The sequence below is a fragment of the Winogradskyella sp. PG-2 genome, assembly GCF_000828715.1.
In the GTDB taxonomy this organism is placed as follows: Bacteria; Bacteroidota; Bacteroidia; order Flavobacteriales; family Flavobacteriaceae; genus Winogradskyella.
On the sequence record NZ_AP014583.1, the window covers coordinates 2,294,801 to 2,352,471 of the forward strand.

A 57,671-nucleotide genomic window follows, 5' to 3' on the forward strand; every position below is an offset into this window, starting at 1 on the left:
TAAGACAATTTTTGTGAGTTACTTAATACATTTAAACTATTCTTCTTTTTGTGTTATTAATGTCTATTTTGGTTTCGAAATTTAATAAGATATAACACTGCAAATCAACTTAATAATATATTTTTCTTATTGTGTTAGTTAGCTAACATTTTTTATGAATAGTGCTTTTTAATTTTATCACGAACAAAAAGCAAACCATAAAAGATGAAACAAAAATTACAATTAAAGACTATGATGAAAGGCATATTTGCCTTATCATTCTTTTTTGTAGGACATCTAGAAATTACAGCAGCAAATGTTGAGTTTACCAGTAATAATCCTACAACAGACGTGTTAACGATTTCGAAATCGGAACCGGTAGTAAAAGATGCTACCAACTCTACAATTTCTAACTGACAGACTTGTGCTGCTGAAGGAGGAGCGATACAAATTGCAGGTACGACAGATACATCAACAACAATATGTGTAGGAGAAGGTACAGCAGATTTAATTGATGTAGAGTTTGTAGATATGAGTGTACTGTCAGGAGACAGTTCCACATGGGTAATTACAGACCAAGCGACAGGTAATATTTTAGGTACACCAGCAGCAGGACCATTTAATTTAGAAGGAGCACCAACAGGTGTTTGTGATATTTGGTATTTACGATATACAGGAGATATCAGATTAGGATCAGCAACGAATGTATCTGATTTATCAGGTTCCTTTGATTTATCGAATGCAATTTCGGTAACCCGAAATGCAGTAAACGGAGGAGCAATACAACTTGCAGGTACGACAGATACATCAACAACAATATGTGTAGGAGAAGGTACAGCAGATTTAATTGATGTAGAGTTTGTAGATATGAGTGTACTGTCAGGTGACAGTTCCACATGGGTAATTACAGACCAAGCGACAGGTAATATCTTAGGTACACCAGCAGCAGGACCATTTAATTTAGAAGGAGCACCAACAGGTGTTTGTGATATTTGGTATTTACGATATACAGGAGATATCGGATTAGGATCAGCAACGAATGTATCTGATTTATCAGGTTGCTTTGATTTATCGAATGCAATTTCGGTAACCCGTCTAACAGGTATGGATTGTGATGCATTAAGTGTAGATGACTTCGAATCCAGTTTCGATTTTAATTTGTATCCAAATCCAGCTAAGGAATTAGTAAATATAGAATTTAACGGAAATGGGAATATAAACCTAGAAGTTCAATTAATAGATATACTTGGGAAGCAAGTTTATAAAAATAATATTTCGACTTAAGATAGTATGACTATTAATGTAAGTCATTTAGAAAGTGGGACTTATTTTATGAATATTACAGACCTAGCGTCTGGAAATAGAATTATTAAAAGAATAATTAAGGACTAGTTAAATAGCAAAGATCTATTGATCTTTCAAAAGAAAAGAGCATCCATATGGATGCTCTTTTTTTATCATAATTATACTGATATTAATGTTTAAAATGACGTGTTCCTGTAAACACCATAGCAACATCATTGTCATTACAATAATTAATGTTTAATTCATCTTTAATAGAACCACCTGGTTGAATGACAGCTGTAATTCCAGCATTATCTGCAATCTCTACACAATCTGGAAAAGGGAAAAATGCATCACTAGCCATAACCGCTCCTTCTAATTCAAAATTAAAAGATTTTGCTTTATGTATTGCTTGGTTTAATGCATCAACACGACTAGTTTGTCCTGTGCCACTTGCACATAATTGTTTGTTTTTAGCCAAAACAATAGTGTTAGATTTTGTATGCTTACAAATTTTTGAAGCAAAAATTAAATCATCTAACTCTTCTGAACTAGCAGTTTTATTAGTTACAGGTTTTAAACCTTCAAGATTGTCAGTAATAGAATTTCTATCTTGAACCAAAACACCGTTTAAACAACTTCTTACGTTAGTTTGTGGCATTTCAATATCTTTTAAAATCAATAGGATTCTATTTTTCTTTCCTTTTAAGGTTTCTAAAGCTTCAGCAGAAAAAGAAGGTGCGATCACAACTTCACAGAATAATTTATGAATCTCTTCGGCAGTAGCAACATCAATTTCAGTATTACTAATCAAAACACCTCCAAAAGCTGAAACAGGATCTCCTGCTAATGCGTCAATATATGCTTGCTTTATAGTATCTCGTTGTGCAAGTCCACATGCGTTGTTATGTTTTAAAACGGCAAATGTTGGAGTGTCGTTTTTAAATTCTAACATTAAGTTTACAGCAGCGTCAACATCTAAAAGGTTATTGTAGCTTAGCTCTTTACCATGTAATTTTGTAAATATATCATCAAAGTTTCCGAAGAAAAACCCTTTTTGATGAGGGTTTTCACCATAACGCAAAACTTTACCATTAGTTTCAGAAATCTTTAATGAAGCAATTTCATTATTTTTGTTGAAATAGTTAAAAATTGCTGAATCATAATGCGAAGACACATTAAATGCTCTTGCAGCAAAATCTTTTCTGTCAGCTTCAGTAGTTTCACCATTTTTAGTTTCGAGTAACTCTAAAAAGTCTGAATAATCCTCAACAGAAGAAACACAAGTAACATCTGAATAATTTTTAGCTGCGGCTCTAATTAGCGAAATACCTCCAATATCAATTTTTTCGATGATATCTTGATTACTTGCACCAGAAGCAACAGTCTTTTCAAAAGGATAGAGATCTACAATAATCAAATCGATCTGAGGAATTTGAAATTCTGCAAGTTCAGCAATATCACCATCATGATTTTGACGATTCAAAATACCACCAAAAACTTTTGGGTGTAAAGTTTTTACACGCCCTCCTAGAATTGAAGGGTAAGATGTCACATCTTCAATTGGTACCACTTCGATTCCTAAGTCTGTTATAAATTTTTCTGTTCCTCCTGTGGAATATATAGTGACATTAAGGTCGTTTAATTTTTTTACAATTGGTGCTAATCCATCTTTACTAAAAACAGAAATTAGTGCTGATGACATGGTTTTGTTGCTCATAATGTTGTGTTGTGTTTTTGATGCTGCAAAAATAAACATAATCGATAGTAAAATATCGAAGATAAAACCAGTTTCTTTAAGTTTTTTGTAACAATGAATTGTTGAAAACGTCTTATCTTTAAATTGCGAAAAAACAAAGAACACATGTTAGTCTATTTAAGGGTATTTAAAGAGAGCTTTTCATTTGCATTAAATGCTCTTAGAAATAACAAATTGAGGACCTTTTTATCGCTATTAGGGGTTACCGTTGGTATCTTCTCAATTATTGCAGTTTTAGCTGCAGTTGATTCTCTAGACAAGAATATTAAAGATAATTTATCTGGCTTAGATAAAAATACAATATACCTAACCAAGTTTTCGTTCGGGCCTTCAGATGTACCGCGATGGAAACGTGATAATTTTCCTCAAACTGATTATGATGATTATGAGTTTGTGAGGAGAAATATTCCAAATATAGAAGAATCTGCTTACGTGATTTTTGGAGGTGCTGAAACTATAAGATATGAAGCAGAGACAATTAGTAATGTCAATATAACACCCATATCACATGGTATATATGTCATTGATGATTTAAAAGTTGAAAAAGGCCGATTTTATTCAGAATTAGAATCAGATACAGGTTCACCTGTTATTGTTATTGGTTCAGAACTGGCCGAGAACTTATTTGCGAAACAAAATCCAATTGGTAAAATAGTAAGAGTTTATGGTAGAAAACTTAGTGTTATTGGAGTGTTGAAAAAATATGGTTCAGGTATAGGAGATTCGCCCGATGGAAAAGGGTTTGTGCCAGCAAACTTTGTGAGACAGTTTAGAAATGGTGGCGTAAATGGATTACCTGGAGCTATAGTTATAAAACCTGAAAAAGGAGTCGATATGGGTGCTTTTGAAAGTGTTTTAAAGCAAAAGTTTAGGGCATACAGAGGTTTAAAAGCAGATGAGGATGATGATTTCTTTGTAAATAAATTAGCAGGACTAGTTTCTTTTGTAGATGCGATTATATCTGTTTTAAATACGATTGGTTGGGTGATAAGTGGATTTTCTCTTCTTGTTGGAGGTTTTGGTATTGCTAACATTATGTTTGTTAGTGTTAAAGAGCGGACAAACCTTATTGGTATTCAAAAATCATTAGGTGCTAAAAATAGATTCATCTTGTTTCAATTTTTATTTGAAGCAGTTCTTCTTGCTGTTGTAGGTGGTTTAGTAGGTTTATTTTTAGTTTGGATTATTGCAATGATTATGAATGGTGTAGTAGAAGATTTCGAATTTGTATTGTCTTTTGGTAATATGTTTTTAGGGTTCTGTTTATCTACATTTATAGGATTAATTTCGGGTGTAATTCCTGCGATTTCAGCTTCAAGGTTAGATCCAGTTGAGGCCATAAGAACAGGAATGTAAAATTCATAATTTTAAGCTAAGTTTTCAATTTAACTTTTTTGGAATCTTTAAAGCCTTATCTTTAAACTCAAGATTCAAAAGGATTCTATGCTATTATACGTTCGCTTACTCAGAGAAAGTTTTTCATTTGCTTTAAATGCACTTCGAAATAATAAACTCAGAACATTTTTATCATTACTTGGTGTAACCGTTGGTATATTTTCAATTATCGCAGTTTTAGCGGCTGTAGATTCTTTAGATAAAACGATTACATCTCAGCTAAGTTCTTTAGATAGTAATACGATGTATTTAGCTAATATGTCTTTTGGACCAACTGATGTTCCACGCTGGAAACGAGAAACTTTTGATGAAATCACTTATAACGAATTCAGGATTTTAAAATCTTCATTAGAAAATGCTGACCATGTTGCGTTCCAAATTTTTGTGCGTCGAGAGAATATAAGATATGAGTCAGAATTGGTTAGTAGTGTAAATACAGTTGTAGTTTCTAGTGAATTTACAGATATTCAGGTTTTAGAATTTGAAAAAGGACGTTTCTATAATGAGTCGGAATCAAATTCTGGAAGAGCGGTTGTTGTTATTGGTTCTGAAATAGCAAAATCTTTATTTGGTGATTTTGACCCTATTGGTAAAAAGGTGCGACTTTATGGTCAAAAATTCACGGTCATAGGTGTTGTTAAAAAAGAGGGTTCAGGTTTATTTGGAGATAGTAATGATGTTTCCATATTTCTACCAGCGAATTTTTTTAGAAATAAATATGGACAGAACAATCCTAACTTTAAAAATATTGTCATTATTAAACCACAGAAAGGGGCAGATATTGAAGGGTTGAAGTCTGAAGTTATTCAAATGATGAGAGGGAGACGAGGCTTAAAGCCCGATGAAATTAATACGTTTTTTATTAGTGTTATCTCTGGACTACAAGATGCCATTGATAGCATCATTAGTAGTATGAATGTAATCGGTTGGATTATAAGTGGCTTTTCGCTTTTGGTTGGTGGTTTTGGTATTGCTAACATTATGTTTGTAAGTGTAAAAGAGCGAACTAATCTTATAGGAATTCAAAAATCTTTAGGTGCTAAGAATAAGTTTATCTTATTTCAATTTTTGTTCGAAGCAGTTATTTTAGCTATAGTTGGTGGTGTTGTAGGCTTATTTTTAGTTTGGATTGGAACAACTATTGGTAGCGGAATGACTGAAGATTTTGAATTTGTATTGTCAATACAAAATATGGCCTTAGGTCTTTTTATTTCTTCAATTATTGGCCTTGTTTCAGGAGTAATTCCCGCGCTTACTGCATCTCGCTTAGATCCAGTGGAAGCTATTAGAACAGGTATTTAGTTTTATTTATTGAATAAGTTGTGCAACTTCTTTACATACAAACTCTAAGAAACGTTCATCTGCTTCTGTAAATGGATCTGGCGTATTAGAATCAATATCTATTTGACCAATATTTTCGCCATTTACAAAAATAGGAATGACAATTTCTGCCTTCACAGTAATACTGCACGCAATGTAATTGTCTTGAGCAGCAACATCTGGAACCACAAAATTCTCATTACTTATTGCAACTTGACCACAAATACCTTTACCAAAAGGAATAATAGTATGATCTGTCGGTTCGCCAACATAAGGGCCTAGTTTTAATTCGTTTTTATCTCCATTTTTAAAGTAGAATCCTACCCAATTGTAATAGGCTACATTTGCTTCAAGTAATTCGCAGATTTTTAACAAACGTTCATCCAAACTAAGAATGTCTTGTGTAACGATTGTTTTTATTTTGGGTTTTAATATATCTAAAGTCATAGTTTTAAAAACTTTTGGCAAAAGTATTTTAAAATCTTCTATTTTAAAATACTGTTTTTATAAATTTAACATCGAACATAATGCGCATTGTTTTTTGAAAACACTTTTGGTTAAATACAAACTAGTAATTCGTTTTATAATAACGTTCTTGTCTGTATATGCTGTATTAACAATAGGGTACTATTTGTATTTGAGTTTGTCTGATGGTTCTAAATTCTATCCAGATTATTTTACCAATTTAGTAGCAAGACAAACCAATACCTTACTGAATGGAGTGGGTTATGATGCGAATGTTATTCCGCATGCAATAGAATCTTCAATGAAAATTATTATTAATGGAAAGTTTGTAGCGCGTGTTATTGAAGGCTGTAATGCTATCAGTGTCATTATTTTGTTTTTGTCTTTTATTATAGCTTTTGCAGGTAAATTTAAATCCACATTATTTTATTGCTTTGCTGGTAGTATTATTATTTATGCTTTTAATTTAATTAGAATATTAATATTGTCTGTAGGCTTATATCATTACCCATGGAGAAGAGAAATTTTGCATACTGTTATTTTTCCAATGCTTATCTATGGAACTGTTTTTTTACTTTGGATGGTTTGGGTTAATCGATTCTCTAAAAACAAAAACATAAGTGAATAAGGCTTTAAAATACATATTACTATTAGTATTATTTTTGGGACTTGTATCTATAAGAGCTTTTGAAGATGTTTTGTTTTATGATCCATATCTTACTTTTTTCGAAAATGATTATTTGTATATGGATAGCCCAAGGCGTGAAATTGCTAAATTGGTTTTTTATACTAGCTTAAGATTTTTCTTAAATACACTTTTGTCTTTAGGAGTATTATTTGTGATATTTAGTGATAAGAGTATAATTAGATTTTCAATTGTAGTATTCAGTATTGCTTATATATTATTAATGATTCTATTCTTATATTTTGTTATAAATCCTAAGCAAGAGGATTACTACTTATTTTTTAATATTAGACGCTTTTTAATTCAACCCATCGGATTAATTTTGTTATTACCAGCCTTTTATTATTATGAGCTTAATCGTTAAGAGTTTTATAATTTAATACACGCTTTTTAATTATTTTGTAAATTTGTCCTGTGAAGTTGCATACAACACATAGAATAGTATCATTTGGATTAGCATTTTTGGTGCTGCTCTCTACACTATCTTTTACTGTAGAGAAGCATTATTGTGGTGATAATTTGGTAGATACAGCAGTTTTTTCGGAAGCAAAAAAATGTGGTGGCATGGATGCAGAAAATACATCCTATGTAAAGAAGCCTTGTTGTAAGGACACTATAGATATTGTTGAAGGCCAAGATGAATTAAATTCTATAGATTTCGAAGATTTAGATCAAATCGAAAAGCTGACCTTAACAGCATATATTTTTATCTATTCTAATTTTTTAGAAAGCTTGCCGAAGCTTATTATTCCTCATAAGGATTATTCACCTCCCAATCTCACCAAGGACATTCAGGTCTTAGATGAGACTTATTTAATTTGATTTATATATAACTTTTCTCGAAGTGAAAGTACATTTTAGTGTACTAATAGTTATACCTACAAATCAAATAAATGAAAATATATATATTAATAATTCTGACTTTCCTGTCAATAGACGTGTTTGCCCAAGAACAGCTTAAAGGGATTGTTTTAGAAACTAGCAGTTCTAAAGAATTGCCTTTGCAAGGAGCCAATGTATATTGGTTGAATTCCACAATTGGTGTTATCACTAATGAAGATGGAACATTTTCCTTACCCTATAAATTCTCTTATAATAAACTAGTTATTAGCTACGTTGGTTTTAAAACGGATACGATTACAGTTACAGAAAGTAAATTTATAAAACATGTGTTAAAAGCTTCTGATGAGTTAGATGCAGTAACAGTAACATCAAGAAAACAAGCGACTTCAAAATCGTATTTAAAAGCGACGAACACGCTTTTTGTGAGCAGTGATGAATTATTAAAAGCAGCTTGTTGTAACCTCTCTGAAAGTTTTGAAACCAATCCTTCAATTGATGTTAATTTTGCCGATGCAGTTTCTGGTACAAAACAGATTAAAATGTTAGGTCTAAATTCTCCTTACATTCTAATTACAACTGAAAATATTCCAGCAATTCGTGGAGCATCTCAAGCTTATGGTTTAACTTTTATTCCTGGTACTTGGGTAGAAAGTATTCAAATTACAAAAGGAAGTGGAAGCGTGGTTAACGGTTTTGAAAGTATAGCAGGTCAGATTAACGCTGAGCTTGTAAAACCTTCAACTGATAACAAGTTATTTGTTAATGCTTATGCAGGTGTTAATGGTAGGCTAGAATTAAATACTCACATTAACCAAAAAGTTTCAGATAAGTGGAGTACAGGCTTATATCTACATGGTAATTTACGAAATCAAAAATTTGATAGAAATAATGACACATTTTTAGATATACCGTTGAAAGAACAAATCAATGTAATGAATCGTTGGCAATATATCAATGGAGAAAAAGGCATTGTTAGCTTTATCAATTTAAGGTACTTAAATGATAATACGCAATCAGGACAAATGGATTTTAATCCAGATTTAGATAAGGGTTCAACTAATCTTTGGGGAAGTGAAATCAATACAGAACGTTTTGAAGTGACTACGAAATTAGGTTATGTAAACCCTGAAATACCTTATCAAAGTTTAGGGTTTCAAACGGCTTTTAGTCACCATAAACAAATATCTTATTTTGGGTTAAACCTATATGATATTAAACATAACAGTTTCTATTCTAATTTGGTATACAATAGTATCATTACAGATTCGCGTCATAACATAAAAACAGGTTTAAGTTTTACTTATGATCACTACGATGAACTTGTAAATACAGATATATACGAACGCACAGAAAACTCAGTTGGTGGTTTTTTTGAGTATGCATATGATGATTTAGACAAACTGACTATGACAGCAGGTGTAAGATTAGATCAGCATAATAGACTTGGCTTTTTTATAACGCCACGTTTACACCTTAGATATACTCTATGGGGAAAATCGGCATTGAGAGCTTCTGTTGGTAGAGGAAAACGAAGTGCTAATATTTTTGCTGAAAACCAAAATTTGTTTTCGAGCTCTCGACAGATTAATATCTCAAATTCTGGAGGGAAAATCTATGGTTTAGACCCAGAAATTGCATGGAATTATGGAGTGAGTTATTTACAAGGGTTTAATTTATTTGAGCGAAAAGCCGACGTTACTTTTGATTTTTATCGTACCGAATTTCAGAATCAAGTTATTGTAGATTGGGAAAATCCTTTTGAAGTAAATTTTTATAATCTTGATGGTGAAAGTTATGCGAATAGTTTTCAGTTAGAATTTAATTATAATCTATTTGATGGTTTTGATATTAGAACCGCGTACAAGTATTACAATATAAAAACAGATTATAATTCTGGTCAGTTAGAAAAGCCTTTAATACCGAAAAATCGAGTATTTGCAAATGCGTCTTATGAAACATCTATAAAGGAAAATGAATCTCAATGGAAGTTTGATGCTACTTATAATTGGTTAGATTCACAGCGTTTTCCTAATACAGATTTAAGTTCTGTTCAATTACGATTACCTGAGTACTCTCCAACTGTTGGGACGTTAAATCTGCAAATAACTAAAGTCTTTTCTTCAAAATTTGAAGTATATTTAGGTGGTGAAAACGTGACAAATGTACGTCAACCAAGTCCAATTGTAAGTGCTGATAATCCTTTTGGATCAAATTTTGATACTAACTTTGTATATGGCCCAATTTTTGGAAATATGTATTATGCAGGATTGCGATATAGAGTTAAATAATGTAAATTTCTGCATAAACAAGAATTCTAATAAATAAAAAAATAAATTTTAGATGAAAAAAGTAATTTTAATAGTTGCATTATTAGTAACCTCAATAACCTTTGCTCAGAACAAGAACGCAAAAGCTTCAATAGAAGTGGATGGTGTTTGTGGCATGTGCAAGGATCGAATAGAAAAAGTAGCGATAAGAACTAAAGGAGTGAAATCTGCAGTATGGAATATTGATACTCACGAGTTAAAACTTATTTACGATGAGCGTAAAACTAGTTTAACTACAATTTCTAAGAATCTAGCTTCAGTGGGACATGATACTAAAGAAATAAAAGCAACAGAAGAACAGTATCAATCTGTTAATCCATGTTGTAAATACCGTGATGAAGATGTGAAGAAAGATCACAAAAATGAGAAAGGAAACGGAAGATAATATTAAAGCCTGAATTTTAGTTCAGGCTTTTTTTTATTAAGTTTTAAAAAGAATTTTATTATTGAAGTTAATCTAATACCTTCAAAATACTATCACAACTCTTAATACCTTGTATTGTCGCATCACGTTTTATATTTAAAGAACCACGAGCACTTTGCATAATATTTTTCAGTAATTTTTCATCTTTAAATGGGGATTTACCTTCAGATATTAAATCGTAATCTGTATGATGTATAAAGTAATTTCCTAAATAATCTCTGTTTATTATTTCTTGCCTTTCATAGGCTTTGAGAATAGTTTTATAATCTGAGTAATGCTTTAGAATGGTAGTTTTAAGTTCAAAGTCATTCATTAATTTTAAATCACCAGAATTTACGAGAGTTTGATGTGTGTAATCTTTTGGTGTGAAGTTGGTGAGGTTGGCAACAGCATAAACACCTCTTAATCGTACGTTTTTATTTGGCACATCTTTACCTAAAACTGAAATGACATCCTCAGCTTGTTCTATTTTAGAATTTATTTTTGTGAGATTAGCTGCTAATTGTACTTTGTCATCTTTAATATCTAGCTTAAGATTATGAATGTATTGTTCCTTTTGAGTTTTACTAGCTCTATCTTCTCCCCATTCATTCATCCCAAAGGCTAATGATATACCAATAATTACAATAAGTATTTCACCTAAAGCGTAGGTGAGTTTCTTTTTCATGTTTAATTGTAGTCTGTTGATTTCCTCTAAATTAATAAAAATAAAACGAGCAAAAATAAAAGCCTTTGATTTTCATCAAAGACTTTCGTTGTATATACGTATGAGTGAGATAACTCATCTGTAGCAATTTGCTACTACATCATACCTGGCATTCCGCCTCCACCCATTGGTGGCATAGCAGGTGCATCTTCTTTAATGTCTACTAAAGCACACTCAGTTGTTAAGATCATACCAGCAACAGAGGCAGCATTTTCTAATGCAATACGTGTTACTTTTTTAGGATCTATGATACCAGCTTTAAGCATATCTACATAAGTTTCTGACTTAGCATCGTAACCGAAATCTTTCTTACCTTCTAATACTTTATTGATGACAACAGAACCTTCACCACCAGCATTTTCTACAATGGTTCTAAGAGGAGATTCAATCGCTTTATTCACAATTTGGACACCTGTAGTTTCATCTAAATTATCTGTTGTGATTTTTTCTAAAGTCTTTTTAGCTCTAACTAAAGCAACTCCACCACCAGCAACGATACCTTCTTCTACTGCAGCTCTTGTTGCATGTAAAGCATCATCAACACGATCTTTCTTTTCTTTCATTTCAACTTCAGAAGCAGCACCAACATATAATACAGCAACACCTCCAGCTAATTTAGCTAAACGCTCTTGTAGTTTTTCTCTATCGTAGTCAGAAGTTGTTGTTTCTATCTGTGCTTTAATTTGGTTCACTCTACCTTTGATGTCTGAAGAATTTCCGTTACCATTAACAATTGTCGTGTTGTCTTTGTCAATCATTACAGATTCAGCAGTACCCAACATAGTTAAGTCAGCATTTTCTAGAGAAAATCCTCTTTCTTCAGAAATTACAACACCACCAGTTAAAATGGCAATGTCTTCTAACATCGCTTTACGTCTGTCTCCAAAACCAGGCGCTTTAACAGCAGCAATTTTCAATCCACCACGTAATTTATTAACGACTAAAGTAGCTAATGCTTGTCCTTCAACATCTTCAGCGATGATTAATAGAGGACGACCAGATTGTGCTACTGGTTCTAATATTGGAAGAATCTCTTGTAAGTTAGAAATCTTCTTATCGAATAATAAGATATATGGATTTTCTAAATCTGCAATCATCTTGTCAGAATCCGTAACAAAATAAGGTGATAAATAACCACGATCAAACTGCATACCTTCTACAACGTCTACGTAAGTATCTGTTCCTTTTGCTTCTTCAACTGTTATAACTCCTTCTTTACCAACTTTTCCAAATGCTTTAGCTATTAATTCACCAATTGTGTTGTCATTGTTTGCAGAAATTGAAGCTACTTGTTCAATCTTCTCTGAAGAATTGCCTACTTTTTTAGCTTGTTTTTCTAAGTCAGAGGTAATAGTTTCAACAGCTTTATCAATACCACGTTTTAAATCCATTGGATTTGCACCAGCAGCAACATTTTTAAGCCCTTCTTTTACTATAGCTTGAGCTAAAACAGTTGCGGTAGTTGTTCCGTCACCAGCTAAATCGTTGGTTTTAGAAGCTACTTCTTTTACCATTTGCGCTCCCATGTTCTCTAGTTCGTTCTCTAGCTCAATTTCTTTTGCTACAGAAACTCCATCTTTAGTGACTTGTGGACCACCAAATGATTTTCCAATAATTACATTACGACCCTTTGGTCCTAAAGTTACTTTTACTGCGTTCGCTAGAGCATCAACACCACGTTTTAGGCCGTCACGTGCTTCAATATCAAATTTTATATCTTTTGCCATTTTCTTTTAATTTTTGAATAGGTTTTATTATATAGTTTTAAATAATCGCTAAGATGTCGCTCTCACGCATCATTAAATAGTCTTTTCCTTCTAACTTAAGTTCTGTACCTCCATACTTTCCATAAAGTACAGTATCACCAACTTTCACAGTTAAAGGTTCATCTTTTTTTCCGTTGCCAATAGCAACAACAGTTCCCTTTTGCGGTTTTTCTTTTGCATTGTCAGGTATAATAATACCAGAAGCCGTAGTTGTTTCAGCTTCTTTTGGTTCAACAAGAACTCTATCTGCTAAAGGTTTAATGTTTAAAGCCATTTGTAATATGTTTTTAATTGTTTGATTTATAATTTACGCTTTTGCGTAGTTCGAAAATTATGCCAATAAATTAAGACTGACAAAGTTTCAGATTATCTGTTGGGTATTAGAAACAAAAAAGCCAACTTTATAGAGTTGGCTTAATTCTTTTATTGTAATACTAAGGTATTAGTTACCATCGGTTGTTCCATCTGTTGTAGCAGCATCATCAGTAGCTGCTGGAGGAATTGTCGTTGGGATTTCAGTTGCTTCGTCTGTATCTAAAGCTTTAGATTCGGTAACCACGCCAGAATCAATAGTTAGGTTAGAAGCTAAAATAAGAATGATTAAAGCCGTTGCTAAAAACCATGTACTCTTATCTAAGAAGTCACTAGTTTGCTTTACACCACCAACTTGTTGTGTGCCTCCACCACCAAATGATGACGATAAACCTCCTCCTTTTGGATTCTGTACCATAATTACTACAACGAGTAAAAACGCTACGATTACGATAAGTATTAAAAATATTGTAAATGCACTCATTTTATAAAGTATTATTGTCTTTTAATTCTTGGATCAATTTTATTTGGTCTGCAAAGAAACTACTTTTTTCTGGATATTTCAAACTTAAAATTTTATAAGATTGAATGGCTTTATCATAGTTTTTTTGCTCTAAGTATATACGTGCCAAAGTTTCAGTCATTATACTATCTGATACATCATCGTCATTATTGACGAGTATTGGCTTTGGTGAATTACCTTTAATTGGTTTTATTTTTGGATTATCACCTATAAACTTATCTATTATGGCAAGTTTATCTTCAAGAGGTGAAGTTGTATTACTTATTGAAATTTCAGTTTCGACTTCATCTTCATTTCTTACAATTGGTTTAAAACTTGTAATTTTTAACCATTCTGAGAATGAGTGACTTTCGGATTTATCAAATTCTAAAGGAGATCCGATTTTAAGTTGCTTCTCTGTAGTGATATTTTTTACATCAACTGCAATGATAGAATCTTCAATCCTTGGGCATTTTGATTTAGGAATTGCATTATCTTTTGCTTTAAATAAATTGGGGTCTAAAACACCTTCTGTAGCTTTTATTTGTTCCTTTAAAGCATCATCAATCATAACGCTTTTATCAATTGAAATATCATCAACAGCGTTAACTTCTATAGATTTGATGTGTTCAGAATTCTGTTTAATTTGTTCAGAAATTTCATTCTGATTAAAAATTTTTGAAGTAATATAATCAAACAAGACACTACGATCTGCAGTATGAGCAGCAGTAATTTTTAAGGCATTATTATACTTGTAGCTTTCTTTTTGTTTAAGACCTTTAAGGTATAATGCTTTTAAAGGTTGAAAATAGGGATATTCTTTAATTTGAGTAGATAATGCATCTACTTGAGATGCTGTAACAGCTTCTGGATGTTGTAATAGGTATGTGAGTTCTTGAAGCTGCATAGTTTACCAATTCGCTAATGAAGCATTGAAAATATCTTGTGTTAAACGCTCAAAAATAACCTCAAAAGCTTCGTCTTTTGTCCCTCCAATTAATTGGGCTTCTGCAGGGTAATCAAAGAAGAAAGAAAAAGGTTTTTCAAAATCTTTTTCTTCGTCTTTAGTATTAATATACCTTACATTTACTCTAATAGTTAATCTATTTTGTGCAGCTGTATTCTGAGCAGTGGCAGTCATAGGTGCAATTCTGTATTCAGTAATTTCACCCTCAAATATTAAGTCAGCACCAGTAGTAACTAAATTTAAACTGGTTTGGTTTACAATTAAATCTTGTAAAGCATTTGTAAAATCAATATCTAGACCTGGCTCAACTAAATCTGCATTATTCTGAAAGAAATTCACCTGATACGTTTTAGCATCTCCTGTATCTGCACCTGTGAAAGAATATGGGCCACAACTAATCATTGTAATGCAAATTGAAAAAAGTACGATATATTTTAATGCTTTCATTTAATAAGTATTAGGGCGTTTCATAGTAATAAACGCATAAATTTTGCCTCCTTCTATAGTAAATGAAGTCGTAATTAGTCTATAACCTTTATAGTGTTTTTCATTAATTAAATCCTCTGCTTCTTTACGAATTGCTTCAGAACTATTTGGACCAAAGGTCATTCTTAATCTAAAAATTTCTACTGCTTTCATTAATTGTTATTCTAAATAGAAAGATAAAAATCAACTTTAACTAAACTCTAAAATGAATAGTTTCTTATTATTGATTTCATAATCTTTTCTTAAAGATCAAATTGTTTTATTTTCCGATATAACGTACGCTCACTAATACCAAGTTCAGCTGCGGCTAACTTACGTTTTCCACTATGACGCTCTAAAGATTTTTTTATCAACTCTAGTTCTTTATCATGTAAAGATAGGGTTTCTTCTTCTTCAATTTCTTCAGCAAAATGATATTTATCCTCTACATCAGAAGATACTAATGTTTCACTTACCTCTCTGTGTTCAGGAATGGATAATACTTCTAGATTTTCTACAGTGGTGTCAAAATTATCTGTTTTGTCTTCACCGTAGATTTTCTGAATTAAGTTTTCGTTATCTTTTTGAACATCAGAAATATTACCATGCTTCATAAGTTCCATGGTGAGTTTCTTAAGGTCGTTTAAGTCACTTTTCATGTCAAATAACACCTTGTATAAAATCTCACGCTCACTACTAAAGTCTCCTTCTGATTTAGAATTATTAATCACAGCCGGAAGATTACTTCCTGTACTTGGTAAATAATTTTGAAGTGTTAAAGCATTTATTGTCCGCGTTTGTTCTAAAACAGAAACTTGTTCCGCTACATTTCTTAACTGACGAATATTACCATTCCAACGATATTTTAAAAGCGATTGTATGGCATCGTCAGTAAGTTTTACCGTTGGCATTTTATATTTTAATGCAAAGTCACTCGCAAATTTTCTAAATAATAAATGAATGTCATCTTTACGTTCTCTTAAAGCTGGGAGGTTAATATCTATAGTACTTAATCTATAATAAAGATCTTCTCTAAACTTTTCTTTCTTAATAGCCTCAAACATATTAACGTTTGTTGCAGCAACAATTCTTACATCTGTTTTTTGAACTTTACTTGAGCCTACTTTTATGAACTCCCCATTTTCTAAAACTCGTAATAAACGGACTTGAGTTGTTAATGGTAGTTCACCAACTTCATCTAAAAATATGGTACCTCCATCTGCAACTTCAAAATAACCAGAGCGTGTAGATGTTGCTCCTGTAAAAGCGCCTTTTTCGTGTCCGAAAAGTTCACTGTCAATGGTACCCTCTGGTATTGCTCCACAGTTTACGGCAATATATTTGCCATGCTTTCTATGTGAAAGCTGATGTATAATTTTAGGAACACTCTCTTTACCAACACCACTTTCTCCAGTCACTAAAACTGAAATATCAGTAGGAGCGACCTGAATCGCTTTTTCTATAGCACGATTAAGCTTAGGATCATTTCCTATAATGCCGAAGCGTTGTTTTATGGCTTGTACTGATTCCATGTTTAATTAACGTAGTTAAATCTTTCGTTTATTTCAAACATTAAATCAGGACCGAAATCATAAGCAATATCTCTACTCATAATTCTCCCTACAGTATTATACTCTAAATCGAAAGAAAAAGATTCACCGTTAAAAGTTGCTGCATTCCAATTATTAGTAGATAAGAATTGAGCTACTAATGGTCCTATTTCATCAGAATAATCATCTGCTAAAAACTGTAATAGATAATTATCTTCGTAAACTACTTTTAATGGACTACTACTATCATCAAATTGATAAGTCGTATTACTTTGTATTTCTCCTGTTGTGATACTGCCGTTAATGTTACCATTAGCAGTGTAAGTTAATATTTCTGTTTGTATAGAAAATGTACCATCAAAAGATTCTTTTTTTACAACTCTATTAGAATCATCTAAAGTAAAAACTGTAGATATACTCGACCCGACTTCAGTTCTCGTAATCGTATTACCATCATATGTAAAATTATAGGTGTAATCATCCTCGTCGTCTTCAAAATAATCGTAAGTAATTTGATTGATATTTTCTGAGGTATAAGTTATGTTGTATTCATTGGTGGTTACACCTTCTGAATTTACTGAAATATTACTTGTTATTTGCCCAGATCCATTACGAGAATAACTTTGATTTTCAGTTTCAAAAGGACTGTTTTCAACTGATACGCCAACTGTGCTATTTGATACTTTGTCATTATTAACATTGATATTCGAATTAGTAACGGTGCGAATTGGAATTCCAAAAAAACTAAATGAAATGTCAGTGTCTAACTCATATAAAGAAAGCGTTAAATCTGTACTTTCACTTCCGTCACCACCATCATCGCCACCATCTTGTCCATCATCTTGACCAGTTAAATCTGGATCTAAGGCTTCATTTTCACAAGCCGTAATTAGTGATAACGTTAAAAGGATTAAAATTAATTTCTTCATTATTATTTTGATTAATTATTGATTGAATAGTCGATAGCTTTACCAATGAGTGTTGCACTTGTGCAATCTGTTACATGTACATTGACAAAGTCACCAACTTTATAGTGCTCTTTTGGAAAAACAGCAACAGTATTATCCGAAGTTCTTCCAGACCATTGTTCATCTGATTTTTTAGAAGTCTTTTCTATTAATATTTCAACAGTTTTATTAAGGTGCTGACGTGTTCTAATTTCGCTATGCTTGCGTTCTAAATTAACAATTTCTGTTAAGCGGCGTTTTTTAGTCGCTTCAGGTACATCGTCTTCCATTTTACGGCCAGCCATTGTTCCTGGTCGCTCAGAATAAGTGAACATATAACCAAAGTTATACTTTACATACTCCATTAAGCTTAAGGTGTCTTGATGATCTTCTTCTGTTTCAGTTGGGAAACCAGCAATTAAATCTACACTAATAGAACAGTCTGGAATGATACGTTTAATATTATCGATAAGTTCAAAATATTCTTCACGCGTATGTAAGCGGTTCATTTCTTTTAAAATACGATCACTACCACTTTGTACTGGTAAATGAATATGCTTACAGATGTTGTCGTATTTTGCCATCGTTTCAATAACATCCAATGTAAAATCTTGAGGGTTAGATGTAGAAAAACGAATACGCATTTTTGGTTGCGCTTTTGCAGATAGTTCTAATAATTTTGCAAAATCTACAGCAGTTGCTTTTTGTAGGTCAGTTGCTTTATCAAAGTCTTTTTTTAAACCTCCTCCATACCAAAGGTAACTATCAACATTCTGACCTAAAAGTGTAATCTCTTTGTAGCCATTAGCCCACAGTTCGTTAATCTCTTCAATAATACTTTGTGGATCTCTACTGCGTTCTCTTCCGCGTGTAAATGGAACGACACAGAAGGTACACATATTATCACAACCTCTAGTTATAGATACAAATGCAGTAACACCGTTACTATTTAATCGTACAGGTGAAATATCTCCATAAGTTTCTTCTTTGGATAGAATAACATTAATAGCATCCCTTCCTTCATCAACTTCAGCTAATAAGTTTGGTAAATCTTTGTAAGCATCTGGTCCTACAACTAAATCTACAATTTTCTCTTCTTCTAAAAATTTAGTCTTAAGTCGTTCAGCCATACAACCTAAAACTCCAACTTTCATCTTAGGGTTTATACGTTTTACAGCATTGTATTGTTGTAATCGTTTTCTAACGGTTTGTTCAGCCTTGTCTCTAATAGAGCATGTGTTAACTAAAACCAAGTCAGCATCTTCAAGTTTTTGAGTTGTATTAAAACCTTGGTCAGACAGGATGGAAGCTACAATTTCACTATCACTAAAATTCATAGCACAGCCATAACTTTCTATGAATAGTTTTCTGCTGTTGCCTTCTTTTTGATCTAGTACTAAGGTGTTTCCTTGCTTGTTTTCGTCTATTGTTTTTTCCATTTTAATTTTCCGGTAATTGGGAAATTTTATATCTGTTTTACTCAAAGCTCAATAAGCATGCAAAGATAGGATTATTTTATAGATTATGACAAAGTGGCAGTTGTAATATTATTCAAAAAAAGTTAAATAAATAAATTTAATCATTAGTTAACGCAACCCTTAACGATATTTTGCATCTACAATAAAAAGTATTATATGTAATTTGAGAAGTTTTCTTATTGCTTTTATTTTATTGTCGTTTATATCTTGTAATAATGATGATGATAGTGATGCTAGATCACAATGTGATTTTGAAATTATCATTGATTTAGATCAATATGAAATTCCTTCACCAAGTGTGTACACCATTATAGATGCCCAAATTAATGAGAATTGTCTTGAAATAACAATAGGTGCTAGTGGCTGTGATGGAGAGAGTTGGGATGTTGAGTTAGTGTCAGATTTTCCACTTGTAGCTGGTGATTCTGGAGGATCTAATCTTAGTCTGAAATTAAGAAACTCTGAGGTTTGTGCTGCATATTTTACAAGGACATTTAGTTTTGATACTACTGAATTACTTGGGGATTTAACCAGCATGTCATTTGTTTTGGAGGGCTGGGGAGGAATGCTTGAGGTATCAAATTAATAAAATTTAAAACTATATTAATCATGAAAAAAATTGCTTTCATTTTGCTTACACTATTTATTTGGTCATGTAATAATGATGATCAATCCGGAACTTTTACAGCTATGGTTGCTATACCAGAAACTATAACTAAGACCGAATGGCGATCGAGAGTAGAAATACAAGCTCCTAAACCTATTGAAGATGTGGGAAAAATTTATAGTTATGAGGATTATATTTTTATAGGTGAAAAGTTTAAAGGTGTGCATGTAATTAATAATAGTAATCCTTTATCACCAACTACTGTAGCTTTTATAAATATTCCTGGGAATGAAGATATTTCAATTAAAAACAACTATCTCTATGCTGATAATTCAATTGATTTAGTGGTTTTTGATATCTCAGATATTAATGCTATTACCGAAGTGGAAAGATTAGAAGATGTGTTTTATCACTATTTTGATTATCGAGCACCTGAGGAAGCATATGCTGTTGACTTCGAGAATTTTAATTTTGAAGAAGATGTAATTGTTGGATGGGCTATAAAAGAACGTCAATTTGAGGAACAAGAATATGATTACGTAACGTTTAATGAATCAGCAGCGACTAATGATGTTGGTGTAGGTGGTTCTTTAGCACGTTTTCAAATTGTTAATGATTATCTCTATACTGTTGGTGAAAGTGAATTGTCAGCTTTTAATATTTCTAACTTATCTCAGCCTAGTTTAGTAAACACTTATTATGCTGGTTGGAGTATAGAAACTATGTTTTATGCAGATGGATATTTATATTTAGGAGGTACTAATGGAATGTCTATCCATAGTATAGCAGATCCTGCTTCGCCACAATACATATCTGATTTTGATCATTGGGAAGGTTGTGACCCTGTCGTTGTAGATGGGGATTATGCGTATTTAACTTTGAGAGGTGGAAATGAATGTGGACAAGAGTTAAGTGTTTTAGAAGTTATCGATGTAAGTGATAAATATAATCCAACCCTTGTTGCTCAGCATTTTTTAGATAGTCCTTATGGACTTGGTTTTAAAGAAAGCAGCTTATTTGTTTGTGATGGAGCAGCAGGTTTAAAAATTTACGACAAATCTAATCCTCTAGACTTGCAGATTTTAAATACGTTTGAAAATGTAAATGCTACAGATGTCATTCCTCTAGAGGATAAGTTATTAATGATTTCAGAAAATGCATTATATCAATATCAGTATAATGAGGAGAATTCTATTAGCTTAATGAGTACGTTTATACTTAATTAATAGATTTTTAATATAATTAAAAAGCCTCAAGTCATTGAGGCTTTTTCTATATAAAGATTGGCAAATCACGATAAAATGTATCTGATTTCAGACCAAATTAGGTTTGTAACTGAAAATTCACATACATTTGTAACCTCAAAAAAAATAAGAATGCCGAAGAATCTAGTCATAGTTGAGTCACCTGCAAAGGCGAAAACCATAGAAAAATTTTTAGGGAAAGATTATAAAGTAGAGTCTAGTTTTGGACATATTGCGGACTTACCTTCTAAAGAATTGGGAGTTGATGTCGATGGAGATTTTATGCCCAAATATCAGGTTTCAAAAGATAAGAAAGATGTAGTAAAGAAATTAAAGGACTTAGCTAAGAAAGCTGAAATGGTATGGTTAGCAAGTGATGAGGATCGAGAGGGTGAAGCTATTGCTTGGCACTTGGCTGAAACTTTAAAATTAGATAAAGAAAAAACAAAGCGTATAGTATTTCATGAGATTACAAAAAGTGCTATTAATAAAGCAATTGAAAACCCTCGCAGTATAGATTATAATTTAGTAGATGCACAACAAGCTAGACGTGTTTTAGATCGTATTGTAGGTTACGAATTATCACCTGTATTATGGAGAAAAGTAAAAGGAGGATTATCTGCAGGTAGAGTACAGTCGGTTTCAGTTCGTTTAATAGTTGAACGCGAAAGAGCAGTTCAGAATTTTGAACCTGTGGCGTCCTACAGAATTGATGCAGAATTTAAAACAGATAATGGTAATGCTTTCAAAGCAAAATTGCCAAAGAATTTTGGATCAGAAGCAGATGCTTTAAAATTCTTAAATAATAATATAGGTGCAGGTTATCAAGTTGCCGATTTACAGAAAAAGCCAGCAAAAAAATCAGCTGCCGCACCATTTACAACATCAACCTTACAGCAAGAAGCGTCTCGTAAATTAGGTTTTTCTGTAAGTAGAACTATGAGTAATGCACAGCGTTTATATGAAGCAGGTTTAATTACCTATATGAGAACTGATAGTGTTAACCTTTCTGATGAAGCTAAAAAAGGTGCAGAAAGCGAAATAGTTTCTGCGTATGGTGTTGAATATAGTAATCCGAAAAATTATAAAGGTAAATCTAAAGGAGCTCAAGAAGCTCATGAAGCTATAAGGCCTACAAATTTTGCTAATCATACTGTTAATGCAGAACGTGATCAAGCAAGGTTATATGATTTAATCTGGAAACGTGCTATCGCATCTCAAATGAGTGATGCAAAATTAGAACGTACCAATCTTAAAATTCAGATAAATTCTAGTAATAATGTAAATGAACAGTTTACAGCTAATGGAGAAATCATCACTTTTGAAGGTTTCTTAAAAGTGTATTTAGAGGGTACTGATGATGAACATACAGAGCAAGAAGGTATTTTGCCAGATTTAAAAGTTGGAGAAGATCTTCAGAATAAATACATCACAGCTACACAACGTTTTACCAGACCACCTTCAAGATTTACAGAAGCATCTCTAGTAAAACAATTAGAAGAATTAGGTATAGGACGTCCATCTACATATGCACCAACAATTTCTACAATTCAGAATAGAAACTATGTGGAAAAAGGGACACATGAAGGAGACGAAAGAAAATACAAGCAATTAGTGTTTGAAGATGGAAAAATAAAAGATAATGCGCTTTCTGAACAAACAGGTTCAAATAAAGGAAAGTTAGTGCCTACTGATATAGGTATGATTGTTACAGAATTTCTAGTGAAGCATTTTGAAAGTATTTTAGATTATAATTTTACAGCTAAAGTCGAAGATAAGTTTGATGATATAGCAGAAGGTAAGGAAGATTGGCGTGCTATGATGAAGGACTTTTATAAAGGTTTTCATCCACAAGTCGAAGATGTGCAGGAAAATGCTGAGCGCGAATCTGGTGAACGTATTTTAGGTACAGATCCAAAAACAGGTCGCCAGGTGAGTGTACGTTTAGGTAAATTTGGACCTATGGTCCAAGTGGGTGTTATGGATGATGAAGAGAAGCCTAAGTTTGCAAGCTTATCACCAGACCAACAGTTAAATTCTATAACTTTTGAAGAGGCTATGGATCTGTTTAAGCTTCCAAAAGCTTTAGGTCATTATAAAGATGATGAGGTAGAAGTGAATAATGGACGATTTGGACCTTACGTACGTTTCGGAAAAAAATTCGTTTCACTACCTAAAGGAGTAGATCCTTTGAGTGTAGAGTTAGAAGAAGCTTTAATATATATTAAGGAGAAGGAATTAGCGGATGCTCCTATATATATGTATAAAGATTTAGAAGTTACAAAAGGCAAAGGGCGTTTTGGACCATTTATTAAATGGAACAATATGTTTATTAATGTCAATAAAAAATACGATTGGGATAATTTATCTGAAGAAGACATTGTAACTTTGATCGAAGAAAAAATTCAGAAAGAAATAGATAAAGTTATACACAATTGGGAAGAAGAAGGTGTAAGAGTTGAGAAGGCAAGATGGGGAAGACATAATATTATTAAAGGGAAGCAAAAGGTTGAGTTAGCTAAAACAGTTGATGTTAGTAAGATGACTCTAGAGAAAGCACAAGCACTGCTCGAAAAAAATGCACCCAAGAAAAAGGCTCGTAAAAAAACAACAAAGAAAAAAGCAACTACTAAAAAGAAGTAATACTACAATATGAATTTTAATTTTTTAACGCCTGTTTCAGATGCTGTTTTAGCTCATAATGAGTTAACTGCTCAACAAGCACTAGGAAAAAAAGTTAAAATTCATTCGCGCCAAAACGGAATTCCGGATTTAGAAGGAGTTCAATTGGCTATCATAGGAGTTCAAGAAAATAGAAATGATGTTAACTATATAGGTACAAACATTAGCTTTGATTCTATTAGAAAAACATTATACACATTGTTTCCAGGTAATTGGTATACAACTATAGCTGATCTTGGAGATATCGAACCAGGAGAGACAGTTGATGATACTTATTTTGCAATTAGAACTGCTATTGCAGTTTTAGTTGAGAAAGAAGTTATACCTATAGTTTTAGGCGGAAGTCAAGATTTAACTTATGCCAATTATCGCGCATACGATTCTATATTGCCAATGGTTAATATTGTTAGTGTAGATACTAATTTTGATTTAGGAGATGCCAATCTTCCGATTAAGAATAATAGTTATGTTGGTAAAGTAATTGTCGAAGAACCATATAATCTATTTAATTACTCTACTATAGGTTATCAAACCTATTTTAATTCTCAAGAAGAAATTGATCTTATGGAGAAGCTTTATTTTGAGGCTTATCGTTTAGGGGATATATCTGGAGATATAAATAAGGTAGAACCATTAATGCGAGATGCACATATGGTTTCTATAGATTTAAAATCAGTAAGAGCAGCAGAGGTCAGTGAAAATCAGAAATACTCTCCAAATGGTTTTACAGGTAAAGAAATTTGTGCTATTAGCCGTTATGCAGGTATAAGTAATAAGGTGTCTTCCTTTGGTGTATATGAATATTATGCTTCTCAAAAAGATAATGCAACGTCAATGTTAGTTGCTCAAATGATATGGTACTTTATAGAAGGTGTTAACTGTAGGGTTAAAGATGACGATTTTTTAAATGAAAACTATTACCAGAAGTATACTATTTTGGTAGAAGAGGATGAGCTTATTTTCTATAAAAGTTTAAAAACTGGACGCTGGTGGATTGAAATTCCTTTTTTGCCAGATGTTAATAATAAATTAAAAAAGCACACGTTATTACCTTGCATGCATTCCGATTATGTGTCTGCAACCCAAGGTGAAGTGCCAGAACGCTGGTATAAAGCCTACAGGAAGAATAGCTTTTAAAGTAGACACTTAGTCGATATTTAACATTTTTTTCATCGACGAAATGCATCTTTTTAGGATTAAATGCAAAAAAACTATAAAAAAAGTTGTATTTTAGAAAATATATAAATATGTTTACGACCTTAAAATTAAGAACTACTAATTTAACCTCGAGTTACTATGAATATTAAGAAGTTTATTTTACTAACCACAGTTATGGTTTTGGTCGCTAGTTGTAATTCTGGAGATCGTGGACAGTTGGTTGGTGTACAAGGTAAAAAATGGCATCCAGAAAAGCCCTACGGGATGACATTAGTGCCTGGCGGCGCTTTTATAATGGGTAAATCAGATGATGATTTAGCCGGCGTACAAGATGCTCCTACCAAAACGGCAACAGTTCGTGCATTTTATATGGACGAAACAGAAATTACAAATAGCGAGTATCGTCAATTTGTAGAATGGGTAAGAGATTCAGTCTTAAGATTAAAGTTAGCTGAAATGGCTGACCTTGAAGGTAAGACACCAGGAAGTGGTGACATCGGTGAATTTGCATATCAAGATGCTAATCCGGATGACATGAATGCTTACGAAAGTTACATGCTCAACACGTATGGAAATGATCAAAGAAAAGTAAATCATGATGCAGAATTGTATTTTGATACTGATGATTATCCAGACGAATTATATGCAGAAGTAATGGATGGTATGTATTTACCATTAGAAGAATCATACAATGGTCAACGTACTTGGGATGTAAAGCAATTTAAATTCCAATATACTTATATGGATATTTCTAAGGCAGCTAAAGATAGAAGCTTAAAGCGTTCTCAAGTAATAGAACAAGAAGAAGTTGAAGTTTATCCAGATACAACTGCTTGGATTAGAGATTTTGCTTACTCGTATAATGAGCCAATGCATAATGATTATTTTTGGCATGATGCATATGGTGAATACCCTGTAGTAGGTGTGTCTTGGAAACAAGCTCGTGCGTTTTGTCAGTGGAGAACTTTATATCACAATAGTTACCAGAAAAGTAAAGGTAGACAACCTGTAAATTCTTATAGATTACCTTCTGAGGCAGAGTGGGAGTATGCGGCACGTGGCGGACTGCAAGGGGCAACGTACCCTTGGGGTGGACCATACACTAAAAATGACAGAGGTTGTTTTATGGCAAACTTTAAGCCATTGAGAGGTGATTATGCAGCAGATCAAGCTTTATATACTGTAGAAGCTGATGCTTACGATCCAAATGATTTTAACTTGTATAACATGGCTGGAAATGTTTCAGAATGGGTAAATGGATCTTATGATCCTGCATCATATGAATATTCTTCAACGATTAATCCTAATGTAAACGATCCTGATAATGCACGTAAAGTTGTAAGAGGAGGATCTTGGAAGGATGTTGCCTATTTCTTACAAGTAAGTTCTAGAGATTACGAATATGCGGATTCTGCTAGAAGTTATATCGGTTTTAGAACTGTTCAGGACTATATGGGAACTGAAGTGACTAAAAATGCAGCAACGAATTAAAATTTTAATAAACTAAAAAATAACCTAAATTAAATTAATCTACTTAAGTTACACATCCATTATATAACTTAAAACTTAAACTAAACAAAATTATGGCACAGAAAGGTAAAATGACAATCACTAACATGATCTACGGATTAGGAGCAGCAATCGTAATCGTTGGAGCATTATTTAAAATACAACACTGGCCTTTTGGTTCAGAAATCTTAACTATAGGTATGATTGTTGAAGCATTAGTATTTACATACTCTGCCTTCGAAAGACAAGCAAGTGATTTAGATTGGTCTTTAGTATATCCTGAATTAGCTGGTGGTCAAACATTAGGAGGAAAGAAGAAAAAAGAAGAGCCAAAAGATGCTGAAGGTCTTTTATCTAAAAAATTAGATAATTTATTAAAAGATGCAAAAATAGATGGCGAACTTATGGCTAGCTTAGGTGATAGCATCAAGAATTTTGAAGGTGCTGCTAAGAACTTGAATCCAACAGTAGATTCAATGACTGCACAAAAGAAATACAGTGAAGAAATGTCTTTAGCTGCTGCTCAAATGGAGTCTTTAAATAGCCTTTATAAAGTGCAGATGGAAAGTGCAAATCGTCAAGCAGCAATTAATGAAGAAGCTGTTGAGAATGCGACTAAATTGAAAGAGCAAATGCAATCATTAGCATCAAACTTATCATCATTAAATGGTGTGTATGGAGGAATGTTATCTGCAATGAACAAAAACTAATTGGTTTTTATAATCGAGATTTAATTAACATTTAAAAACTAAATTACAATGGCAGGAGGAAAAGCATCTGCAAGGCAGAAAATGATTAACCTAATGTACTTAGTATTTATTGCTATGATGGCGATGAATATGTCAAAAGAAGTACTATCCGCTTTCGGATTGATGGAAGCAAAATTCGCTGATTCTAATGAAGCTACGACTACAAGAAACGATAAGTTACTTGCAGAATTAGAAGTTAAGTCTGAAGAAAATCCTAAAGAATTTAAAATCCCAGCAGCAAGAGCTCAGGAGGTTAAAATTATCTCAGATAAATTTTATAAATATATTGAAACTCTTAAAAGGGATTTAATAAAATCTGGAGAGTATGAACTTGATGAGAAAGGTATTTTACCATTTGAAGCAATGGATAAAACAGATATTTTAGATGAAGCTTGGTTTACCGGAGATCGTCTGACTAAGAAAGGTGATGAGGTAATGGCAAAAATTAAGGAATACAAAAAAGCTATTAATGATATACTATCTAAAGATGAAAGTTATAGAGGAAGAGCTCAAGCATTTGAAAAGACTTTTAATATAGATAAAGTACCGAATAAAGATGGAAAGAAAATAGATTGGTTAGCTTATCACTATCAAGGTTTTCCGGCAATTGCTTCATATACTAAATTGACAGCAATGCAAAATGATGTTAAGGTCACTGAATCTGATATGTTTAGTTTGTTTTTAGGAAACATTGTTTCTGAAGCAACGACATTAAATAACTACAAAGCAATTGTTTTAGCTGACAAATCTGCATTTTTCGCAGGTGAAAAGTTTCAAGGTAAAGTAGTAATTGGTAAGTATGCTAATGTAGCGCCAACGAAATTAGTAGTGCAAGGTGAAGAGATTGATTTAGCGAAAGCGATTGATTCTACTGGTGCTGCAACTTTAGGTTTTAATGTTGGTAATGTTGGAGAGCATGATATAAAAGGGCAATTTACTTTTATCGAGAATGGGAAAGAATTAGAAATTCCTATAGTCAACGCAAACTATGTGGTAGTGCCAAGACCAAATTCTGCTACAATTTCTGCTGATAAGATGAACGTTGTTTATCGTGGTGTTGCTAACCCAATGACTATTTCTTTTGCTGGTGTTCCAGATAATAAAGTAAATGCATCTGGTTCTGGTTTATCAAAAGGTTCTGGTGTTGGTAAATATCTCATGAACCCAGGATCGGGTAGAGAAGTAACAATTAATGTTACTGCTACTTTAGATGATGGATCAAAAGCTAGTGATAAAAAGACATTTAGAATTAAAGATATTCCTGCACCTACTGGTACAATGGCCGGACAGTCAGGATTAGTAAAATTACCAAAGCGTAATGTAGAGATAGGGACAGTAGGAGCGAAGTTAGATGATTTCGTATTCGATTTACCAATCGGTGTGACATCATTTAAAATTAAGGTGCCAGGACAACCTACAGTTAATGTTGTTGGTACTAAGATGAACAACCAGGCTAAGGCGTCTATTAAAAGAGCACGTCGAGGCGATAACATTACTATTTTCGATATTAAAGCGAAAATAACAGGTAATGCAAAATATAGATTAAAGAACGTTTCACCTGTAATTGTAGAAGTTACTAACTAAAGAAACGTACATAATAAATAAAGTACCCAAATTATTAATACCAAAATAAGATGAAAATTAAAAGCTTTTTATACGTCGGATTAGCCCTGTTTGCAATAAACACAATGTTTGCACAAGCTAACATCCTTAATGCCAAAATTCCTGAGGAAATTGGTATGAAAACTGAAGCACAATTACTTCTAGATAACGACCAACCTTTAGAATATGGTTATGTTGGCGATAGAGATATCTTGTTTTCTAAAATGATTTGGGAAAAGATAGTCTTAGACGAACGTGTTAACTTTCCATTGTATTTTCCAATAGAAGATAACTTAGGTGATGATAGAAAATCATTATACCGAGTACTTATGGAAAACATGAAAAGTGGAATGATTTCTAAAGTCTATGCAGATGATTATTTCACCGAAGAGCGTACTCTAAAAGATTTGGAAGCGTCATTAACCATGACAAAAATTACTGATGCCGGAGTTGATTATATGAACGAAAATGGTGTTGGTGAGGGCGAAATTCCTGAAGAGTTTATTATCAGAAGAGAAATAGGTCCTGCAGATATCAATTCATTTTTAGTAAAAGGCTTATGGTATTTTGATAAGCGTCAAGGAGAATTAAAGTATCGTATTTTAGGTATTGCACCTGCAGCACCAGACGTTAACTTTATCGATTCTGAAGACGATGCAAATAGTGAGCCTATTCCTATGTTTTGGATATTTTTTCCTGAGGTAAGAGATATTCTTCACGAGGCTAAAGCTTTTAATGATAAGAACAGTGCTGTGCCACTTTCTTTCGATCATTTATTAAACAGTCGCCGTTTTGGTGGATTAATCTACAAAGAAGAGAACGTTTATGGTGATAGAAAAGTTGAGGAATATGTTGCTGAGAATGCATTAATGCAACTTTTAGAATCAGAACGTATCAAAGATAAGATTAGAAATTTTGAACAAGATATGTGGAGTTACTAGTTATCTTCCATGATAAATAAAAAAAACGCTCACTTAAAAAGTGAGCGTTTTTTTTATTACTGTCATTTTTGTAAAGACATTTATCTATTTTTGTTTCAATGAAACAAGTAGATTACTTAATAGTAGGCTGTGGTTTAGCGAGTGTAGCATTTTGCGAGCAATTAAGAGCACATCGCAAATCTTATTTGGTATTTGATGATCAATCGCAAAAGTCTTCATTAGTCGCAGCAGGATTGTATAATCCTGTAATCTTAAAACGCTTTTCTGAAGTTTGGAAAGCAAAAACACAATTAGAACTTGCTCTTCCATTATATTCAAATATTGAAAACGACTTAAATATAAAAGTAGATTATCCGCTCCGAATCTTGAGACGCTTTACTTCTATACAGGAACAGAATAAATGGTTTACAGCTTCAGATAAACCAGCTCTTGAAACGTTTCTTTCAACTCAACTAGTTAAGAATACAAATTCAGAAATTGAAGCTCCTTATGGATTTGGTGAAGTATTACATGCAGGTCGAGTAGATACAGAACTATTAATTTCTTGTTACAAAGATTTTTTAAAACAGAATGATTGTTTAAAGGATATCACATTTCAACATAGTACAGTTCAATTTGAAGCCAATTTAATTCTATATAAAAACTATAAAGCCTCACATCTAGTTTTTGCGGAAGGATTTGGAGTGAAACATAATCCTTACTTTGAAGACATTCCGCTAACAGGTTCAAAAGGTGAAATCCTAACCATTAAAGCTCCAGAATTAAAAATTGATTATGCTATAAAGTCTTCTGTATTTGTGATTCCGATAGGAGGTGATTTATATAATGTTGGTTCGACTTATGATAATGAGGATAAATCAAATCTACCGACAGAAAAGGCTAAAACAGAATTACTTTTAAAAGTAAAAAGTTTTATAAAATGTGATTTTGAAGTTGTCAGACATGTTGCAGGAGTCAGACCTACTGTAAAAGATAGAAGACCTTTGGTTGGTAGACATTCAGAATACAACAATCTCTATGTATTAAATGGTTTGGGAACGAGAGGAGTAATGATAGCACCTTACGTTGCTAAAGAATTATTTAAGTTTATTGAAAATAATGAAGCTTTAGATGCTGAGATAGATATTAAACGGTTTAATCTTTAATTAAAGATTTATCATAGCTCAAAAAGAGATTAATCCAAATATTTCTAGATAACCTCATGATAAAAGGCATAAAGACAACTAGTGTTCCGACAATAGCAAAAAATGCAACTAGTAAAGAGCTTTCAAAAATGAGGTAACTTACAGCAAAAGCTATCAAGGCAAAAGCAATACCTACACCATAACTTACATACATGGAGCCGTAGAAAAAAGAGGGTTCCATTCTATATCTAGTATTGCAATGTGAGCAGATCTCATTAATTTTTAAAGTATCAGTAAGAATGTATGAGTTTTTTTCCACATACATGGATTCTTGATGGCATTTTGGGCAAGCTCCAAAAAGAATACTATAAAGTTTCATTCCTTTTCTAATCATAACTAAAAACGTTTATTTTTGCGTTTTTTAATACAGTACAAAGATAAATTTTTTATAATTCTAGTATTGTAACAATTGTAACGTTTATAGCAATTGTAATATTCAAAAAAGTTATGCTAAATATCCATAATTTATCAATATCGTTTCAAGGAGAATATCTTTTTGAAGAAATTACTTTTAAGCTAGGTCTTGGTGATCGAATTGGTTTAATTGGTAAAAATGGTGCAGGTAAATCTACTATGCTTAGAATTTTATCAAAAGAGCAAGAGGCAGATAACGGACAAATAGCTGCAGATAAGGATTTGAAAATCGGATTTTTAAAACAGGATATTGATTTTGATTTTGGTAAAACTGTTTTGGAGGAATCATATGAAGCTTTTAAGGAGATTAAAGAATGTGAAGCTAAGTTAGAAGAAATCAATACCCAATTAGCTGAACGTACAGATTATGAAAGCGAATCTTATAATCAATTGATGATTGATTTAAATGAGATTCAACATCAATATGAAATTTTAGGAGGTTATAATTACCAAGGAGAAACAGAAAAAATTCTTCAAGGTTTAGGTTTTAAACGCGAAGATTTTAATAAACTAACAGATACGTTTTCTGGAGGTTGGAGAATGCGTATTGAATTGGCAAAGCTATTACTTCAAAATAATGATTTATTACTATTAGATGAGCCGACCAACCACTTAGATATTGAATCCATTATTTGGTTAGAAAATTTCTTAAAAAACTATCCAGGTGCTGTAGTTATTGTATCTCACGACAAAATGTTTTTAGACAATGTAACTAATAGAACCATAGAAATTTCTTTAGGCAGAATTTACGATTACAATAAACCATATACCAAGTTTTTGGCGTTACGTAAAGAGATGAAAATTCAGCAATTGGCAGCTCAAAAGAATCAAGAAAAACAGATTCAACAAACTGAAAAGTTAATTGAAAAATTTAGAGCTAAAGCGTCTAAAGCGACCATGGCACAATCACTTATTAAGAAGTTAGATCGCATTGACCGTATAGAAGTTGATGAAGATGATAATAGTGTAATGTCTTTAAATTTCCCTGTATCTATTACACCAGGAAAGGTTGTAGTCGAAGTTGAAAATGTATCTAAATCGTATGGTGATTTGCAGGTTTTGCATAATGTAAGTTTAGCAGTCCCAAGAGATATAAAAACAGCTTTCGTTGGTCAGAATGGTCAAGGCAAGTCTACTTTAGCCAAAATTATTGTAGGTGAGATAAAGCATGAAGGAAATTTAAACCTAGGTCATAACGTACAAATAGGTTATTTCGCCCAGAATCAGGCAGAATATTTGGATGGTAGTAAAACCGTTTTAGATACGATGATTGATGCTGCTAATGAAACTAATAGAAGTAAAGTTAGAGATATACTAGGTTCATTTTTATTTAGAGGAGACGAGGTAGAGAAGTATGTGAGAGTGCTATCTGGTGGTGAACGTAATCGATTGGCTTTAGCTAAGTTATTGCTTCAACCATTAAATGTTCTCATTATGGATGAGCCAACTAATCATTTAGATATAAAATCTAAAAATGTGTTGAAAGATGCTTTGAGAAAATTCGAAGGTACTCTAATATTAGTGTCTCACGATAGAGATTTTCTACAAGGTTTAACAGATACGGTCTATGAATTTAAAGATCAAAATATAAAGGAATATTTAGGTGATATAGATTTTTACCTAGAACAACGTAATCTCGAAAACTTAAGAGAAGCAGAAAAGCGAACGGTTGTTGCTAATAAGCCTAAAGAAAGCAATAAACAAAGCTACGAAAATCAAAAGAAGCAGAAATCTTTAAATAACAAATTGAGTAATATTGAGTCTAAAATCAATCAGTTAGAGAAAGATATTAAATCTGACGATGTAAAATTAGCTACAGATTATGATGCTACGGCTTCAGACCCTAAGTTTTTTGATAATTATCAGAAAAAGAAAAAAGACTTAGAGCAGTTAATGGAAAATTGGGAAACCATACAAGAGCAGTTAGACAGCATTAACAATTAAGAATATTTTAACGCCAAAGCATTCTGTTATAGGTAAATTTGCAATTCAATAACCATCAACACCACAATGCGCAAAATTATTCTTACCGTATTAGGAATTCTCCTAATAGTCGGTGCTTACTTTGGTAGCAAATATATTGCTGACAATAAAAAGAAGAAAAGACCAACACCAGCTAAGGTTGTAAAAACGGTTTTTACAGACACCGTTAAAAATTCAACAGTACAAATTGTAATACCTGCTAATGGAAGTTTAGTGGCACAACGTCGTGTAGAACTCTATGCTGAAGTACAAGGTGTTTTTAAATCTGGGAGTAAACTTTTTAAACCTGGTCAAGAATACAAGAACGGAGAAAATTTAATTCGCATTGATGCGTCTGAATATTACGCTAGTGTTCAGTCTTCAAAAAGTAATCTTTATAATTCTATTGCGTCAATAATGCCAGATTTAAGATTAGACTTTCCTGAAGTTTTTCAAAAGTGGCAGAGTTATTTAAACGGTTTCGATTTAAATAAATCGACACCGAAATTACCAGAGATGACTTCAGAAAAAGAAAATTATTTTATCACTGGTCGTGGTATTGTTTCAAATTACTACAATGTTAAAAATCTTGAACAGCGTTTAGCTAAATATAATATTAGAGCACCATTTTCTGGAATCTTAACTGAAGCATTAGTAACTGAAGGTTCTCTAATTAGAAATGGACAAAAATTAGGAGAATATATTGATCCTTCGGTTTATGAAATGGAAGTAGCTTTAAGTAAAAACTATGCAAGTCTATTAAAAGTTGGAGAAAGCGTAGTACTTAAAAACCTTAATAATACTCAGGAATATACAGGTAAAGTATCTCGAATAAACGGGAGTATAGACGCTACAACACAAACTATTACTGCTTATATTGAGGTTAAGGACAAGACCTTAAAAGAAGGTATGTATTTAGAAGCAAATCTAAATGCCAAACAAGAGTCAGACGCTATAGAAGTGAATAGAAGTTTAGTATTAGATGGAGATCAGATTTTTGTAGTTAGAGATAGTATTTTAGACCTAATTGATGTAATGCCAGTTTATTTTTCTGATAAAAAAGCTGTTCTGAAGAATGTACCTGATGGCACAGTAATGGTCATAAAACCTATCCCTGGAGCCTATGCAGGCATGTTGGTAAAACCTTTTAAAGATAATAAAGAACCAGTAAAATCATCTAGAAAAGCAAATTAAGAGATGAGAAAACTAATTGCTTTTTTTATTAGACATACGGTAGCTGTTGATGTTGTCATTATGACTTTTGTAGTCTTTGGTTTTTTTGGAGCTAAGAACCTTAAATCTTCTTTCTTCCCATTAATCGACTCAAAAAATATTAGTATTAATGTTACTTATCCAGGAGCTTCACCTCAAGAAGTAGAGGAGGGAATTATTCTAAAAATAGAAGATAATCTTAAAGGTTTAAATGGTGTAGAACGCGTCACATCCACATCTAGAGAAAATAGTGGAAATATAAATGTAGAAATTGAAAAAGGGAAGGATATCGATTTTATGCTTCTCGAGGTTAAAAATGCTGTAGATCGGGTTCCTACATTTCCGGTTGGTATGGAGCCACTTATTGTTGCTAAGCAAGAAGCTCTAAGACCAACCATTACTTTTGCTATAAGCGGTTCTAAAATACCTCTATCTACCTTAAAACAAATAGGTAGACAGGTTGAAAATGACCTGAGAGGTATTGACGGTATTTCTCAAATACAGATTTCTGGTTACCCAGATGAGGAGATTGAAATTGCTTTAAATGAAACAAATTTATTAGCTTATAACTTAACATTTGGTGAAGTTTCGCAAGCGATTAATGAATCTAGCCTTATTACCACAGGAGGTACTATAAAAACTGATGCAGAAGAATATTTAATTAGAGCTAATTCACGTTCTTACTATGCTGACGAGTTGTCTAACTTAGTTGTAAAGGCTGATGCGTCGGGTCGTACAATACAGCTTAAAGATATTGCAACAGTTAGAGATCAGTTTTCCGAGACTCCTAATTCTAATTATTTTAATGGTGATTTATCAATTAATATCACTATTACAAGTACGAATGCAGAGGATTTAATTACTTCTGCTGATAAGACTAAAGCTTATATTGAAGAGTTTAATCAAAAATATGATAATATTCAGCTCAATGTGGTGAGAGATTTATCAACCACATTAGTGCAACGTACAGCCCTACTTACAGAGAATGCGATTATAGGAATGATATTAGTCCTTCTATTTTTGTCTTTATTCTTAAATACTCGTTTAGCATTTTGGGTAGCATTTGGTTTGCCTGTTGCGTTCTTTGGAATGTTTATGTTCGCTGGTTATTTTAATGTTACAATAAATGTATTATCCCTTTTTGGGATGATCATTGTAATTGGTATTTTGGTTGATGACGGTATTGTAATTGCTGAAAACATATACCAACACTATGAAAAAGGGAAATCACCAGAAGAAGCTGCAATTGATGGTGTTATGGAAGTACTTCCCGCTATTGTATCTGCGATATTAACTACAATATTAGCATTTGGAATCTTCTTATTTCTAGATGGGAGAATAGGTGAATTCTTTGGTGAAGTTTCAGTAGTCGTTATGTTAACGCTACTTGTTTCTTTAGTAGAGGCATTAATCATTTTACCTGCACATTTAGCACACTCTAAGGCTTTGCGATTACAAAATCCAAAGGAGAAACAAGGATTGCTTCAGAGATTGTTTTCAAAATTAAGATACATCAATACGTTTGGAGATTATATAATGCGTTGGCTTAGGGATAAAGTATATAGTCCAATCTTACGTTTTGCGCTTAATTATAAATTTTTAACCATTTCATTTTTTGTGGTCTTCTTTATGTTGACTAATGCGAGTTTTCAAGGAGGCATAATAAGAGGAGCATTTTTTCCAAGAATTGCTAGTGATAGAATTAATGTATCACTTGAGATGCCAAACGGTACCAACGAAAAAGTAACAGATAGTATTATTTCATTTATTGAAGTTAAGGCTATTGAAGTTACTAATGAAATTAATGATGAATATCTAGGTGAAGACTTTAAGAAACATCTTGTAGAAAATATGATTAAAAATATTGGACCAGGATCTTCTTCAGCTTCTTTAACTATTAATTTATTGCCTGGGGAAGAACGACCAAATGTAATTACTTCAGACTTGGTAACAAATCGTTTACAAGAACGTGTTGGACCAGTTATTGGTATAGAAAGTCTAGTATATGGCGGAGGTGGGAATTTTGGCGGAGTACCAGTTTCAGTCTCTTTATTAGGAAATGATATAGCTGAACTTAAAGCGGTTAAATCTGAGTTAAAGAAAAATTTAGAAGATAATATCTTATTGAAAGACGTAACAGATAATGACCCTTCCGGAATTAAAGAGATTAGATTAGAACTCAATGAAAGCGCATATGCTCTGGGCTTAAACTTACGAACAGTAATGACTCAAGTACGTTCTGCATTTTTTGGTGCACAAGCTCAACGCTTCCAGAGAGGACAAGATGAGATTAGAGTTTGGGTACGCTATGATAGGGAGAATCGCTCCTCAATTAATAACTTAGATAACATGCGTATTACGGCACCTAGCGGGCAAAAAGTGCCACTAAAAGAAATTGCAAGTTATAGTATAGCACGTGGTGATGTTGCCATAAACCATCTAGAAGGCCGACGAGAAATTCAAGTGTCAGCAGATATAAAAGATACTAAAAAGACGAGTTCAACAGATATTATGGCAGAGATTAGAGATGAAATTATGCCAGAAATTTTATCTAAATACCTTACAGTAACACCATCTTATGAGGGCCAAAATAGAGAACGCGTAAAATTAATGAATTCATTAGCTCCAGTTGGCTTAACTGTTCTTGTGTTAATTTATGTTGTTATTGCTTTTACATTTAGAAGTTACAGTCAACCTTTATTGTTGCTGTTAATGATTCCACTGAGTTTACCAGCAGTAGCTTGGGGACACTGGATTCATGATTTCCCTGTAAATATTCTTTCAATGTTAGGGATTATAGCGCTCATTGGAATTATGGTAAATGATGGACTCGTCCTTATCAGTAAATTTAATACAAACCTAAGAGAAGGAATGGCTTTTGATGATGCGTTGTTTGAAGCTGGTCGTTCTCGTTTTAGAGCTATATTCTTAACATCAATAACAACAGTAGCAGGATTAGCACCATTAATATTTGAAGAAAGTAGACAGGCTCAGTTTTTAATTCCTATGGCAGTTTCTATTGCTTATGGTATCGGTTTTGCTACAGTTTTAACTTTGGTTGTATTACCAATTTTCTTGTCATTTAGTAACTTCTTAAAGAAAAATATTATATGGTTGGTTACCGGAAATGATATTACAAAAGAAGAAGTTGAACGTGCTGTAAAAGAACAACAAGCAGAACTAAAATCTGAAAAGCTAAAACTAGAATACAGTCAGAATAATTTGATAAAACAAGGTCATGAAGAAACAGAGTTTTAATAATATTGTTCTAGGTTTTGCCTTAAGTATTTCTTTTCTTGGGATATCACAGCAAATAATTAGACCGACAGAAGCTATTAGTTTGGCTTTAGAACACAATTATGGTATTCAAATTGCAAATAACTCCATTGAAATTGCTGAGAATAATAAGAATATCTTAAACACTGGCTATTTACCAACATTAACTGGTACAGCAGGCGCAACATACAATAGAGATAACATTACTGCGGAATTTTCGAATGGAGAATCTACTACTTTAAATGGCGCAGAAAGTTCGAGATATAATGCAGGTATAAATCTTAATTATACGCTTTTTGATGGTTTAGGTCGTCATTACGATTATAAACGATTAAAAGAAGAATATAGTCTTAGTGAATTACAAGCAAGAGAAACGATTGAAAATACGATTACGCAATTATTAACGGTGTATTATGATGTAGCAAGACGTTCTGAAAACTTAAAATCCCTTGAAGAGACTCTAGCGATTTCAAAAGATAGATTAACACGATCTGAATATCAATTTGAATATGGGCAGAACACAAAACTAGATGTTCTTAATGCTGAAGTTGATATCAATAATGATAGTATAAACATTATTACTATAGAACAGAGTTTAATCAATGCTAAGCGCGATTTAAATTTTGTAACAGGAAATAAAATTGATAATGAATTTGCAGTTGATACTACCGTTGCATTTTTATTACAGTTACACAAACAAGAACTTTTAGATAAGCTGTATAAGAATAACGTGACGTTAATTCAGAATGAAAAAAATATAGCTATCAATGAGTTTACAATAAAAGCTAGCAAGTCTGGTTATTTACCAACAATTGGTTTGGTAGGATCTTATGGTTGGAACGAAAATAATAATAATGCGGCTTCTTTTGTGGCGGTTTCTACTAATACTGGATTATCTGGAGGATTAAATCTAAGTTGGAATCTTTTTGATGGAGGAGGAACAATCACAAGAGTAAAAAACGCAAAAATTAATCTTGAAAATCAAAAACTTCAAAAAGAACAGTTGAAATTAGATGTTGAACGTAATTTTAATAACGCTTGGGATGATTACCAGAACAAATTAAGAATCTTTGAAGTACAAGAATCTAACATTAAAACTGCAAAGAATAATTTTTCAAGAACCAAAGAAAAATTTAAACTAGGACAAGTGACTTCTATAGAATTTAGACAAGCTCAGCTTAATTTGTTAACTGCAGAGTTAAATAGAAATCAGGCTAAATACGATGCTAAATTGGCGGAAGTTTTAGTACTTCAACTAAGTGGTGAACTATTAAATGTTCAATTTTAATTGGGTTAACCTATGGACGAACATTTCTTTCAATGTCCATATTGTTGGGAACAAGTTTCAATGTTAGTTGATATTTCTCAAAATCATCAGAATTATATTGAAGACTGTGAGATATGTTGTAATCCGATACAAGTTTCAGTCGTTGTAGAGCACCAAGAAATAGTAAGTTTTCAAGCAGAAAACTTAGAACAATAGCAAAATTAAAATAACTGATAATTAATAAGTTAAATTTTATAAAATGCATTTCATCGAATAAATTTGCATTTTATGGAATTTGAATTTATATTCGTCACGCGAAGACGACTCTAACCCAAATCCGCTATTATGAAAAATTTAAAGTTAACCGCAATATTATGTTTGCTTTCCTTATTTGCTTTTGCAAGCGTTTCGCAAACTCAAAAGGACGCTTTACTTGCTATCTATAATGCCACTAATGGTGATTCTTGGGAAAAGTCTTGGGATTTAAAACAACCAATTTCTGATTGGTATGGTTTAACTATTGAAAATGATAATGTTGTAGAAATAAGCTTAAGCTTTAATAACCTTAACGGGAATCTTCCAAATGACATATCCGCTTTAACTGCTTTAAGAGTTTTAAATTTATCTTTTAACAAATTAGAAGGGGAGTTACCAAGCACATTAACAAAAATAACTCGTTTAGAAGAGTTAAAATTATTTTCTAATAATTTCAGTGGATCTATCCCTAGCGATATCGGAAATTTAACTAATTTGAGGTCTTTAGAGTTATACAACAACAATTTCATAGGCGAGATTCCTTCTTCTATCGGAAATTTAGAAAAATTAGAGAACTTAATTTTAAGTAGTAATCTTTTAATAGGTAAATTACCTGATAGTATTTCTAATTTAAAATCATTAAAAGTATTAAGTCTATTTGATAATAGTTTTTTAGGAACGATTCCTTCGTCAATTGGTAATTTAACACATTTAGAAGAACTTGTATTATCAAATAATGCGTTTTATGGAAACCTACCCAATGAGCTGGCACAATTAGACAATTTAAAAACACTATTATTAAACAATAATGCATTTAAAGGTAATTACGCAGCTTTAAAAAATAAATTACCAAATATTGTTGATTTTGATTTAGATGAAGCGAATATGAAAGGCGTATTAGTAACTTTAGATGAAGAGGATGATGATAATGACGACGATTAGTAAAAGTTATACTCTTTAAAATATTAATATATAGCGCTCAATTTATTGAACGTTATTTTTTTGTTTTAATGCTTGCTAAATTTAAAAAGCGTCGTATATTTGCAGTCCTAAATTGATTGAGTCGGCATTATGAACCGAAAGTTAAAAGCTAAGAAAATCTTTTTAAGATTAAATCGCGGGATAGAGCAGTAGGTAGCTCGTCGGGCTCATAACCCGAAGGTCACTGGTTCGAGTCCAGTTCCCGCTACTAAGACAAAAGTCAATGAAATCAACGGTTTGGTGTTGCCAAACCGTTTTTTTATGCTTAATTTTAGGACTTTAATCCAGAATGAATACGAAAATGCATACAGAATCTCATTGAAGCGTCAATTCTCAGAACCAAAAATTTATACCGCTAAGGGTAATCTAAAAAAGCGGTGGTATGTTTATTTTTCTTATCGCGATGACACTACAGGTTATTTGACTAAACAAACACCTTTCTACGGAAACGCCAATACTTATAAGACCAAAGAGGAACGTTTGGTTGTATTAAATATTTATAAAAGAATAATTTTAAAATATCTTAAGGCTGGTTTTAATCCATATGAAGATAATACTAATCGCCTTAAAGCCCTAAATAGCACGAAAGCTAATTTAGTTATAGATCAACCTATAAGTCTAGCCAAGAAGAATTTTGATGTTCAAATAATGGGCGCTGCTATCATTGATGAAGAAGCCACTTCGGTAACTGAAGCGTTCAAATTTGTGCTAGATGAAAAGGAAAAGGAACAGAAGGTAAGCAGTTTTAGATCATTTAGTAGTCATATTAGAGTGTTTGAACGGTGGTTGATTAAAAACAAACCAACTAAGAATCTTATCAAAGACCTGACTAGAAGTGATATTAATACTTTTCTAAATCACATTCTCTGAGAAACTTCTTCACGAAATCGAAATAACTATCGAGCAAGCCTGAGCAGTATGTATGAATTTTTCACAGATAATGAATGGGTTGACTACAATTTTGTGAAAGACATCAAAAAACTTCGAACAACACCGAAGAAGCATATGGCCTACTCCATAGAAATGCAAGAAAATATCTTTGAATTTCTGAAAACTAAAGACCCTGATTTATTATTATATTTAAAATTTGTGTCCTATAGTTTCTTAAGACCATTAGAGGTTTGTAGACTTAAGGTAGGAAATATAGATTTGAACAACAAAAGACTAAGTGTTCAAGCCAAAAATAGTCCATTCAAAACGAAAATTATTCCAGAGATTTTATTTAGTGATTTACCAGATCTTACCAAATATAATAAGGAATCTTTTTTGTTCACAGCCGAAGGTATCGGTAAGTTTACTGATACCAAGCTTGAGAATAGAAGAAGCTATTTTACCAGTCGCTTTAAAAAAGCAGTACAAAATGATTTCGATTTAGATTTTGAACATACTTTATATAGCTTTAGACATACTTTCATAACTAAGGTTTACAGAGAGCTACGAAAAAAATATCCGCCTTATGAGGCTAAATGTAGATTAATGGAAATAACAGGACACACTTCCATGAAGGCATTAGAAAGTTACTTGAGAGATGCAGATGCAGAATTACCAAAAGATTACTCGGATATGCTTTGAAATAATTAAAATGATATGACTTATACAATAAGTAAGTTTTACAATGAAATATTAAAGAATTTTATTAGTGCAGCTGTTCTATATATGCCAAAATTCGTTATCGATTTAATTGAAGAAGACCAAAATTTTGAAAAATCCCTTGATTTACAACAGTACAGTAATAGACTATTCGCTTTCGATGTTGACGGCAATCCTTATTTCCCAGAGAACGATGGTTTAAGAATAGTTTCAGGTAAGAAGGTGTTGTTAGACGAAAACATATTGATATTACTTCAGTACAAAGATCATTATTTATCGTTTACTTTCGATTTTATTCTAAAAAAGTATGGTGAGTATTTATTCGTTCTTTTAAGATTTAGTCAATGGTTACTTGAAAACATTAATCAACATTTGAAAGCGTCAAGCTCAGAATATCATAAAGCCTTCCAACTTCAATATGATTTTTTGAAAAAGCATGGAGTAGAGGTAAACGAGTTATTTGAATTTAATATGGATTTAAGCGTATTTGAGGGCTCAAGCCATTTAAACTCAAAAGGAGAGTTTAATAAAGCCAGGAGTGTCAAAGAATTCAGAGGTTTGTATGCACACTGCAGAATAGAAAGCGATCCAGTGAAAGCAAGAAAGAATAAACTAGCTTTTCTCAAGGAATTTACAAATGAATATGCAGATGGCTTAATTCTAAAGCAGGTATTTAATGTTATAGTTTTAATAATAATGAAGGACAATATGAAACGATCAAAGGTTACAAAGGACGATGTTAGTCTAAACTTTAGACTTCCTAAAGAATTGAAAGCAATTATACTAAAGTCTGTCAATGACACTAACACGACCTTATCCCAATATTTAAGAGAGGTATTAGAAAGGGTTCATGATGGTTCGTATTGTGAGGAACAAGTCGAGCATTCAAAAAGATCGAAATTGTTGCTCTCTGCGGATTTTTTTAAATTGATTTTTTGGATAAATACAAAGAGGTTAGATAATAAAAATTTAGAGTCCGATGAACAAAGGAATAACTTTGTAAAAACAATTAAAGTGGCAGATGAGTATTTGCCAGATTCAATTAATACTTAATTAGACAAGGTTTTAGCAGATTTAATTTGAATAAAAACAGCGACATTATATGAAAAGGATAGGTATAATTTCGCTAAAAGCTACGTGGGTGATTCGACTGTTAATTTTGAAATATTAGATGGGTTTTTTCTTAGTGAAAATTTTGATCATTATCTAAATAAGATGGATTAGAGTGTGATTATTCTGTGATAAATTAGTAATAAATATTTAATACAATAGACAGGAAATTTACATTTAGTTAAATATGAAGCTTTAAATACTTTAATATCAGCATTTTTACGTGATCTATAGAATTGTGCAACAAATATTAAATAATGTAAACTTGTATTACTTTGTCCTTTTTGTTTAGCATGAAATTTTAGGTTAGGTTCTATTTGAGAAAGTGAAGTAGGCGACATTTTGGTTTTTATAAGTTCAGTTTTTCTAATTTATCTGGCTTAAAATTCAAAAAAAATCGCGAAAAAGGGGGGAGGCAAAATTTGTGCGTGGATTGCTCTTAACGCCCACTGTGTATGGCGTAGTGAGGCGCGCCTCACGGAAAGCCATTGTTGCGCCTGATTAGTTATACACGCTGTTGTGTGTAGTATCGTTCGGAGTTCTCGTAGACTCGACTAAATATACATAAAATTGGCGAGGTGCGACAAACAGTGGGCGTTGGTATGTAATTAGTAGAAGGGCAGCGTTTGGAAAACGCGATTCTACGTGCCGTAGGCAATTATATACCAACGGTTTGGCTATGTGCGGTGTCCCGAAGGGCATTGCCTATAGGTGTTGTTGCCTGTAGTTGTATTATTCAATTTTGCCATTTAGGTCAAAGGCTTTTACGAAGTTCCAGACTTCCTCAGAAGCATTAATATCCATATTTCCCTGAAAACCGGGCCATTGGTGACCACCTCCTATGACTTTAAGATGCAGAACCTCTACACTATTCTCACCATTTAAATACTCATATTTTTCAACCGTACTGCCATCTTGAGTATCTAAATTTGGGATATTAGATACAATTGGATTCATATTAGCGGTATTATTTTCGATCCAAAAATCTAGACCTCCTTGTACAAATGCATAATTCGCTATTAAATCTTCCGTGCCATGTATATGAAGTATAGCCAACGGTCTTGTTGGAATGCAGTCACCAATGGCCACTTGAAGCATTAATCCTGTTACTGATCCAATAGCGGCAATTCTATTACTTAGCCCACAAGCCAAAGTAAAACTAAAATTCCCTCCGTTAGACATTCCTGTACTGTATATTCGGTTAGATTCTATATTATAGTCATTCTCCAATTGCTCTAATAGAGCTTCGGTAAAATCAATGTCTGGGTTATTACTTGCGCTTAGTGTCCACCTATTATCAATACCATTCGGATGAACAACAATAAAGTTTTCACGTTCTGCAAGTTCAGCAAAATTTGTATAGTTATAATTAAGTTCCATGTTGCTAGTTAACCCATGAAATGATAATAATATAGGGTGTGCAGTAGTTGCATTATAATTTTCAGGGACATAAATAATATATTCTCTGATAATCCCATTTACTGTGAGTTCCTTTATCATTTTCCCTGTTGGAATATTGGGTGTTATTTGCTCATTCTCTGATTTAGAGCATGCAGTAATCAATAGCATGGCTATGAGCGAATAAAATATAATTACTTTTCTCATACTGTTTAGACTCTATAAAATACTCAAGGTTTAATTACATACCAACGATCTGTGTAGGGTGTGTATCCCAAAGGGTATGTACTATACGCCATGTTAGCTGTTGTTGTTTTTCAAATTCCTGATTTCTTAAATAATTGGTCTTTACTGTTTGTAATGTGAATCATGGTTATCGGTTATTTGTTTTGCGATTTCGTGTAAATCTGTATTGAATCCTGTTTCATAAGTATTGGTATATAGATCAACGTGATAGATACTATTTAACCATATAAGACCACCTGTTTCGCGAACTATATCACCTTGATGTCCTTTTGGGTCTGTAAAAATAGATGTTTCGCGTGCCCCAAACATATCAATATCGTCAAGCAATAAGCCATCAATATTCATTTGTGCTAATTCTAATGTTGCTAATCCAGTTGGGATGGTAAATATATTGGTAGATGGAAATTCGATACGCAATTCGTCTACAATTTCGTTATGTATGATCTCATTTATGTAATAATCATAGAACTCCTGTATTGAGTTGAATCCATTTTCTATTGCAAATGTATTCCAATTTGGTCGAGTACCATTAGGATCTCCATTGGGAAAGTCAAAAGGTGATAATGATATAAAAATAGTTACGTCTGGATTGTTTTGTAATGCATAATCTATCCAAGCGTGATGACCTTCATTTCGATTGATTGAATCGTGCCCAAAAGTCATCCCAAAGTATTTAATATTACCCACATCAAGTACAGACTTTATCTGTTGATGTTCGGCACTAGTTGAATCGTTCCAAAAATTGATAGGTCTTCCATTTTCGCCCCCACGAAAAACAGTCGTACTAGTGTGATTTTCAAAACCAGCATCAACTGCCATTATATCAAGTTTTTCTGCATAAGGTCTAAAAAAGCTATTCCCAATAAGAAGCATATTATATCCTTCTGTTTCAATTGGTTCAGGTTCCTCTAATGGATTGTCGTCTTTGCTGCATGCAAGAAATACTAACATCAATGCAACTATCCATAAATTATTTCTGGTCATAATTTGTGATTTTTGATATTAGACCCTAATTTTCTTATTTGGTTTAATTGTTCGTTAAGGGACATCGTTTACACAAGTTAAAGATTAGGGTTTACCCTAAATTAGTTTCTAACCTTGTTGATTGTTCCTTCTTTCTTAATTGTTTTTCATTAAAGTACCCTAAAAGTACATTTCTATAAAATACTTTCCAAATTCCATTACCAAGCTCTTCAATTGCTACATATTTACCTTTAAGCGCAGCAGTTAAATATACCCAATAATATGATTTCCATCTTATGGCTCCATTTTTAGTTACCTTAAGAACTTTATATGTTGCATCGTAATCAAAATGAGGTATTCTTTCTGTAAAAGCTCTTGTAGAAAAGTCATGTATATCTGCAGGTGTTTTCATGTTTAAAGCTTCATGTGGTCTTACATGATTATATTCTTTTACAAAGTGATTTAATCTTCTTTGTTGTGCTTTTAAATCATATGCTGAAGGTTTAGCACAAGCGGCTTTTAAATCTCTATGCATACATTCGTATCTTCCGTTTTGTTCTGGGTGAGCAGGGTCAGAAAATACAGGGCTAATTCCAAGCTCAATAAACCAATAGGAAAGTTGTGTAAAACGTTGGATAGCTCTTACCGAACCAAATGGACTACCATTGTCTGTGTGTATTTGTTTAGGGACTCCATATTTCCTAAAAACCTTTGTAAACTCTGCTTTGGCAGACTTTAGATTTTCTTTATAATGTCCTTTAGCAGTAAATAGAAATCTGCTTTTAGAGTCTGCAATAGTTAGTGGGTGGCAGTATATTTTATTGCCCATTAAAAACTTTCCTTTATAGTCAGCACTCCATACTTCGTTACAGTTTTTAGGATCAAAAATAGGGTATACTGGTTTGATTCTTCTCATCCTTTTTTTAGCACATACTAAACCGTTTTTCTTAAGAATATTATGGACCGTAACCACAGATGGGATTTGTTTTTCTGTAAATTCTTTAAACAATAATATTCTTATTTTTTTTGCTCCCCAACGAGGATATTTTTCTTTTAGCTTTAAGATACCTTCTACGATATTTAGAGGTGTTGCATTAGGATGCTTTGAAGGGGCTCTAGAGTGTTCTCTAAGACCTTCATAACCTTGATTTTCGAACCTATTAATTAACTTATAAGCAGTAGGACGAGAGATTTCAAAGTTTTTGCATAATTCTGTAATGGTATACTTGCCTGTTCTCCATTCACAGATAAATTCAATTTTTTGTTCCATAGTTGTCGTTTCTTTCCAAGGCATAATTTCCGATTTTAATCAGAAATTTAGTCTTTAAAAAGTGTAAACGATGTCCCTTTAACTTTGTAAACGATGTCTCTTTACCATACCAAATTACATACCAACGCCCACTGTGTATGGCGTAGTGAGGCGCGCCTCACGGAAAGCCATTGTTGCGCCTGATTAGCTATACACGCTGTTGTGTGTAGTATCGTTCGGAGTTCTCGTAGACTCGACTAAATATACATAAAATTGGCGAGGTGCGACAAACAGTGGGCGTTGGTATGTAATTAGTAGAAGGGCAGCGTTTGGAAAACGCGATTCTACGTGCCGTAGGCAATTACATACCAACGGTTAGTATATGGCAAGTTGGGCGGAAGAAAGTACTAAACCGTCAAGATTGCACTGAGCCAAAGCGTTGTATTTTGTTTTTAATTTATTCATTCTTAAGAGCCAAATCAACGATTTGGCAGTATTCGTAAATAGCACTGAACTTTCTTAAACCACCGTAAGTCCTATTTGCTATATATTGTGTTGTAAATAGTTATTACACTTGATTTACTTTAATTCTATTTTATCTATCAATAGCTTAAATTTTTCTTGACTTTTATTTCCAATTAAAAATGCTATTTCTTCAATAGTGTCTTTTGAAAAATTTGGTTGGTCAAGTTTTCTGCCTCTGAAAGAAGGATACATATCTTTTAGAGGAATTTGTAATTCTTCCCATTCTCCTGTTGTGGAAAATGGATATATATAGGAATAATAATCTCCGGAATTGGATTTTATTCGAAATTGATATTTTTTACCATCTCCTCTAATTTTAAGGGATATTGTAGTAGACTGCTTAATAAGTAATTTTTCGAACTTATAGCGTACAGAAGAGAAGCCTCCATTATTCTCCAATGATATGGCACCTTCGAACACACCATGGCCTACCGAATTTAATTTAAAACTTCCTGATGATTTTCCTCCCATAACGACATCATCAATAATTATCCAGTTTTCAATATCAGAACTTTTGTTAAAATCAAAGATTACATTGGATTCAATTGAATACGATAAAAGTAGAATAGAGATTAAATATTTCATTGGTATTTAATTATTTACAACGTGTTTGTGTAAGGTTAGTTGTGTGGTTGAGCTACTAAATTAGTAAAAGAAAACGAACCAGAGAAAATTCCGAAGGAATTTCCAAGTGGGCTATAACAAAGCAATTAATTATACATGTTGTTAGCATCTTTTTATTCCTTATTATTGTTTTAAAGGGATTATCCAAATATTATTTTCTGCATCAATCTTGCCTCCTAATTCCTCTAACACAACTTTGTTTGTTACTATAAGACCTTTTTTTGACATATCTTCAAATGTGTTTAAACCATTTTCCGAGAAGTTTTGTCTTGTTCTGTGAATATTAAATCGATTTGAAAATGTCCGCCCAAAGGTACTTTCTATTCCGTCTTTTCCAATCATAAAACCAATCAGACCTCCCCAAGTTGCGGTTGGATTATCCGAATCCCATCCTGCAAGTGTCCCAATTTTTATAGTTTCTTTTAAATCTCCCTCTCCATAAAAAAGACTTACTAAACTTGCAGCAAAATTTATTCCTGCGGCAAAACAGCCATTACAATATAAATTTCTTGATGTTATATTATAGCCGTCTTTTTGGTTAACCTGATATCTGTAGTAAATTGAATCTCTTGTTTGTTCCCAGGGAATACCAGACTCATATAAGAGTCTAGTATAATCATACATTTTTGCTGGATAGGAATCATTTGGCAGTATTTCTCTTGATTTACTTGACATCCAAAGTATTTTTTCCTTCATATTACTAATAGAATTTGTAGCATACACAAGTGAATGCATAGACACATAAAATTTTGAAATATCCTCTGCTTCTTGTCTAGCAGTAGTTTGTATAGGTAATTCAGCCATTTTTAAGGCTATATCTGGTCTTGTAGGTGCAAATAGGCCAAATATTTCTGTGGTTAATTGGGCATCAATCATGTCATAATGTTCATTGAGTTTTGGGCTCCCTGTTTCGGGTGGAAGAACACCAGCTTTCATTAAATCGAATGCTTTTTGATTAGAAACCCATAGATAGTTTTCCTCTTCAGGCTTTATATGTTTTAACCAACCATTTTGTATTTGTTTTGGGGTCAGCATATTAACTTTATTCGTGTATAGAAGATGTTGGTACATATATTCTATGTCTGTATCATCATCAGCACCCCAAATTTCATTACTTTTTTTTAACACAAAATCTATAGTAGATGATAAGTCGCTGGGAACACCTTCTCCCCAAATACTTGGATGGTCAGGTTTCCCCCAATCGTCTCTCGTATAAAATTCACCTGTTTTTATTTCTCCGAGATTACCAATTTTATCCATTTCTGTAACCAAACCAGTCCAGTTAGCAATGCATTGACCAAGCCAAAACCCATATAATTGGTTTTGGTATTTATCTATTGAAATGCTAATTGTCTGTGTTTTATTATCAATATGATTAGTATTCTTTTCATCTTTTGAGATGCAAGAATTCAAAATGAATATAGAAAGTAATATTGAAATAAAAATTCTCATAATTGCTGCTAACGCCCACTGTGTATGGCGTAGTGAGGCGCGCCTCACGGAAAGCTATTGTTGCGCCTGATTAGCTATACACGCTGTTGTGTGTAGTATCGTTCGGAGTTCTCGTAGACTCGACTAAATATACATAAAATTAGCGAGGTGCGACAAACAGTGGGCGTTGGTATGTAATTAGTAGAAGGGCAGCGTTTGGAAAACGCGATTCTACGTGCCGTAGGCAATTACATACCAACGGTCTCGGCTATAAGTAGTTGCGTAGTTTAGCAACGAATTTAGCAAATACAAAACGAATAGAAAATCCGCGAGGAATTTCGTAAGAAGGCTAGAACTAGCAATTAATTATACACGGTGTTGGCAATAGTTATTTTTCAAAAACAATTTTCCCTTCCTTTATTGTTTTTAGGACTTGTATATCTTTTATTTCTTCAGCATTTATTTTTAATGGATTTTTATCTAAAATCACTAGGTCAGCTAATTTTCCATTTTCAAGGGTACCTTTCTTATCTTCTTCAAAGTGTTGATAAGCCGACCAAATGGTAATCCCTTTCAAAGCTTCGTATGGTGTTATTCTTTCATCAGGTCCAATAATTTTACCTGAACGAGAAGTCCGTTCTACAGCTGTCCACAATACACGCATTAAGTTAGGTAATGCGACTGGTGTGCATCAGTATGGATAGTGACATCTAAACCTTTGTTTAAGGCCGTTTTAACAGGGCTGATATTCTGAACTAAAGAATCACCAATTAATTGAGTATGCCAATCTCCCCAATAAAATGTATGAAGAGGAAATAAGGATGCAATCATATTCATATTCTTGGCTTGGTCTAATTGGTCTTCTCTTATATATTGGCCATGAATAATCACATCACGTCTACCTTCATTTCCATACTTTTCTTTTAATGGCTTCATTGTTCTTATCAGCTGGTCAACTGCTGCGTCACCATTTGTATGTGTAAGAATCTGCCAGTTATTTTTGAAGCCTTTTTCAAATATAGAAGAAAGAACACTATCATTAGGAATTGCAGGATAACCACTATAGTCATGAGGCATTCCCTCTGGTGGAATAAGATACGGTTCTGTTCTCCATGCAGTTCTTCCTTGTGGCGAACCATCTAGCGTCACCTTCATTCCCCCAATTCTAAATTTATTAATGTAATTTTTGCTATTCCATTTACTAGACATGTGTTTATCTACAAACATGTAATCGATATAGCTTATAACATCAATTTTATATTTATCCATTTCGGCCATTGCTACAAGTATTTCTTGATTTTGCATAGCTCTTCCTTCTTGAGCAGTAGTGTAACCATATGACAGAGCCATTTCTTGTCCAGCTTCAAAAAAATTTATTATAGCTTCTTCTGATTGAGGCGCTATAGCTTGTAACATATAAGGAATTGCAGCTAGTTCTTCCAAAACACCATTTGGTTCTGTAGAATTGTTTTCACGTCTTATGATTCCGCCTTCAGGATTTTCACTATTTTCATCAATTCCCAATTTTTCTAGACCTTTTGAGTTTACAACGGCAAAGTGACCTGAAATATGTGTTATTATAATTGGAAATTCTGTACTTACTTCATCCAAGTCGTGTTTGGTAGGAAATCTCTTTTCTTTTAGGATTGAATCATCAAAACCAGTACCATAAATCCATCCAGTTAATGCTCTATTTTTAGACGTATTCCATTCCTTAAGAACTGAAATTAAAGTTTCTATGTCATCAACATTGGCATCTGGTGAAGCAAGTAATTGCGCGCCAATAGCTTGCGCACCAAAATTAGCAAAATGACAATGACCATCTATAAAGCCAGGCACTAGTGTTTTTCCTTCAAGGTCAATCATATTGTGACCTTTGCCAGCAACTTTCATTGCTTCTTCGCTAGAACCTGTAAAAATAATTTTCCCATTCTTTTCAACTATTGCATCAACATAATTGGGTGTATTACCAACCATAGTTAGAATATCACCATTGTAATACACGGTTGATAGATTTAATTTTTCAGATTCCTTGCAGGAATGAAAAAGAGTTATACTTATAAGTAGAAGTAAGATTTTTTTCATCATAGTATTAAGGTTTTTAATTATTGCCAACGGTCTTGTATATGAAAAGTAGCAGGTTTTAAGCACTAAAGTTAGCAAATAAATCACGGATAGAAAGTCCGCGAGGACTTTCGCAAGTAGGCTATAACCAGCAATTAATTTTATACGGTGTTGTGCAACGTTTTTTTATTCAAATTGATATTTTTTATGCAATTGTCTTAAAAAGCTTTGTTCTTTGATTGTGCTCTTAATAATTATTGCAATAACAAAAATAAGAGAAAGAAAACCTGAAATTAGAATATAAGTGTAAAACCCTTTTGAAAAGTAATCTTTAAAGTAAGGTAGTAGCAAATAAAATCCAAATATATAAACTGCAATACAGATTGGTGTAATAACAAAGTTTATCATTTGTCGAGCTTTATAATACTTTTTCAGATAGGCAAAGTAAGATTTTTGAGCCATCGAGATGAGTTGTTTTTCTTTGCGATATAACGAATAGAACTCCAAGATAATTCGCAATGTAAGACTAGAAATCATTAGAATTAAACCTAAATTAAAGGTGTTCCATTGATTGAATGCATAATAAAATGCATAGATTATCAATACAACCACTGTTAAAGACATAACAGTAATACTGATATATTGACTGTTACGTTGCTTCTTTGCTTTTTTGATTATATTTTTGGGATTAAAGTTTGATATTTCATTAGCTTGTATATCCCATAATTTATTTAAGTTATCATTTTCCATTTGTGATACATTTTAAAAGTGATTTTCGAATACGACTCAATCGTGTTCTTAAAGTTCCGTGTGCTAAACCAACGGTATCTGCAATAGTAGTTTGTGGTATGTTTTCTAGTTCTAATAATATTAATGCTTTATTTTGCTCGTTTAGTTGGTCTATACAGTGGTACATTTTTTTGATATTACCTTCATTATTGTCAATGCTATCATCATACCTACTATTTGATAATGAATCTTCATTAATAGTGATGTTTTTTCTTTGTTTACGTAAATCCCCTAAACAAACATTTACTGCAATTCTATAAATCCAAGTGTCTATAGATGATTTTCCTTTAAATGAGTTTCTATGCTTCCAAACCTTTATAAAAGTTTCCTGAAGCCATTCTTTTGCAAGCTCATTATTTCCTGATGCATACCCTAAACATAACCTCTGGATTTTAGAAGCGTGTAAATTATAGATGTTAGTAAATTCTTTTTCTGTAATCATTATTTAGACGATAATATCGTTTGCATTTGTTTCAAAAACCATTCAGGTTTGTCAAGCATTATAAAATGAGCACTATCTTCCGCTATAATATAATTGTAATCTTTTAAATTTACATATTGATTTTTATAAGTTTGCTTAACCATTTCCTCACCATATGGTTGTGACGCTGCAATTATAGTAACTGGAATCGAAATGTTTTTTAAATTTTCTCTAAGGTCTAATCTAAGGTAATCTGTATATCCATAAACATATGTTTTTCGGTCAGATTCTAGTATCCAGTTCTTAATTTTTTCTTGTGCTGATTCTTTAAGGCTCATACCTTTTGACATTGTTGTGGCAGTTTGCTCAAAGGCTACATCATCCATTGCTAGTAGTTGATTGTTATATGGACTTTCATACATCAATTTTTCAGGGTTAAAATTAGGAATCATTAATGCACCTGAAGCAGGAAGCGCATCAATTAATATGATTTTAGAAAGTTTTATGTCGCTTTGTGAAGCAAGCCAAGTGGCAATTGTTCCGCCCAAACTGTGTCCAATTATAGTAGTATTTTGCAAGTCGTTTTTTAAGATATAGTTTTTTAGAGACTCGTTAACTTTAGGTAACCAAGGGAATTCTATTGGTTCTTTTCCTCCAAAACCAGCTAAAGTAACTATATGACATTCGTAATTTTTTTCAAGTTTCTTTACTAGTGGATTCCAAACGTTTCCAGGAACTGTAAACCCAGGAATTAATATGATAGGTTTACCTTTTCCTGTAACTTCTACACTGATAGGCTGACTTTCATTTTTTGCGTAAATTGATAAAGAAAATACGAATGAGACGAATAATAAAATAAGATTTTTCATTGGTTTTAAGTTTTGATTTCCCTTTAGATGCGGAAATAAAAAATTGTTACATCTTATTTTAAAAGTGACATAAAATAAGGTCAATTCATTCTTCGATAATGGTTGGTCTAAATGTTACACAACGCCCACTGTGTATGGCGTAGTGAGGCGCGCCTCACGGAAAGCCATTGTTGCGCCTGATTAGCTATACACGCTGTTGTGTGTAGTATCGTTCGGAGTTCTCGTAGACTCGACTAAATATACATAAAATTGGCGAGGTGCTACAAACAGTGGGCGTTGGTATGTAATTAGTAGAAGGGCAGCGTTTGGAAAACGCGATTCTACGTGCCGCAGGCAATTACATACCAACGTGTTCGTGTGTGGTTTCTTAGTGTAGTACTAAAGTTAGCAAAAAAAGATAAACGTATTGAAAATCCGCTATGATTTTCAGATAGTTCTTAGACACTATGAACTATACACGTTGTTGGTAGTTGCTTATTCATTTCATTATTACAATTTTTCGAGTTGCAATAATATTATTATTTGATACTAGTTTAGCGATATAAATACCATTCGTAAACTCATCAGCATTCAAGCTAATGGAAGATTGTCTTTCATTGATATTTAGTGTTATTATTTTTTGACCGTTTAAATTAAATATCACAATTTTATTAAGTTCAGTTGTACTTTTAAATGAAAAGGTAGTTTTTGAACTAAAAGGATTTGGATAATTTAAAAAGTAAGGCTTTATATTGTCAAAGTCAGATACACTTAAATTATCATCTATCATTAATTTTAATGCAACTGGTCTATGGTCAGAAATGTTTTCATCATATTCTACCCATCCACCAGTTAAATATTCGTCTATTTTAATGGTTTGGATGTCAGATTCAATATCTTGAAATTCATTAAATAATTCATTAGTTATTAATATATGATCAAGTTGTGATGGCCATGACGGAAAAGACCATTCAGAATTATTACCTGCTGCAATTTCATAATCTGTAAACAAATAATTATCAGAATCATCCAAGATCATTTGAAATACATTATTTTGAATATCATCTAATAAGTTATCATTTAAGTCTCCTAAAATGATAACATTTTCATTAGTAAAATTGGTGTCAACATATTCTTTTAACAAATTATTCGCAAAATACCTTCTTGTTTCTTCGTCATTATCATTTGGGATGTTTAACATTCCATCACCACAACATTTGAAATGATTATTTATAATAATCAACCGTTCACCCATGTAATTCAAATCCATTATCATAGGTGATCTAGGAAAATAATTCCAAAATTCTGATGTGGTATATATTTCATAAATGCTGTTGATTTGTATGCTATCTGTTTTGTAAATATATGCTAAACCACCAAACCATAAAGACTCTAGGTATCCATCATATGAACTCAATTCACTAATCATTTGATTAAAGATACTTATGTCATTGACTTCTTGTATTGCTAGTATATCGACATCTAATGCTTCAATAATATCGATGACATAGCTTACTGTTATTTCATCATTTTTTGGAAATTGTTCAATATTCCAGGTTATTATTTCAAATGTATCATCTGAACCGAATGATAAATTCTCAATGCCTTGTGCTGTAATATATTGATAGGCAAAGAGTTGAAGAAACACTATAATGACAATACGACTCATATAGACTTAAAAATTAGTTCTGCTTTAGAAGTTACTACCAACGCCCACTGTGTATGGCGTAGTGAGGCGCGCCTCACGGAAAGCCATTGTTGCGCCTGATTTGTTGCGTTTTTAAGTTACGTTTTTTTTCGATAGGGTATAAGTTTTTAATGTGTAAGAACTTTCATAATCTTAACCAACTAAGCAATGAATTATACACGGTGTTGGGCTTTCGTACTTTTATCTTAGATTTCCTCTTTTAATTTATCAGGTTTTTGTCTTGTATCAAATAATGTTATTACTTCAACCTCTCTTAATTCAGTCGAGACTCGATAATAGAATGTAGTTTGTTTTGTAACAACACATTTATAAAGACCTTTAAATTCCAATGATTCAGGACAACTTTGTGGTTGAATTGAAATCTGCCTCATCTTTTCAGATAACTTTTCAATAAATCTATCTCGTGTTTTTAAATTCCAGTTTTCTAAGAGGTAATCATTTAATTTAAGAAGTTTAGATTCCGCTAGTTCGGATAAAAATACTTTCATTATGATATTTTCTTCAAAAATGAATCATAAGAAACTCTTTTTCCATTATTGAGTTGGTCAATTCCTTGTTTGATTTCATTTTGCTCTGAAATACTTAATTCATTCCAGAAATCAACTTTTTCTTTATTTATAAAATCAGCTACTTTTTGAATAAATTCATTATTCTCAATTGCTAAAATTGTTTTTACTAGTTCGATTTTTGTAGATTGAATATCCATTTCTTTTTTTATTACAATCAAAGATACATAAAATGATTTTGATTCCGTAACATTGCTGCAGTATGAAGCCCAACGCCCACTGTGTATGGCGTAGTGAGGCGCGCCTCACGGAAAGCCATTGTTGCGCCTGATTAGCTATACACGCTGTTGTGTGTAGTATCGTTCGGAGTTCTCGTAGACTCGACTAAATATACATAAAATTGGCGAGGTGCGACAAACAGTGGGCGTTGGTATGTAATTAGTAGAAGGGCAGCGTTTGGAAAACGCGATTCTACGTGCCGTAGGCAATTATATACCAACGTGTTTGTATAAACTTAGGAAGGAAATTGTATGCTATCAGTTTCAGTTTGTAAACTGCTTTTGCAAGTAAAAACTACCTTTGGTTTTAGCCATTAACCCTTATTAAGTTTATTCCATGTTGTAAACAGCTATTTAATTATTAGCTTTTTCATGACTATAGCATTATTCAGTTTGTTTTTTATATTTATGTAATATAATCCTGATTTCAAGTTTTCTATTAGTATTGAAGCTATTAAATTGTCTACTGTAATTTCATTTTTCTTTATCAATTGACCTAAATTATTATAAATATTGATTTCATAAATTCCATTATCGATACCTCTAACCCTCAACAGATTATTATTAGAAGTAGGATTTGGGTATAATACAATATTATCGTTTAAAACATCAATATCGTTTATACTTAAAGTCGAATGAGTTAAGGCGTTATATGCACTGATTCTACCATGTCCATAGTATTGATCCCATCCAATGGTATCATTAGAATCTCCAACTTGATCTTCAGAGGATTCTTCTAATATGGTTCTTATTTGGTCTACTGTCAAATTTGAATCAACAGATAATAATAATGACACCAAGCCAGCTACATGTGGTGCGCCTTGAGATGTACCTCCCCAATATGTATTAAAATTAGTGTTTGACGAATAGCTTAAACCATAAATGTAATTACCAGGTGCTACAAAATCCAATTCTGGACCAAAATTACTTCCACTTGTACTGCTCCAAAAAAAAGGTACACTCCTCGTATCATCTGAATCTGTAGAGCCAACTGCAAAAGCATTGGTATATCTTGCAGGATATTGAATTACAGAATTTTGATTCCCAGTAGAAACAACTATTACCACATTATTGTTATAAGCATAATTAATTGCATTTTCTAGTAGGGTTGATGAGCCATTTCCACCAGCGGAAAGGTTGATTACAGAAGCACCATTATCAACGGCATAATAGATGGCATCGGCCCACCAACTGTAAAAACCACTATTGTTATCATCTAAAATTTTGCACACCATTATTTTAGAATTCCAGTTTACACCAGCATATCCATTACTATTATTGCCACTCGCTACTGCAATACCAGCTACGTTAGTGCCATGACCATGATCATCTGTAGGATTATTATCGTTATTTACAAAATCCCAACCTCCATTAATATCATCTATAAAACCATTGGAATCGGTATCGCTCCCATCTTGAACTTCTGAAGGATTTGTCCAAATTCTACCTGTAAATTCAGGATGATCTAACTTTAATCCAGAATCTAAAATTGCGATAATTAAATTAGAATTACCTTGCGTTATATCCCAAGCTAACTCACTATCTATGTCGGCGTCTACAGTTGAGTTAGACAAAGAAAAAGTACCATCATTGTAATGTGACCATTGTCTATTGAAGAAAGTATCGTTAGGGGTTGTTTGAGAATAACCATGACCATGACCAACAAAATTTGGTTCAACATATTCAAATAGGTCTGTTAATCTA

General features: G+C 32.6%; 54 protein-coding genes and 1 tRNA gene (1 of these 55 cut by a window edge). 28 read left to right on the plus strand and 27 right to left on the minus strand.

Going from position 1 to position 57,671, the window contains the following annotated elements; all coding sequences use genetic code 11:
• The first annotated feature begins 204 nt into the window (after positions 1-204).
• Positions 205-396, plus strand: coding sequence for a hypothetical protein (locus WPG_RS10180; RefSeq protein WP_045472125.1), 192 nt, complete (start codon positions 205-207; stop codon positions 394-396).
• 114 nt (positions 397-510) lie between these two features.
• Positions 511-1,263, plus strand: a complete 753-nt coding sequence (locus WPG_RS10185) for a T9SS type A sorting domain-containing protein (protein ID WP_052471218.1) — start codon at positions 511-513, stop codon at positions 1,261-1,263.
• Between the two features lie 190 nt (positions 1,264-1,453).
• On the opposite strand, the gene purH is transcribed toward WPG_RS10185, so the two are convergent.
• Positions 1,454-2,983 (minus strand): bifunctional phosphoribosylaminoimidazolecarboxamide formyltransferase/IMP cyclohydrolase, encoded by a 1,530-nt coding sequence (gene purH, locus WPG_RS10190; protein ID WP_045475439.1) that lies wholly within the window; start codon positions 2,981-2,983, stop codon positions 1,454-1,456.
• Between the two features lie 144 nt (positions 2,984-3,127).
• Here purH and WPG_RS10195 point away from each other — a divergent pair, with 144 nt between their 5' ends.
• A complete protein-coding gene (locus tag WPG_RS10195) occupies positions 3,128-4,378 on the plus strand; it encodes an ABC transporter permease (RefSeq protein ID WP_045472128.1) in 1,251 nt (416 codons plus the stop codon).
• Positions 4,379-4,465: 87 nt separating this feature from the next.
• On the plus strand, positions 4,466-5,719 hold the full coding sequence (locus tag WPG_RS10200) for an ABC transporter permease (protein WP_045472131.1): 1,254 nt from the start codon (positions 4,466-4,468) through the stop codon (positions 5,717-5,719).
• Positions 5,720-5,725: 6 nt separating this feature from the next.
• On the opposite strand, the gene WPG_RS10205 is transcribed toward WPG_RS10200, so the two are convergent.
• On the minus strand, positions 5,726-6,184 hold the full coding sequence (locus WPG_RS10205; RefSeq protein ID WP_045472134.1) for a GAF domain-containing protein: 459 nt from the start codon (positions 6,182-6,184) through the stop codon (positions 5,726-5,728).
• A 94-nt stretch (positions 6,185-6,278) separates the two neighbouring features.
• Between WPG_RS10205 and xrtF the strand changes: the two genes are divergently transcribed.
• From xrtF to WPG_RS10230, 5 genes are all read left to right on the plus strand, one after another.
• Positions 6,279-6,830: an exosortase family protein XrtF gene (gene xrtF / locus WPG_RS10210; RefSeq protein WP_045475441.1), complete on the plus strand. Its 552-nt coding sequence runs from the start codon at positions 6,279-6,281 to the stop codon at positions 6,828-6,830.
• Positions 6,823-7,251 (plus strand): exosortase F system-associated membrane protein, encoded by a 429-nt coding sequence (locus WPG_RS10215; RefSeq protein ID WP_045472137.1) that lies wholly within the window; start codon positions 6,823-6,825, stop codon positions 7,249-7,251. Before xrtF ends, WPG_RS10215 begins: the two co-directional genes overlap by 8 nt.
• 50 nt (positions 7,252-7,301) lie before the next feature.
• Positions 7,302-7,709 carry an HYC_CC_PP family protein gene (locus tag WPG_RS10220; RefSeq protein ID WP_045472139.1) on the plus strand — a complete coding sequence of 136 codons (408 nt, stop codon included), beginning with the start codon at positions 7,302-7,304 and terminating at the stop codon, positions 7,707-7,709.
• A gap of 71 nt (positions 7,710-7,780) precedes the next feature.
• Complete coding sequence (locus WPG_RS10225) at positions 7,781-10,018, plus strand: TonB-dependent receptor (protein ID WP_045472142.1); 2,238 nt, start codon at positions 7,781-7,783, stop codon at positions 10,016-10,018.
• A gap of 52 nt (positions 10,019-10,070) precedes the next feature.
• Positions 10,071-10,442, plus strand: a complete 372-nt coding sequence (locus WPG_RS10230) for a heavy-metal-associated domain-containing protein (RefSeq protein ID WP_045472145.1) — start codon at positions 10,071-10,073, stop codon at positions 10,440-10,442.
• Positions 10,443-10,509: 67 nt separating this feature from the next.
• Here WPG_RS10230 and WPG_RS10235 read toward each other — a convergent pair whose 3' ends face one another.
• The 10 genes from WPG_RS10235 to miaB form a co-directional block, all read right to left on the minus strand.
• Positions 10,510-11,148 (minus strand): DUF6090 family protein, encoded by a 639-nt coding sequence (locus WPG_RS10235; protein ID WP_045472148.1) that lies wholly within the window; start codon positions 11,146-11,148, stop codon positions 10,510-10,512.
• A 134-nt stretch (positions 11,149-11,282) separates the two neighbouring features.
• On the minus strand, positions 11,283-12,914 hold the full coding sequence (gene groL / locus WPG_RS10240; protein WP_045472151.1) for a chaperonin GroEL: 1,632 nt from the start codon (positions 12,912-12,914) through the stop codon (positions 11,283-11,285).
• A gap of 37 nt (positions 12,915-12,951) precedes the next feature.
• A complete protein-coding gene (groES, locus tag WPG_RS10245; RefSeq protein ID WP_045472154.1) occupies positions 12,952-13,227 on the minus strand; it encodes a co-chaperone GroES in 276 nt (91 codons plus the stop codon).
• 168 nt (positions 13,228-13,395) lie between these two features.
• The gene (gene secG, locus WPG_RS10250) at positions 13,396-13,749 is read right to left on the minus strand and encodes a preprotein translocase subunit SecG (RefSeq protein WP_045472157.1); all 354 of its coding nucleotides are present in this window, start codon (positions 13,747-13,749) and stop codon (positions 13,396-13,398) included.
• 1 nt (position 13,750) lies between these two features.
• Positions 13,751-14,674, minus strand: a complete 924-nt coding sequence (locus WPG_RS10255; RefSeq protein WP_045472160.1) for a hypothetical protein — start codon at positions 14,672-14,674, stop codon at positions 13,751-13,753.
• A gap of 3 nt (positions 14,675-14,677) precedes the next feature.
• Complete coding sequence (locus tag WPG_RS10260; protein WP_045472163.1) at positions 14,678-15,181, minus strand: LptE family protein; 504 nt, start codon at positions 15,179-15,181, stop codon at positions 14,678-14,680.
• Positions 15,182-15,373, minus strand: coding sequence for a hypothetical protein (locus tag WPG_RS10265; RefSeq protein ID WP_045472166.1), 192 nt, complete (start codon positions 15,371-15,373; stop codon positions 15,182-15,184). It abuts the gene before it with no gap.
• 89 nt (positions 15,374-15,462) lie between these two features.
• On the minus strand, positions 15,463-16,731 hold the full coding sequence (locus tag WPG_RS10270; RefSeq protein ID WP_045472169.1) for a sigma-54 interaction domain-containing protein: 1,269 nt from the start codon (positions 16,729-16,731) through the stop codon (positions 15,463-15,465).
• Positions 16,732-16,733: 2 nt separating this feature from the next.
• Positions 16,734-17,678, minus strand: a complete 945-nt coding sequence (locus WPG_RS10275; RefSeq protein ID WP_045472172.1) for a hypothetical protein — start codon at positions 17,676-17,678, stop codon at positions 16,734-16,736.
• A gap of 11 nt (positions 17,679-17,689) precedes the next feature.
• Positions 17,690-19,135, minus strand: coding sequence for a tRNA (N6-isopentenyl adenosine(37)-C2)-methylthiotransferase MiaB (gene miaB / locus WPG_RS10280; protein ID WP_045475443.1), 1,446 nt, complete (start codon positions 19,133-19,135; stop codon positions 17,690-17,692).
• Positions 19,136-19,337: 202 nt separating this feature from the next.
• Between miaB and WPG_RS10285 the strand changes: the two genes are divergently transcribed.
• The 9 genes from WPG_RS10285 to WPG_RS10325 all read left to right on the plus strand — a co-directional run bounded on the left by WPG_RS10285 (position 19,338) and on the right by WPG_RS10325 (position 30,811).
• On the plus strand, positions 19,338-19,760 hold the full coding sequence (locus WPG_RS10285; RefSeq protein ID WP_045472175.1) for a hypothetical protein: 423 nt from the start codon (positions 19,338-19,340) through the stop codon (positions 19,758-19,760).
• A gap of 23 nt (positions 19,761-19,783) precedes the next feature.
• Complete coding sequence (locus tag WPG_RS10290) at positions 19,784-21,007, plus strand: LVIVD repeat-containing protein (RefSeq protein ID WP_045472178.1); 1,224 nt, start codon at positions 19,784-19,786, stop codon at positions 21,005-21,007.
• A 150-nt stretch (positions 21,008-21,157) separates the two neighbouring features.
• Entirely contained in the window at positions 21,158-23,668 is a 2,511-nt protein-coding gene (topA, locus tag WPG_RS10295) for a type I DNA topoisomerase (RefSeq protein ID WP_045472181.1), read from the plus strand.
• A 9-nt stretch (positions 23,669-23,677) separates the two neighbouring features.
• On the plus strand, positions 23,678-24,844 hold the full coding sequence (locus WPG_RS10300) for a formimidoylglutamase (protein ID WP_045472184.1): 1,167 nt from the start codon (positions 23,678-23,680) through the stop codon (positions 24,842-24,844).
• Positions 24,845-25,003: 159 nt separating this feature from the next.
• Entirely contained in the window at positions 25,004-26,356 is a 1,353-nt protein-coding gene (gldK, locus tag WPG_RS10305) for a gliding motility lipoprotein GldK (protein WP_045472188.1), read from the plus strand.
• Between the two features lie 92 nt (positions 26,357-26,448).
• Positions 26,449-27,084 carry a gliding motility protein GldL gene (gldL, locus tag WPG_RS10310; protein ID WP_045472191.1) on the plus strand — a complete coding sequence of 212 codons (636 nt, stop codon included), beginning with the start codon at positions 26,449-26,451 and terminating at the stop codon, positions 27,082-27,084.
• Positions 27,085-27,132: 48 nt separating this feature from the next.
• Positions 27,133-28,707: a gliding motility protein GldM gene (gene gldM / locus WPG_RS10315; RefSeq protein WP_045472194.1), complete on the plus strand. Its 1,575-nt coding sequence runs from the start codon at positions 27,133-27,135 to the stop codon at positions 28,705-28,707.
• A 50-nt stretch (positions 28,708-28,757) separates the two neighbouring features.
• On the plus strand, positions 28,758-29,666 hold the full coding sequence (gene gldN / locus WPG_RS10320; RefSeq protein WP_045472197.1) for a gliding motility protein GldN: 909 nt from the start codon (positions 28,758-28,760) through the stop codon (positions 29,664-29,666).
• A gap of 98 nt (positions 29,667-29,764) precedes the next feature.
• On the plus strand, positions 29,765-30,811 hold the full coding sequence (locus WPG_RS10325) for an NAD(P)/FAD-dependent oxidoreductase (protein ID WP_045472200.1): 1,047 nt from the start codon (positions 29,765-29,767) through the stop codon (positions 30,809-30,811).
• Here the strand turns inward: WPG_RS10325 and WPG_RS10330 are convergent.
• Complete coding sequence (locus WPG_RS10330; RefSeq protein WP_045472203.1) at positions 30,801-31,184, minus strand: DUF983 domain-containing protein; 384 nt, start codon at positions 31,182-31,184, stop codon at positions 30,801-30,803. The genes WPG_RS10325 and WPG_RS10330 overlap by 11 nt on opposite strands.
• 113 nt (positions 31,185-31,297) lie before the next feature.
• Between WPG_RS10330 and WPG_RS10335 the strand changes: the two genes are divergently transcribed.
• The 10 genes from WPG_RS10335 to WPG_RS10375 all read left to right on the plus strand — a co-directional run bounded on the left by WPG_RS10335 (position 31,298) and on the right by WPG_RS10375 (position 42,860).
• Positions 31,298-33,208 carry an ABC-F family ATP-binding cassette domain-containing protein gene (locus WPG_RS10335; RefSeq protein WP_045472206.1) on the plus strand — a complete coding sequence of 637 codons (1,911 nt, stop codon included), beginning with the start codon at positions 31,298-31,300 and terminating at the stop codon, positions 33,206-33,208.
• A 66-nt stretch (positions 33,209-33,274) separates the two neighbouring features.
• On the plus strand, positions 33,275-34,420 hold the full coding sequence (locus WPG_RS10340; RefSeq protein WP_045472209.1) for an efflux RND transporter periplasmic adaptor subunit: 1,146 nt from the start codon (positions 33,275-33,277) through the stop codon (positions 34,418-34,420).
• Between the two features lie 3 nt (positions 34,421-34,423).
• On the plus strand, positions 34,424-37,696 hold the full coding sequence (locus WPG_RS10345; RefSeq protein ID WP_045472212.1) for an efflux RND transporter permease subunit: 3,273 nt from the start codon (positions 34,424-34,426) through the stop codon (positions 37,694-37,696).
• Positions 37,677-39,002, plus strand: a complete 1,326-nt coding sequence (locus WPG_RS10350; RefSeq protein WP_045472215.1) for a TolC family protein — start codon at positions 37,677-37,679, stop codon at positions 39,000-39,002. The genes WPG_RS10345 and WPG_RS10350 overlap by 20 nt, the downstream gene beginning before the upstream one ends.
• Before the next feature lie 12 nt (positions 39,003-39,014).
• The gene (locus WPG_RS17775) at positions 39,015-39,197 is read left to right on the plus strand and encodes a CPXCG motif-containing cysteine-rich protein (RefSeq protein WP_084221561.1); all 183 of its coding nucleotides are present in this window, start codon (positions 39,015-39,017) and stop codon (positions 39,195-39,197) included.
• A 129-nt stretch (positions 39,198-39,326) separates the two neighbouring features.
• Positions 39,327-40,178, plus strand: coding sequence for a leucine-rich repeat domain-containing protein (locus WPG_RS10360; RefSeq protein ID WP_045472221.1), 852 nt, complete (start codon positions 39,327-39,329; stop codon positions 40,176-40,178).
• Positions 40,179-40,352: 174 nt separating this feature from the next.
• Positions 40,353-40,425: transfer RNA gene (locus WPG_RS10365), tRNA-Met, on the plus strand.
• A gap of 53 nt (positions 40,426-40,478) precedes the next feature.
• Positions 40,479-41,087: a hypothetical protein gene (locus WPG_RS17460; RefSeq protein ID WP_052471219.1), complete on the plus strand. Its 609-nt coding sequence runs from the start codon at positions 40,479-40,481 to the stop codon at positions 41,085-41,087.
• Between the two features lie 48 nt (positions 41,088-41,135).
• A complete protein-coding gene (locus WPG_RS17465) occupies positions 41,136-41,789 on the plus strand; it encodes a tyrosine-type recombinase/integrase (protein WP_052471220.1) in 654 nt (217 codons plus the stop codon).
• 15 nt (positions 41,790-41,804) lie between these two features.
• Positions 41,805-42,860: a hypothetical protein gene (locus tag WPG_RS10375; protein WP_045472224.1), complete on the plus strand. Its 1,056-nt coding sequence runs from the start codon at positions 41,805-41,807 to the stop codon at positions 42,858-42,860.
• Positions 42,861-43,649: 789 nt separating this feature from the next.
• Here WPG_RS10375 and WPG_RS10380 read toward each other — a convergent pair.
• The 14 genes from WPG_RS10380 to WPG_RS17470 form a co-directional block, all read right to left on the minus strand.
• Positions 43,650-44,522, minus strand: coding sequence for an alpha/beta hydrolase family esterase (locus tag WPG_RS10380; RefSeq protein ID WP_045472226.1), 873 nt, complete (start codon positions 44,520-44,522; stop codon positions 43,650-43,652).
• A gap of 141 nt (positions 44,523-44,663) precedes the next feature.
• Positions 44,664-45,545, minus strand: a complete 882-nt coding sequence (locus WPG_RS10385) for a hypothetical protein (RefSeq protein ID WP_045472229.1) — start codon at positions 45,543-45,545, stop codon at positions 44,664-44,666.
• A 91-nt stretch (positions 45,546-45,636) separates the two neighbouring features.
• Entirely contained in the window at positions 45,637-46,818 is a 1,182-nt protein-coding gene (locus WPG_RS10390) for an integrase core domain-containing protein (protein WP_045472232.1), read from the minus strand.
• A 534-nt stretch (positions 46,819-47,352) separates the two neighbouring features.
• Complete coding sequence (locus tag WPG_RS10395; RefSeq protein ID WP_045472234.1) at positions 47,353-47,883, minus strand: CIA30 family protein; 531 nt, start codon at positions 47,881-47,883, stop codon at positions 47,353-47,355.
• Between the two features lie 162 nt (positions 47,884-48,045).
• On the minus strand, positions 48,046-49,374 hold the full coding sequence (locus WPG_RS10400) for an ADP-ribosylglycohydrolase family protein (RefSeq protein WP_045472237.1): 1,329 nt from the start codon (positions 49,372-49,374) through the stop codon (positions 48,046-48,048).
• A gap of 367 nt (positions 49,375-49,741) precedes the next feature.
• Positions 49,742-50,017, minus strand: coding sequence for an amidohydrolase family protein (locus WPG_RS18610; protein ID WP_231850167.1), 276 nt, complete (start codon positions 50,015-50,017; stop codon positions 49,742-49,744).
• Positions 50,017-51,441 carry an amidohydrolase gene (locus WPG_RS10405; protein WP_231850168.1) on the minus strand — a complete coding sequence of 475 codons (1,425 nt, stop codon included), beginning with the start codon at positions 51,439-51,441 and terminating at the stop codon, positions 50,017-50,019. Before WPG_RS10405 ends, WPG_RS18610 begins: the two co-directional genes overlap by 1 nt.
• 162 nt (positions 51,442-51,603) lie before the next feature.
• Positions 51,604-52,167, minus strand: coding sequence for a hypothetical protein (locus WPG_RS10410; protein ID WP_045472240.1), 564 nt, complete (start codon positions 52,165-52,167; stop codon positions 51,604-51,606).
• The gene (locus WPG_RS10415) at positions 52,157-52,648 is read right to left on the minus strand and encodes an RNA polymerase sigma factor (protein WP_045472243.1); all 492 of its coding nucleotides are present in this window, start codon (positions 52,646-52,648) and stop codon (positions 52,157-52,159) included. Before WPG_RS10415 ends, WPG_RS10410 begins: the two co-directional genes overlap by 11 nt.
• Positions 52,648-53,496 carry an alpha/beta fold hydrolase gene (locus tag WPG_RS10420; RefSeq protein ID WP_045472246.1) on the minus strand — a complete coding sequence of 283 codons (849 nt, stop codon included), beginning with the start codon at positions 53,494-53,496 and terminating at the stop codon, positions 52,648-52,650. Before WPG_RS10420 ends, WPG_RS10415 begins: the two co-directional genes overlap by 1 nt.
• 478 nt (positions 53,497-53,974) lie before the next feature.
• The gene (locus WPG_RS10425) at positions 53,975-55,144 is read right to left on the minus strand and encodes an endonuclease/exonuclease/phosphatase family protein (protein ID WP_052471221.1); all 1,170 of its coding nucleotides are present in this window, start codon (positions 55,142-55,144) and stop codon (positions 53,975-53,977) included.
• A gap of 224 nt (positions 55,145-55,368) precedes the next feature.
• The gene (locus WPG_RS10430) at positions 55,369-55,671 is read right to left on the minus strand and encodes a type II toxin-antitoxin system RelE/ParE family toxin (RefSeq protein ID WP_045472249.1); all 303 of its coding nucleotides are present in this window, start codon (positions 55,669-55,671) and stop codon (positions 55,369-55,371) included.
• On the minus strand, positions 55,671-55,910 hold the full coding sequence (locus WPG_RS10435; RefSeq protein WP_231850169.1) for a hypothetical protein: 240 nt from the start codon (positions 55,908-55,910) through the stop codon (positions 55,671-55,673). The genes WPG_RS10430 and WPG_RS10435 overlap by 1 nt, the downstream gene beginning before the upstream one ends.
• A gap of 407 nt (positions 55,911-56,317) precedes the next feature.
• Positions 56,318-57,671: the 3' portion of a S8/S53 family peptidase gene (locus tag WPG_RS17470; RefSeq protein ID WP_171817174.1), read on the minus strand. It continues 203 nt past the right edge of the window; 1,354 of the gene's 1,557 nt are visible here — the last part of the coding sequence; the start codon falls outside the window, past its right edge; the stop codon is at positions 56,318-56,320.

Excerpts from the sequence above, each read along its gene's own strand:
- WPG_RS10180 (WP_045472125.1), top strand. The coding sequence starts at position 205 with ATGAAACAAAAATTACAATTAAAGACTATGATGAAAGGCATATTTGCC.
- WPG_RS10185 (WP_052471218.1), top strand. The coding sequence starts at position 511 with ATGAGTGTACTGTCAGGAGACAGTTCCACATGGGTAATTACAGACCAA.
- purH (WP_045475439.1), bottom strand. The coding sequence starts at position 2,983 with ATGAGCAACAAAACCATGTCATCAGCACTAATTTCTGTTTTTAGTAAA.
- WPG_RS10195 (WP_045472128.1), top strand. The coding sequence starts at position 3,128 with ATGTTAGTCTATTTAAGGGTATTTAAAGAGAGCTTTTCATTTGCATTA.
- WPG_RS10200 (WP_045472131.1), top strand. The coding sequence starts at position 4,466 with ATGCTATTATACGTTCGCTTACTCAGAGAAAGTTTTTCATTTGCTTTA.
- WPG_RS10205 (WP_045472134.1), bottom strand. The coding sequence starts at position 6,184 with ATGACTTTAGATATATTAAAACCCAAAATAAAAACAATCGTTACACAA.
- WPG_RS10225 (WP_045472142.1), top strand. The coding sequence starts at position 7,781 with ATGAAAATATATATATTAATAATTCTGACTTTCCTGTCAATAGACGTG.
- WPG_RS10230 (WP_045472145.1), top strand. The coding sequence starts at position 10,071 with ATGAAAAAAGTAATTTTAATAGTTGCATTATTAGTAACCTCAATAACC.
- WPG_RS10235 (WP_045472148.1), bottom strand. The coding sequence starts at position 11,148 with ATGAAAAAGAAACTCACCTACGCTTTAGGTGAAATACTTATTGTAATT.
- groL (WP_045472151.1), bottom strand. The coding sequence starts at position 12,914 with ATGGCAAAAGATATAAAATTTGATATTGAAGCACGTGACGGCCTAAAA.
- groES (WP_045472154.1), bottom strand. The coding sequence starts at position 13,227 with ATGGCTTTAAACATTAAACCTTTAGCAGATAGAGTTCTTGTTGAACCA.
- secG (WP_045472157.1), bottom strand. The coding sequence starts at position 13,749 with ATGAGTGCATTTACAATATTTTTAATACTTATCGTAATCGTAGCGTTT.
- WPG_RS10255 (WP_045472160.1), bottom strand. The coding sequence starts at position 14,674 with ATGCAGCTTCAAGAACTCACATACCTATTACAACATCCAGAAGCTGTT.
- WPG_RS10260 (WP_045472163.1), bottom strand. The coding sequence starts at position 15,181 with ATGAAAGCATTAAAATATATCGTACTTTTTTCAATTTGCATTACAATG.
- WPG_RS10265 (WP_045472166.1), bottom strand. The coding sequence starts at position 15,373 with ATGAAAGCAGTAGAAATTTTTAGATTAAGAATGACCTTTGGTCCAAAT.
- WPG_RS10270 (WP_045472169.1), bottom strand. The coding sequence starts at position 16,731 with ATGGAATCAGTACAAGCCATAAAACAACGCTTCGGCATTATAGGAAAT.
- WPG_RS10275 (WP_045472172.1), bottom strand. The coding sequence starts at position 17,678 with ATGAAGAAATTAATTTTAATCCTTTTAACGTTATCACTAATTACGGCT.
- miaB (WP_045475443.1), bottom strand. The coding sequence starts at position 19,135 with ATGGAAAAAACAATAGACGAAAACAAGCAAGGAAACACCTTAGTACTA.
- WPG_RS10290 (WP_045472178.1), top strand. The coding sequence starts at position 19,784 with ATGAAAAAAATTGCTTTCATTTTGCTTACACTATTTATTTGGTCATGT.
- topA (WP_045472181.1), top strand. The coding sequence starts at position 21,158 with ATGCCGAAGAATCTAGTCATAGTTGAGTCACCTGCAAAGGCGAAAACC.
- WPG_RS10300 (WP_045472184.1), top strand. The coding sequence starts at position 23,678 with ATGAATTTTAATTTTTTAACGCCTGTTTCAGATGCTGTTTTAGCTCAT.
- gldK (WP_045472188.1), top strand. The coding sequence starts at position 25,004 with ATGAATATTAAGAAGTTTATTTTACTAACCACAGTTATGGTTTTGGTC.
- gldL (WP_045472191.1), top strand. The coding sequence starts at position 26,449 with ATGGCACAGAAAGGTAAAATGACAATCACTAACATGATCTACGGATTA.
- gldM (WP_045472194.1), top strand. The coding sequence starts at position 27,133 with ATGGCAGGAGGAAAAGCATCTGCAAGGCAGAAAATGATTAACCTAATG.
- gldN (WP_045472197.1), top strand. The coding sequence starts at position 28,758 with ATGAAAATTAAAAGCTTTTTATACGTCGGATTAGCCCTGTTTGCAATA.
- WPG_RS10325 (WP_045472200.1), top strand. The coding sequence starts at position 29,765 with ATGAAACAAGTAGATTACTTAATAGTAGGCTGTGGTTTAGCGAGTGTA.
- WPG_RS10330 (WP_045472203.1), bottom strand. The coding sequence starts at position 31,184 with ATGATTAGAAAAGGAATGAAACTTTATAGTATTCTTTTTGGAGCTTGC.
- WPG_RS10335 (WP_045472206.1), top strand. The coding sequence starts at position 31,298 with ATGCTAAATATCCATAATTTATCAATATCGTTTCAAGGAGAATATCTT.
- WPG_RS10340 (WP_045472209.1), top strand. The coding sequence starts at position 33,275 with ATGCGCAAAATTATTCTTACCGTATTAGGAATTCTCCTAATAGTCGGT.
- WPG_RS10345 (WP_045472212.1), top strand. The coding sequence starts at position 34,424 with ATGAGAAAACTAATTGCTTTTTTTATTAGACATACGGTAGCTGTTGAT.
- WPG_RS10350 (WP_045472215.1), top strand. The coding sequence starts at position 37,677 with ATGAAGAAACAGAGTTTTAATAATATTGTTCTAGGTTTTGCCTTAAGT.
- WPG_RS17775 (WP_084221561.1), top strand. The coding sequence starts at position 39,015 with ATGGACGAACATTTCTTTCAATGTCCATATTGTTGGGAACAAGTTTCA.
- WPG_RS10360 (WP_045472221.1), top strand. The coding sequence starts at position 39,327 with ATGAAAAATTTAAAGTTAACCGCAATATTATGTTTGCTTTCCTTATTT.
- WPG_RS17460 (WP_052471219.1), top strand. The coding sequence starts at position 40,479 with ATGCTTAATTTTAGGACTTTAATCCAGAATGAATACGAAAATGCATAC.
- WPG_RS17465 (WP_052471220.1), top strand. The coding sequence starts at position 41,136 with ATGTATGAATTTTTCACAGATAATGAATGGGTTGACTACAATTTTGTG.
- WPG_RS10375 (WP_045472224.1), top strand. The coding sequence starts at position 41,805 with ATGACTTATACAATAAGTAAGTTTTACAATGAAATATTAAAGAATTTT.
- WPG_RS10380 (WP_045472226.1), bottom strand. The coding sequence starts at position 44,522 with ATGAGAAAAGTAATTATATTTTATTCGCTCATAGCCATGCTATTGATT.
- WPG_RS10385 (WP_045472229.1), bottom strand. The coding sequence starts at position 45,545 with ATGACCAGAAATAATTTATGGATAGTTGCATTGATGTTAGTATTTCTT.
- WPG_RS10390 (WP_045472232.1), bottom strand. The coding sequence starts at position 46,818 with ATGCCTTGGAAAGAAACGACAACTATGGAACAAAAAATTGAATTTATC.
- WPG_RS10395 (WP_045472234.1), bottom strand. The coding sequence starts at position 47,883 with ATGAAATATTTAATCTCTATTCTACTTTTATCGTATTCAATTGAATCC.
- WPG_RS10400 (WP_045472237.1), bottom strand. The coding sequence starts at position 49,374 with ATGAGAATTTTTATTTCAATATTACTTTCTATATTCATTTTGAATTCT.
- WPG_RS18610 (WP_231850167.1), bottom strand. The coding sequence starts at position 50,017 with ATGCGTGTATTGTGGACAGCTGTAGAACGGACTTCTCGTTCAGGTAAA.
- WPG_RS10405 (WP_231850168.1), bottom strand. The coding sequence starts at position 51,441 with ATGATGAAAAAAATCTTACTTCTACTTATAAGTATAACTCTTTTTCAT.
- WPG_RS10410 (WP_045472240.1), bottom strand. The coding sequence starts at position 52,167 with ATGGAAAATGATAACTTAAATAAATTATGGGATATACAAGCTAATGAA.
- WPG_RS10415 (WP_045472243.1), bottom strand. The coding sequence starts at position 52,648 with ATGATTACAGAAAAAGAATTTACTAACATCTATAATTTACACGCTTCT.
- WPG_RS10420 (WP_045472246.1), bottom strand. The coding sequence starts at position 53,496 with ATGAAAAATCTTATTTTATTATTCGTCTCATTCGTATTTTCTTTATCA.
- WPG_RS10425 (WP_052471221.1), bottom strand. The coding sequence starts at position 55,144 with ATGAGTCGTATTGTCATTATAGTGTTTCTTCAACTCTTTGCCTATCAA.
- WPG_RS10430 (WP_045472249.1), bottom strand. The coding sequence starts at position 55,671 with ATGAAAGTATTTTTATCCGAACTAGCGGAATCTAAACTTCTTAAATTA.